The organism is Promicromonospora panici, assembly GCF_900608595.1.
Taxonomy (GTDB): domain Bacteria; phylum Actinomycetota; class Actinomycetes; order Actinomycetales; family Cellulomonadaceae; genus Promicromonospora; species Promicromonospora panici.
Genome location: NZ_UWYY01000001.1, coordinates 57,672 through 113,996, shown reverse-complemented (window position 1 = coordinate 113,996; position 56,325 = coordinate 57,672). Strand labels below are relative to the sequence as shown.

Genomic DNA, 56,325 nt, shown 5'->3' with positions numbered 1-56,325 from the left:
GTCGCGGCGCCGCATCCGCGCCTGGCGCGTCCAGGCACCGATGGCGACGGCGAGCGCCAGCAGCGCGACGACGATCGCGGCAATCCCGAGCCAGACCTGCCACCCCATGGCGTCAGAGTACGTCGCGGGCGGGACGGCACCAGTCCATCAGCTACGGACGTTCGAGCCCGCGTGCCGCACCGCGTCCACCGCGCCGCGCATCTTGCGCGCGTTCACGGCCAGCAGGACGTCGCGGTACTGGGCAGCACGGTGGATCTGCCCCTTGAGGTCGTTCGCGGAGGCACGGTGCTTGAGGTCACAGGGCACCTCGACGGCGACGTACCCCTTGCGCAGCAGGTCGATGGTCATGCCGGTCTCGACACCCCAGCCGCGGGCGAGCGGCGTGGCCGCCTCGAACGCCTCGCGGGTGAGGCAGCGCATGCCGGACAGCGGCTGCGACGGGCTCCAGCCGGTCATCGCCTCGATCGCCCGGCGTGCCGCGCCGACGACGATGCCGCGACCGCCCGCACCGGCCTGCTTGGGCAGCAGGGCGATCGCGAGGTCGGCCACGCCCTCGCGGACGGGGCGCACGAGAGGTGCGGTGTTGACGGCGGTGTCGCCGAGGTCGCCGTCGATGAACATGAGCAGGCGCGGGGGACGTCCGTCCGCGTCGCGCATCGCCACGACTGCCGCACCCGTCTCCATCGCGGCGGCCTTGCCGCGATTGTGCGAGTGGCGCACGACGACGGCTCCGGCGGCACGCGCGACGTGCTGCGTGTCGTCCTCGGAACCGTCGTCGACCACGAGTACGAGGTCGACGTGTGGGATGGCGCGCGCGGAGCGCACGGTAGCGGCAATGCGTTCGGCCTCGTCCTTGGCGGGGATGACAGCCGCCACTCGCTGGACGTTCTTGCCTGCCTGAGCATTGCCGGGACGCGTGGTCTTCGCGACCGGGAGAGCGTTCACACCTGTCCTGCCTGAAGCGTCGATTTGCCTTGGTGGGTGACCGGATAGTCCTTTGCTTGGTGAGTGCAAAGGTTTACCCCTGGAATCCTACTCCCTTGGTCCGCTAGTTGCCGAAACCTGGGTCGCTCGTGGCGATCCGCGGTGACTGCCGGCGCGTTCCGGGCCGCTCGCACAGCCCGGCCGGGGTTCTCCGGACTAACGCAGGGTGACCTGCCGGGAGACGATACCTGCTCTTGCGCGTCGCTCGTTCGCATCAAGCGGCTCGTTGATGGAAAGTGCTTTCGCGAGCTTGTCGCCGAGCTCGGTCGCGGGACCCTCGAGATCGGCCGCCTCGGTGCCCTTCGGCAGCTCCCAGACGGGGACGACCAGCCCTGACGCACGAAACGCTCCCACGAACTTCCCACCCGCTAGCCCTGACTCGCGCTTTGCGTGCAGACGAGAGAGTGCGTCGATCAGGTCGTCCTCCGGCTCGGGACGCGCCCAGCGGAGGAACTCGCGGGTCATGCTGCACCAGTACGCCGACTCGACGGAGGTCACCTTCACCGTGGGGATCGTGCCGTCGGCGGCGTCCTCCAGGTTCTGCTTGAGCTCCGGCGTGACCTCGGCGCTCGGGTCGAGCCAGTAGTCGAAGCTCTCGTGCACGGTGACCTCGAACGGGACGCTCAGGTCGAGCACGTCCTGCAGGCGCGGGCCCTCACCCGGCAGCTCGCCCGGCTCGACGGCAGTACCCGGCTCGACCTCCAGCGCCTCCAGCAGCGCGGCGGCGAGGTCGCGGCTCACGTCCCCCGACCCGGCGATGCCCTGCACGGCGAGCAGGACCGTGCCGTCAGCGCGGTGCAGAGCCGTCCAGGCGCCCGGCAAGAGCGTCACGACGGTGACGTCGCGGGAGCCGTACTCGGCGGTGGTGCGGGCCGTCGCGGTCGCTGACGGGACGATCTCGCGCATCGCCACCCAGTCGGTCTCCCCGGGGAGACCTTCGAAGGGGCGGAGCACGAAGTCGGAGGAGGGGTTCTTGGCCATGCGGCGAGTGTATCCGCGAGCATCGGCACAGATCTGTCCGGCCGGTGATGTTTCGGAGCAGCGTGTCGGCAGCTCGGCGGCGAGATGTGCGGGCTGATCTGGAGGGTGGGCGGGCGATCATGGAACAGTGGAACCCTGGCTCGCCGCACACCTACCCGTGGTCGACCTGGCACTCGACGCGGTCCGGGCGGTCCAGCGCGCCACAGCGCGCGCCGTCGGCCGGACCGGGGCGGCCGACCCCGCCCCGCCGGACCCGGCACGGGTCGCCACCGCCTTCGCGTCCGACCGGGTCCTCGCGCTCGACGGACGGCCCGTCGAGGGCTTCGCCGCGCTCTCCGGATTCTTCCCCGCGGCCGACGGCTGGGTCCGCACCCATGCGAACTACCCGCACCACAGGACCCGCCTGACGGCGCTCGTCGGCCTGCCCGACGACGTCGACCGAACCGCCTTCGCCAGCCGCCTCGCCGAGCTTCCCGCGCAGGAGCTCGAGGACCGCGCGGCCGCTGTCGGCGCGATCGTGGCCCGGGTCCGCACCGAGCGGGAGTGGCGGGCGTCCGGGCCCGGGCAAGCTGCGGCGTCGGGCCCGCTGGTGCGGACGCGGGCGCGGACCGGTTCCAGCGACGGTGGACCGTCCCGGGGAGGCCCTTCGATGGGATCGGAGCGCCGCCAGGCGACGGGCTCCGGGCCGCGCGTAGGACGGTCGCCGGACGGCGCGCCGCTGGCCGGCGTCCGGGTGCTGGACCTGACCCGGGTCATCGCGGGCCCCGTCGCCACGCGTACCCTCGCGCTCCTCGGTGCGGACGTGCTGCGGGTGGACCCGCCGGACCCCGCCGAGATCGAGTGGCAGCACCTGGACACAGGGCAGGGCAAGCGCAGCGCCGTCCTGGACCTCAGGGACGCGTCCGGACTCCGCACGGCCCAGGACCTGCTGGACACCGCGGACGTGCTCGTCACGGGCTACCGGCCCGGCGCGATCGAGTCGCTCGGGCTCCGGCCGCCGTCCGGCGTCGTGACCGGGCGGGTCTCCGCATGGGGCGAGACGGGCCCGTGGGCCGGACGGCGGGGGTTCGACTCGATAGTGCAGGCCGCGAGCGGCATAGCCCTGCTGGAGGGCCGGGACGGGACACCTGGGGCGCTGCCCGCCCAGGCCCTGGATCACGCGTCGGGGTACTTGCTCGCGGCGGGGATCGTCGACGCCCTCCGGCTCCGCGGTGACGGGCGCGGGCGCGACGTGTCGGTCTCGCTCGCACGGACGGCGACCTGGCTGCTGGACCTCCCGGGCCGCGACCCGCTGCGCCCGCCCGCGGCGGCACCATCGGCCCACGAGACCGTGACGCACGGGAGGGTCACGACGGCCCGGCCGGCGCTCCCGGAGTACGACGACTACCCGAACCCGGCCCGCCCCTGGGCCCAGGACCTCCCAGCCTGGCACCCCCAACCACCACGCCGAGGTAGAACCGTGGCGAGGTAGAACTGTGGCGAGGTAGAACCTCAGCCCTCGCTGAGGTTCTACCTCGCCACGGTTCTACCTCGCCAGGGTTCTACCTCGGCGGGACGAGAACTGGATGGGTCAGGCGCGGACGCGGCTGCGGCGGGCTAGCAGGAGCGAGCCGGCACCACCGATCACCAGCGCGCCTGCGGCCGCCGTGAGGGCCGCCGCCTCGGCGCCGGTCGTGGCGAGCCGGACCGGGGCGTCGAGGGTGGCCTCGGTGAGCGCGGTGGCCTCCTGCTCGATGGCCTCGGCGCTGGCACCCGGCACGTAGGAGGTGAGCTCCGCCCCGTCGGTGTCGGCCGGCGTCGGGCTGCCCTTCCACTGCTGGCCGGGCGCCTGGACGGCCACCGGCTCCGACGCCACGACGGGCTCCGCCTTCTCCACGGGTGCGGGCGCTTCCGCCGCCACGGGCTCGGTCTTCGGCTCCGGCTCGGGGGCTGCGACCGGCTCCGTGACGGTCTTGACGGGCTCGACCTTCGGCTGGGGAGCGGGCGCAGCGGGGGCGTCGGCCTCTTCCAGGTACTCCCGGACGGCCTCGCGCACCTTCTCGCGGTCCTCGTCGTCCCAGCCGCCGCCGTGCGCCTGCGTCTGGGCCTGGGTCTCGCCGCGGTCGCAGTCACCCTGCTGGGACCCGTACTGCGGCATGTCATAGTCCGGCTCGGTATAGGCGGCCGGCTCGTACGAGCGCGGGGCCTCGTAGCCCCGGTGCCCGCCGCCGTAACCGCCCTGACCTCCGTGCTGACCGCCGTCGTGCCCGCGGCCGTACCCGTCGTAGCCGGCCGAGTGCCCGTCGTAGCCGGCCGAGTGCCCGTCGTAGCCGTCGTGCCCGCCGTGCCCACCACCCTCGTATGCCATCGCCGGGCTGGCGACGGCCGTCGCAGCGGTGGCGAGAGCGATCGTCGCCACGACACGGGTGGCCGTGGACCTGGCGGCGGACGAAGGCTTGATGGCGGCGTGCTTCATGAGAGCTGCTCCAGCTGGTCGGCTACAACGGCCCGGAACCCGGGGACGCGACGACGTTACCGGATCGGGAATAGATGGAAAAAGGTGTAGATCGGAAAAACCCGATTCGATGGTAACGATCTGATAACAACAGCCCGATCAATGGAACCTTGACAAAACGCAGGAAAACGTAAACAGGGTGGAGTGCCAATGGCACTCCACCCTGCTACGTCAAGACCGAAGAGGCTGGGGTCCTCTCGGGTTTCGGATCAGGAAAGGCCGCCGAGAAGCCCACCGGTGACGCCGCTCACGGCACCGCCGGTCAGGCCGTCCACGGTGCCCGTGACGCCACTGACGGTGTCCGTCACGGCGCCGCCGGCGACACCCTTGACGGTGTTGCCCACGGTGTCCACGACGGGCTTGGCAACGCCGTCCACGACGACGTCCTTCACGACGGGCTTGGCAACGCCCTCGACGACGACGTCCTCGACCAGCGGCTTCGCGACGCTGTCCACGACGGTGTCCTTGACGACCGGCTTCACCACGTTGTCGACCACGCCGTCCTTGACGACGCCACCGACGACACCGTCGAGGACGACGTCCCCGACGACGGGCTTGGCCACACCGTTCACAACGCTCGGAACCACGTCACCGGTCACGGTGCCCACGGCACCCGGCACGACGGAGCCCGTCACGTTGCCCACGGTGGAGGTCACGCCCGGAACGACGTTGTCCTGCACGGAGCCCACCGCACCCGGGACGATGTCGTTGGCGACCGGCTTGACGACGCCGTCCACGGCGACGTCACCCACGACGGTCTCGACCGCGCCGGCGGCCGGGGTCGTGACGTTGGCCACAACGCCCGGAACACCGGCGACCACACCGGGAACGTTCGACACGACGCCGTTAACGACGCCGAACACCCCACCGAGCGCGCCCGGCAGGTTGGCCGCGAGGCCTGCGACCGGCCCCGTCACGCCGCCCAGAACGTTCGGCACGTTGCGGATCACGTCGGCAACGGTGGTGGGCACGCCCTCGACCGCGCCGGTCGCGGCGTCGGTGGCACCTGCCACGACGTCACCGGAGGTCACGCCGCCGACCAGGCCGGTAGCGGTGCCCACGGCACCGCCGGCAACGCCGGTCGCGGTGCCCACGACGCCACCGGCAACGCCGGTCGCCGTGCCCACGACGCCACCGGCAACGCCGGTCGCGGTGCCCACGGCACCGGTCGCGGTGTCGACTACGCCGCCGCCGAGCACGTTCGCGAGCGCCGACTGGGCGGTGTCGGTCACGCCGGAGACGACGGAACCGTTGGCCACGCCACCGACGACGCCGGTGGCGGCGCCGAGCGCGCTACCGGCAGCACCGGTGGCGGTACCCACGGCGCTTCCGGCAACACCGCTCACGGTGCCCACGACGTTGCCGCCGAGCACGTTGTTCAGCGCCGAGTGGGCGGTACCGGTCACGCCGGCAACGGCGGAACCGTTGGCCACGCCACCCACGACGCCGGAGACGACCTGGGGCGCGACGCCCTGGACGGCACCGGAGACGAACTGCGCCGGCTTGTAGTTCGGCGCGAGAGCCGTGGTGGGCTCGATGGAGGCGGGGAGCTGCTTGGTCACCGCGTCGACCGCGGGGGTGGCGTCGGTGAGCTCGCTGAGGTCGATGGAGGTCGACGAGAGGGCGGGGAGGCCCGACTTGAGACCTTCGGCAGTGGTGCCGAGGTCACCAAGGGAGTCCAGCGGCGAGGCCTCGGCGGCCATGGCCGGTGCGGCCATGCTCGTGGCCGCGGTTGCGATGGCGACGGTCGCGATGGTCCGCGCGCCCGCCGATGCGGTCTTCTTCTTGGGTGCTGCGTGCTTCAAGAGTTGCTCCAGCATCTCGTTGCGCATATGCGCGTTCGGTCCTTGAGCCACCGAACTTAGGCCTTCACCCCCGGGTGAATAAAATCACCCTCGTTACGATTGTGTAACGATGGCCGAATTGGACCCTAGAAACCGGTCCGTCCGGCTTGTTCCGCCAGTTCCCGCCCGAAATCTTATCGGCGGGCGGTGGGGTCGGCGTCTCGCTGGGCGGACGCTTCCAGGGTCAGGGCCTCGGCGCCCTGGACCAGCGCGGTCTCCGCGGCACGCGCCTTCGCGGTGGCCCTGGCCCGCACGGCGACGATCTTGTCGTGCAACTCGGCGTGCACGCGCCTGCGCACGTCATGGGCGATGGCGTCGACGTCGGACTCGCCCGGGGCAGGTTCCCCGCGTGCCGCCAGCTTCTCGGTGAGCCGGGCGACGGCGTCGGCGATCTCCGCCCGGACCCGGACCTCCGCCTCGTCCAGGAGGGCGACCACGGCGGCGTCGGCCTCCCGGCCCAGGCGCGTCTCCTCGAAGCGCCGCGCGGCGGCGTCCACGATCCCCTGCGCCTGCGCGACGACGTCGTGCGCGACCGCGGGAGCGTGCGCCTTCAGCGTGGCGAGGTCGAAGAGCAGCACGCCCTCCACGTCGGCGACCCGCGGGTCGACGTCGCGGTGCAGGGCGAGGTCGAGGATCACGAGCGGCCGGGGCTCCGGCTCGTCGCCCGCCCTGTCGGCGGCGCGCTCACGCGCCCGGACCAGCGCGGCGGTGTCCAGGACGTGGCCCAGGCTCGCCTCGGGACCGTTCTCGCTGACCAGGCCGGGGAGCGACGTCGGGCCGCCGAAGTTCCCGGCCACCATGTCGCCGAGCCGCTCGTCGTCCAGGTCGGTCTCGACGGGCTGGGTCGCTGCGGCCGCTCGGCCGCGTGCGCCGCTGCAGCTGACCACCAGGTCGGCGTCCGCCAGCGCCTCGACGAGCGAGTCCACCGGCTGCACGCCGTGCGACTCGGCGAACGCCTCGGCGCGGCCGGACTGCGAGTAGACGCGGATGTCGGCGCAGCCGCGCGCCCGCAGGGCCGCGACGGACGCGCCGGCGTACGAGCCGGTGCCGATGAGGACGGCGCGGGCGCCGTCCCACGGCGGCAGCTCGCGCTCCGCGAGGTCGAGCGCGAGCGCGACGACGGAGCGGCCGGCCGCGCCGAGCTCCGTGTCGGTGCCCACGCGCTTGGAGGTGCGCGACGCCGTCTGGAAGAGCAGCTCGAGCGTCTTGGACGTGGTCTCCTGCTCGCGGGCCTCGGCCAGCGCGCGCTTCACCTGGCCGGCGATCTCGCGCTCGCCCACGACCATCGCGTCCAGGCCCGACGCCACGGCGAACAGGTGCTCGGTGACCTCCGGCCCGGTGCGGACGGCGAAGCTGCGGGCGGCGACGTCGCCCGTCACGCCCGAGGCGTGCGCCACCAGCTCGGCGACGTGCCGCGTCGCATGCCGCACGCTGTCGCCGCTCAGCGGCGCGTCCACGTCGAGGTAGAGCTCGAACCGGTTGCACGTCGAGATCACGACGGCGCCCGCGACGGGGCCGCACGTACCCACGACGACGCGACCCACTGACGACGAACCCGTGGACAGGCGTTCCAGCGCGTCGAGGTCGAGCTCGCGGTGGCTGGCGGTGAGGGAGAGGAGAACCACAGTGCCCCAACTTTATGCACCCGGGCGCGGCAGGGCAGAATCGGGAAGCGTGAAGTCCACCACGATCGCCCCCGCCCACCCGCTCGTCGACGGGCGGACTTCTGCCGCGCCCCTGGTGCAGGCCCTGCGGGGTGAACGGGTCGGCCGCTTGCCTGTCTGGTTCATGCGCCAGGCCGGCCGCTCCCTGCCCGAGTACCGCGAGGTGCGCCAGGGCACCGGCATGCTCGAGGCCTGCCTGACGCCGGAGCTCGCGTCCGAGATCACGCTGCAGCCGGTCCGCCGGCACGGCGTGGACGCCGCCGTCTTCTTCTCCGACATCGTCGTGCCGCTCAAGCTCGCCGGCGTGGGCGTGGACATCGCGGCGGGGGTCGGCCCCGTCATGGACCAGCCGTACCGCACCGCCGCCGATGTCGCCCGGCTCACGTCTCGCACGCTGGACCCCGCTGCCCTGGACCCGATCCGCGAGGCGGTCGCCCTGACCGTCGCCGAGCTGGGCCCGACGCCGCTCCTCGGGTTCGGCGGCGCACCGTTCACGCTCGCCGCGTACCTCGTGGAGGGCCGCCCGTCGCGCGACCACCTGGCCGCGCGCACGCTGATGCACGCCGACCCCGCGACGTGGGACGCGCTCGTGACGTGGACCGCGGACCTCACCGGGACGTTCCTGCGGGCGCAGGTCGAGGCGGGGGCGAGCGCCGTGCAGCTCTTCGACTCCTGGGCCGGTTCGCTCTCGCTCGCGGACTACACCTCGCGCGTCGCGCCGTCGTCGACCCGGGCCCTGGCCCACGTGGCGGACACCGGCGTACCGGCCATCCACTTCGGCACCGGCACCGGGCACCTGCTGCCCGCCATGCGGTCGGTCCTGGTCTCCGCGGGGATCACGGACCACGCCGTCGGCGTCGACTACCGGACGCCGCTCGACGAGGCCGCCGACCTGCTGCCCGGCGTCCCCCTGCAGGGCAACATCGACCCCGCGCTGCTGGCCGCGCCCTGGGACGTGCTGGAGGCGCACGTGCGGGACGTGGTCGCCCGCGGCCGCAAGGCGCCCGGGCACGTGGTCAACCTGGGTCACGGTGTGCCGCCGGAGACGGACCCGACGGTGCTGACCCGCGTGGTCGAGCTGGTGCACTCGTTGTGACCTTGACGACCGACGCCGTCGTCGTCGGGGCCGGGATCGGTGGGCTCGTCGCCGCTCATGCGCTCGCAGAGCACGGGCTGCGCGTCGTCGTGCTGGAGGCGGCGCACCGGGCCGGCGGGCCCATCCGGGGCGGATCCTTCGGGTCCCTGCCAGGCGTGCCGCTGGACCTCGGCGCCGAGTCGTTCGCGGTGCGGGGAGGCGTCGTCGAGGAGCTGGCGGAGAAGCTCGGGCTGACGATCGAGGCGCCCGCCGGGCTCTCCGCCTGGGGTTACGCGGCCGGGCGGGCGTTCCCGCTGCCCGCCGCCGGGGTCCTCGGGATCCCCTCGCGGCCCTGGGCCGGCGACGTGCGGCGCGCGATCGGCTGGCCGGGCGTGCTGCGGGGGTCACTGGACCGGGTGCTGCCGTCCCGGTTCGTCGACACCACGGACCTCGGGACGTTCGCGCGGTCACGGCTCGGTTCCCGGGTGGCGGACCGGCTCGTCACGCCCGTCGCGGCCGGGGTGCACTCGGCGCCGCTCGACCGGCTCGACGTCGCCGCAGTCGCCCCCGGGCTGCTCGACGCGTACGCGCGGACCGGGTCCCTCTCGCGAGCGGTGGCGTCGCTGCGGGCGGCGGCTCCCCCGGGCTCGGCCGTGCGTGGGATCGACGGCGGTATCCACACGCTGGTGAACGCCCTGGTGGAGCGGCTGGACGTGCGCCTGGGGGCGCGGGTCGTCGGCGTCGAGCGGGCTGGAGCGATCGAGCAGGTACGGCGCGAGGCCGCAGCAGGCGCGGAAACGGGTGCCGCGGCTGCTGACACAGTCGGACGAGGCGACGCCGACTGGCTGGTGCACATCATGAACGGTCAGGTGCTGCGCGCGCCGCGGCTCGTGCTCGCGACCCGCGCCGAGTTCGGCCCCTTGCCCGCGGCTGGCGCTGAGATCGCCCTGCCACCCGCCCCTGAGCGCGGCGCGGACATCCGTCTCGTCACGCTCCTCCTGGAGGCCCCCGAGCTCGACGCCGCCCCACGCGGCTCCGGGATGCTCGTGGCTCCGGGCACGACGCCGGGCGCCGTCCGCGCGAAGGCGCTGACCCACGCGACTGTGAAGTGGCCCTGGCTGGCCCGGCGGGTCCGCGACGCCGTCGGGCCGGGATGGCACGTGGTGCGGCTCAGCTACGGCCGCATCGGCGAGCCGACGCCGGAGCCCACCGCCGATGAGGCGGCTCGTGACGCCTCGGCGCTGCTCGGCGTCGACCTGACCGGCCGGGTCCGGGACGTCCTGCACCAGCGCTGGGACGGTTCGCTCCCCCCGCCGACGCCGGCCTACCGGGCCGCGATCAAGCAGTTCGAGGACGCCGTCCGGGCCGAACCGGGCCTCGACGTCACGGGCGGCTGGATCGCGGGTACCGGCCTCGCGGCGATCGTCGGGCACGCGCGGGGCATAGCCGAGCGGCTCGGGGAGCGGAGCTGAATCCGTCGCCGGAGGTCAGCCCCGGAGCCGCTGCGCATAGGTGTCCAGCACCCGCAGGATTCCCGCGTGCTGCCATACGCGGTTGCGCCGCAGGCCGGTGCGCTCCTCGAGCACGCCTGCTTCGGTGAGCTGACCCAGTGCGCGCTGAGCCGTCATGTCGTTCATACCGAGACTGTCGGCGAGGAAGCGCGCGTTGATGACCGGCTGCGCGACCAGGCAAGGGAGAACCTTCCACGCTGAAGCCTGAGGCCTGAGGCCTGCCATGCTCTGGCGCGAGGCATCCACCTGGTCCGCGAGGTCGTCGACCAGCCCCGAACCCGATGACGCCGCGAACCGGCTGGCAGCCGTGAACCGCTCCACGATCGGTCGCGCATCGCCGTCCCGGGAATGCGCCCAGGGCGTCGAAATACTCCTCCGTCTGGATGAGCGGTCCGGCAGAGACCGGCGCGGTGGTGTGCGTGACGACACCCTTGGCCTTCAGGATCGCGTGCACGACGGCGCGACCCGTTCGGCCGTTCCCGTCCCCGAACGGGTGGATGGTCTCGAACTGGGCGTGCGCCACCGCCGCCTGAACGAGCACGGGCAGGTCGTCCCGATGCATGAACCGAACCAGGTCAGCCATCGCTTCGGGAACCTGCTCGGCCTGTGGCGCGATGTGCTGGGCCCCACGCCGAGAGACGCTCGTCGAGCCGACTCAGACCAGACCCTTGCGGTAGTTCCCGGCGTGCTCCTCCCAGCCTCGCTGGCGCGAGAGAAGCTCGGCCTGCATCGCCAGGATCGCGTCCTCGTCAAGCTTGTCCGCCAGGGCGAGTGCCGCCTCCATCGCCCGGACGTTCGCCATCACCACCATGGCGTTGTCACTGTTCGACTGGTCCAGCTCGGCCAGGGCGAGCTGGACCGCACCGACGGTCAGGTTCTCGATCTGCGAGGAGGACGTCGACTCCGTCCGCAACAGGATTGAGCTCATCGGGCACAGCGTCGGGTTCTCGGCGCCCAGCATCTGGGAGCGTGTTCTGACAGTGCGCCAGCAAGGCTGTGAGATAGGCCGCCGGGTTTCCTCCGGGCGGGGGTTCGGGTGGAGACTGGGTTGGTGACCCCGACCCCCCTGTCCGTCAGCACCCCCGGAAACGCCCAGGGCCCCGTAACGCCGATCCGTCTCGGCACGCGCGCGAGCGCGCTCGCCACGACCCAGAGCGGTCTGGTGGCCAGGCGCCTGGAGGAGCTGACCGGCCGGCCGGTGGAGCTGGTGCACATCAGGACCGAGGGTGACGTGAAGACCGGGAGCCTCGCCAGCCTGGGCGGTACCGGCGTCTTCGTGACCGCTTTGCGCGAGGCCCTGCTGGACGGCCGCTGCGACGTCGCCGTCCACTCCCTGAAGGATCTCCCGACCACCCCTGCGCCCGGCCTCACCTTCGTGACGCCCGAGCGCGAGGACCCGCGCGACGCCCTGTGTGCCCGCGACGGACTCACCCTCGCGACGCTCCCGCACGAGGGCCGCGTGGGCACCGGGTCGCCCCGGCGGGCCGCCCAGATCCGCGCCGCGCGGCCGGACCTGGACGTCGTCGACATCCGCGGCAACGTCGGCACGCGCCTCAACCGCGCGCTCGGCCCCGACCCCGACCTCGACGCCGTGGTCCTCGCGTACGCCGGCCTGGCCCGGCTCGGCCGCACCGAGGTGATCAGCGAGGTGCTCGACGTCGACGTCGTGGCGCCCGCGCCCGGCCAGGGTGCGCTCGCCGTCGAGGTCCGCACGGCCGACCTCGTGCCCGACCCCTCGACGGGCGCCGCGCCCGGAGCTTCCGAACCTTCGGCGGGCTCTGGGCACAGTCTCGCCGAGGCGATCCACCTGCTCGACCACCGCCCGACCCGCCTCGCCGTCCTCGCCGAGCGCTCGGTGCTGGCCCGGCTGGAGGCCGGCTGCGCCGCACCGGTCGGGGCGCACGCCACAGTGTCCGGCTCCGTGCTCCGGCTGCGGGCCGTGGTCGCGGCCGTGGACGGCTCGGAGCAGATGTCGCGCACCGGGGAGACGCCGCTCTCCCCGGACGTCGCGCCCGAGATCCTCGACGACGCCGCCCGCGCGCTGGGCAGGTCCGTCGCCGAGCATCTGCTGGCCGACGGCGCCGAGCGGCTCGCGCCGCTGAGCGCGACGGTCCCGGAGAAGGCGTGACCGAGCAGGTCCCGCCCACGGCCGGACTCCACGGTCCGGCCGTTCCGCCGGCCGTCCTGGTCGCGCGTGCCCCCGAGCGGGCCTCCGGGCTGCTCGCGCTGCTGCGCGAGCGAGGACTCGACCCCGTCGCGGCACCCGTGATCGAGCGCGCCCCGGTGGAGGACCCTGCCGAGCTCGACGCGGCCCGCGCGCGCCTGGCCGACGGCGCGTACGCCTGGGTGGTGATCACGAGCGTCAACGCGGTGTACGCCCTGCTCGGCGCCCGGATCAGCGCCTCGCCCTCCGCAACCCCGCCCCACGACGTCGGACGGACGACCTGGTGGGCCGCCGTCGGACCCGCGACGCAGCGGGCGCTCGCGCGGTACGACGTCGCCGCGGACCTCGTCCCGGAGACCGCGAGCGCCGCCGGCCTCGCCGCCGGCTTCCCCCGCGCGGCCCAGGGCACCGAGCCTCGCGTGCTTCTCCCGCTCGGGGACCTCGCGTCCGACACGCTGCGCACAGAGCTCGAGGCCAAGGGCTGGACGGTCGACGTCGTGACGGCCTACCGGACGGTCGCCCGCGAGCTCCCGGAGGAGCTCCGCCGTCGGTACGACGTCGTGGTGGTCGCCTCGGGCTCGGCCGCCCGGCAGGTGGCGGCCCAGCTGGGCCCGCAGCGGGTGGTGGCGATCGGCGAGCCGTCGGCTGGCACGGCACGAGCCGTCGGGCACACGGTGCTGGCCGTCGCCGAGCACCCGACGGACGAGGCCCTGGCCACCGCCGTCACCCAGGCCCTTGCTGTGGGCGCGATCGTTGCGCCTAAACCGGGCACGTAGTCGCAACGATCACGCCCACAACCAAGAACGACGAGAGGAACTACCTTGAGCACCACCGGGATCGTGTACCGACCGCGTCGTCTGCGCGCCACACCGGGCATGCGCCGTCTGGTCGCGGAGACGCGGCTGCACCCCGCCGACCTGGTGCTGCCGCTCTTCGTCAAGGAGGGCCTGACGGAGCCCGCGCCGCTGGCGAGCATGCCCGGGCAGGTGCAGCACACCGAGGAGTCGCTGGTCGAGGCGGTGCGCGCGGCCCGCGACGCGGGTCTGGGCGGCGTCATGCTGTTCGGCATCCCCACGGTCAAGGACGCGAACGGCTCGCAAGCCGACGCTGCGGACGGGATCCTGCAGCGGGCGCTGCGGGCGTCGCGCAAGGTGCTGGACGAGGTTCCGGAGGGCACGGCCACCCCGGTGCTCATGGCCGACACCTGCCTGGACGAGTTCACCGACCACGGCCACTGCGGCGTCCTGACCGCCGACGGCCGGGTGGACAACGACGCGACCCTCACCCGCTACGCCTCCATGGCGGTGGCGCAGGCGAAGGCGGGCGCGGACGTCATCTCGCCGTCGGGCATGATGGACGGCCAGGTCGCGATGATCCGGGACGCCCTGGACGACGCGGACTTCCTCGACACGAGCATCCTGGCCTACAGCGCCAAGTACGCGAGCGCGTACTACGGCCCGTTCCGCGAGGCCGTGGACTCGGAGCTGAAGGGCGACCGCAAGACCTACCAGATGGACTTCGCGAACGCCCGCGAGGGCCTGCGCGAGGCCGACCTGGACCTCGCCGAGGGTGCCGACATCGTGCTGGTGAAGCCGGCCGGGTCGTACCTGGACGTGCTGCGCGCCGTCGCCGACCGGAGCGACGTGCCGGTGGCCGCGTACCAGGTGTCGGGCGAGTACGCGATGATCGAGGCGGCCGGGGCGAACGGCTGGATCGACCGCGACCGGGCGGTCCTGGAGTCGGTGACGAGCATCAAGCGGGCGGGCGCGGACGTGATCCTCACGTACTGGGCCCTGGAGCTCGCCGAGTGGATCAAGTGAGGGTGGATCAAGTGACCGAACCAGTGGTCGAGCCTGCCGAGACCCGAGAGCCCGCTGAGCCCCAGGCCCTGCGCCGTGCCCCCGAGGCGAACCACGCTGCGTTCCTGCGCGCGCAGGGCGCGATCCCGGGCGGCGTGAACTCGCCGGTCCGCGCGTACCGCAGCGTCGGCGGCGACCCGCGGTTCCTGGCGTCCGCCCGCGGCCCGTACGTCACGGACGTGGCCGGGCGCGAGTACGTGGACCTGGTGTGCTCGTGGGGCCCCGCCCTGCTGGGCCACGCGCACCCCGAGGTCGTCGCGGCGGTCCAGGAGGCCGCCGCACGCGGCCTCTCGTTCGGTGCTCCGACGGTCGCGGAGGTCGAGCTCGCGGAGGAGGTCCGCCGCCGGGTGCCCGTCGCCGAGCGCGTGCGCCTCGTCTCCACGGGCACCGAGGCGACGATGACGGCGATCCGCCTCGCGCGCGGGTTCACCGGCCGGCCGCTCGTCATCAAGTTCGCCGGGTGCTACCACGGGCACATGGACGCGCTGCTGGCCGAGGCCGGGTCGGGCGTCGCGACGCTCGCGCTCCCGGGTTCGGCGGGTGTCACCGAGGCGACCGCCGCCGAGACGCTGGTGCTGCCGTACAACGACCTTGCGGCCGTCGAGGCCGCGTTCGCGCAGCGTGGCTCGGAGATCGCCGCCGTCATCACCGAGGCGTCACCCGCGAACATGGGTGTGGTCCCGCCCGCCGAGGGCTTCAACGAGGGGCTGCGGCGCATCACGACGGCGCACGGCGCCCTGTTCATCATGGACGAGGTGCTCACCGGCTTCCGCGTGGGCCCGTCCGGCTGGTGGGGGCTGGAGAACGACGCCATCCGCGCCGCCGGCGGCGAGGGCTACACCCCTGATCTGTTCACGTTCGGCAAGGTCATCGGCGGCGGCATGCCGGTCGCTGCGCTCGGCGGCCCGGCGTCGGTCATGGACCACCTGGCGCCCCTCGGGCCCGTCTACCAGGCCGGCACGCTGTCGGGTAACCCCGTGGCGGTCGCCTCGGGCCTGACGACCCTGCGGCTGGCCGACGACGCCGTGTACGCGCGGGTGGACGAGGTCTCGCGCGTGCTGTCCGACGCCGTCGGCGACGCCCTGACCGCCGCGGGCGTCGAGCACCGCGTGCAGCGGGCGGGCTCTCTGTTCTCCGTGTTCTTCGGACCGCTGGCCGCGGCGTCGGGGGTGCGTGACTACGCGCAGGCCCAGGCCGCCGAGACCTACCGGTACACGCCGTTCTTCCACGCCATGCTGGAGGCCGGGGTCAACCTGCCGCCGTCGGTCTTCGAGGCCTGGTTCGTCTCCGCGTCGCACGACGACGACGCGGTGAACCGGATCCTCGACGCGCTGCCGGACGCCGCGAAGGCGGCGGCCGCAGCAACCGCCTGACCAGGGCACCGCGGAGCGACCTCAGAACCTCAAAGGTGACCTTTAGAACCTCAAGGCCGATCTTGAGGATCTTTGGCTGGGCGTTGAGTTCTGGGCCGCACGCTGGGAGCAGACGTTCACCCACTCACGAGAGGTATCGCCGTGGCTGAGAAACGACAGCTCCCGGTCCACCGAGTCGGTGCCGACGGCCGGCGCCGTACCGGGTCGGACGGTGACGAGCGAGACTTCGGCCCGATGGCGCGCGTCCTCCCGACGAAGATCCTCGACGAACGCGTGCTCCACGAGCTCACCGAGGATCTCGGCAAGCCGGCCGCCGACCGGCTCGTCGAGCAGTACGGCGACGGGCTCAAGCAGCGACTCGAGGTCCTCACCGCCGCCACCTTCGATCGCAGGCTGTGCCTCGTCTACGACACAGCGATGGATCTGGCCGTCACGGGCGCCACGGTGGGGGCGACCGCACTGGCCGAGGCGGCTCGCACCGTGGCACAGAACGCCGTCCGGTATCACACCCGTCCAGAGGTCGAAGCCCTGGAGCGGCTCATGCGCCTGGCGCACGACACCGAGGCCGCTCTGGTCAGGCATCTTCGAACCTAAACCCCAGCCCCCGAACAGGATGGATGAAGCTCGGCCTCGCCGGGCTTGCGCCGGACCGGGCCCGCTGCCGCGCGAGCGGCGGCCGCGGCGCAGGCCTGACCTGGGTAGTTGTCCCCATCGACAGTGGTTGCCACGCCTGCCATATTTGGGGGCGGCAAGGACCAACCCGAGGGGGCACGATGGGCGACAAGCTGCACATCGACCTGGCCCAGGTCGATACGACCGCGGAGAAGCTCGGCTTCATCGCGACCAGCCTGCGCGAGGCGGAGACCAATGCCGACGCGCTCGCCGGGATGATCCCGCACGACGGGCTGTCCGGGTGCGTCTCGAAGTTCGGCAACGACTGGGACCGGGCCCGCAACGAGCTGATCGAGAAGGTCGAGGACCTGAACAAGGTCGGCAAGCAGATCTTCGAGGCCTTCACGGACACGGACCGCAAGCTGGCAGAGGGTGTGAGGGGTTCCTGATGAGCGACATCTCCGCGGCGCTCGCGAACGCCGAACAGATCGCGCCCATCCCCGGCGACGCCGAGGGAATCCGCAGCCACGCCTTCAAGTACTCGGACATGGCGATCCTCGTGACCCGCGCCGTCCAGGACCTGAAGATCATCAACGCCGATCGAGACCAGTACCAAGCCGAAGCGACGGACACCATGTTCGACAAGTCCGAGGACGTGGTGCCGCAGCTCGAGAAGATCCAGAACCGCTACGAGGTCGCCGGCTCCGAGCTCACCGCCTTCGCGCAGGTCCTCGCCGACGCGCAGGCCGACGCCCGGACGGCCGTCAGCACCCGGGACAGCAACGCCGACGACGCGCGCCGCTACCAGGGCCAGATCACCGACGCCGAGGACGCCCCGGCGCCGAAGCCCGACGACGACGGCCCCACGCCCCAGGAACAGATCAACGGCCTCGAGTCGGCGGCGGAGCCGCACGTCCAGGCGCTCCGGGACGCCTACACCCTGTGGGACGAGGCACGGCAGTCGGTCGAGGAGCGCGCCGGCATCGCCGAGGACCGGCTCAACGAGGTTATGGACGCCGACGGGCTCACCGACTCCGCCTGGGACAAGTTCGCCAACTGGGTGAGCGAGAACGCGGGCTGGATCCAGGCGCTCAAGGACATCCTGTCGATCATCGCGACCGTCCTGGCGGTGCTCTCGCTCTTCTTCCCCGGCCTCCTGCTCCTCGCGGCGATCTTCGCGGGCCTCACCCTCCTGCTGAGCGTGACGTTGGCGTCGACAGGGAACGGGTCCTGGCTCGACGTCGCCCTCGACACGGTGGCCCTGCTGACGCTGGGCGTCGGTGCCGCCGCGGGCGGCCTGGTCAAGGGCGTCACCTCGGCGCTCCGGTTCACCCGGTCGGGCCGTGCCGCATGGACGGCGGCGGCCAAGCCCGGCATCTTCGCACGGCTCACTCGTCCGGTCCGGGCCGCTTTCCGGTACGGCGACGAGGCGGCCAAGGTCGCCGACGACTTCGCCAAGGCCCTGCCCAAGGGCATGACCCTCACGGGCCGCCCCGCCTACCTCGGTACCGGAAACATCAGCCGGGTCTGGCAGGCGGGCGGCACCGACGGCGCGGTCTTCCGGGCGATCGTCAACGGCACCTCCCACGGCGCGGGCGGCCTGGTCGACGACGGGCTGCGGGGACTGGGCTCGTTCTTCTCCAGCACTTCCGTCGCGATGAACTGGGCGGGCCTCGGCGCGTTCGGCATCGGCTGGCACGACGACCTCATCAACGGCAAGGACTACGCGACCGGTCCGGACTCGCTGGTCGACTTCAACGTCAGCATCCCCGGGATGGGCGACACCCCCGGGGCCGTCGGTGACGTCGCCGGTGCCTACGGTGACTGGTGGAAGAGCGTGGACGGCGCGACGGTCGACGGGGTGGGCAACTGAGAGTGAGGATCTCCGACCGGCAGCTGCTTCTCGACCGTCTGTTCTTCGTGCTGGCCATGTGCATCTGCGCAGAGCTTCTCCTCGGCGGAGCCGTGAACATCGCGGTGCAGGGTCTCGCCGGCCCGATCGCCGGCGATCACGCCGTGTTCATGGTCTGGCGGGCGCTGGCCTGGATACCGGCCCTGCTCTATGTCGCGATGGTCATCGTCTCGCTCCCTCTGCCCCGCTCCAAGGGCCGGGCCGCCAGGGCCGAGTCATCGAGGCCCATGCGGCTGCCGGTCGTGGGGCGCGGCGCGCTGCTCTTCTTCGGGTTCATGACGCTGTGGGGGACGTGGTTGCACGCGGCCTCGTTCCTCTCGGAGGACGCGCCGGTTCCTGAGTCGGCAGCACTCGTCGTCTACGTCGTTCTCGGCGGGGTCGCCCTCCTGCTGCTCCGGATCGTGCTCGGCTGGCTGCGGCTCGTGCCCCGCTCCTGGCGGACCGCACCGGAGCCGGCACCTGGCGTCGCGCTCCCGGAGCAGCGCTTCGCGCCGTCCGAGGACGACAAGTGACGGGCCTGCGCGCGCAGTCCTACACGCTGGTCCTGCCGCCCGGCTTCGTGCTGATACCCGTCCAGGGGGACACCCGGGCGAACGTGGAGACCGTGGTCCGCGGGTTCTACGGCAAGATCGCCGACGACCGGATGCGCGGCCGCGTGCGCATGCTCGAACGGTCCCTCGTCGACGTGGCGACGCAGGCCAAGGACAAGGGTGTCGTCGACCTCGTCCTGCCCCTCGGCGTCCCGTGGCAGGCCCCGGTCTCGCTCTCGTGCACCTTCGCGCCCGCGTTCCTCAGCGGTGCCGCCGTCGGCCCGGCTGCGACCGAGGTGACTACCCGGGCCGGTCAGGCGATGCGCGAGGTCGTCGCCCACAAGGACGGCGCCCCGCTCGCCGAGCTCGACAGCCTCGCCCTGCCCGGCGGTTCGGAAGCGGGCGCGACCGGCCGTCCGATCCGGACCGTGCACCACGTCTGGGAGCCGCCCGTCCCCGACGTCGGACGCCTGGTCGGCACGTTCACCATCGCCGGCTCGAACGACCCCGAGCTCGCGCCGCTCATCGACGCCCTGACCGAGCTCGGCGACACGATCATGGCCTCCCTGGCCTGGCGAGGCCCGCGGTCTGACGACGCGGCGGCCGACGACGCGGCCGAAGCGGCCGACGCGACCGGGCCGCCGTCGGAGCCGGCCGCGCCGGCGTCGGGCCCGACCGAGCGGTCGGGCCCGACCGAGCGAGAGGGGATCGCATGACGATCCGGACCGACTTCGACACCGATCGCTGGGTCTACATCCCGGAGCAGTTCCCGTGGAACGGCTACGAGACCCCCGAGGAATGGGTGAACACCGTTGCCCGCCTCGCCTCCGAGGCGTTCGAGTACACGGCGGGCGAGCACACCAACCTGGTCCGGGCCCTGAACCTGCTGCTGCGGTATCCCCGGATCGCCGAACCGGTGCACCGGTTCGTGATGATGGGCGCGGCGGACAAGACGTTCGTGATGGTGCAGGTCACCGACACGCCCACCGACCCGTCGTTCGACGACGAGGCGCTGCTCGGCCTGCCCGAGCCGCGGGCGACCCGCGAGCCGGAGGTCGTGGAGTTCGAGGGCGGCATCGGCGGTGGTCACCGCTCGGTCCGCTACGTCGCCGACCCCGCTCTGGGCGGAGACATCGTGGTTTCCGTCAACTGGGCGTGGCGCGCCGACGGACGTGACGTGGTGGTCACGTTCGGCTCCACGAACCTGGTGGAGCTCGACTCGCTGCTGCCCGTGCTCGACGAGTTCGCTGCCTCGATCAGCATCGAGGCCGACGACGCCGCTTGACGCGACCCGTCCCCCGACGGCCCTTGCCGCCGACGCGGGTCAGGTGAGGGAAGCCCGGAGCCGGTTCAGCAGCTGAGGGACGTCCGGGTCGCGGCGGGGATCTCCCCGGGCGTGTTCGAGGTGTTCGGTGAGCATCTGTTCGAGCTGGGCCGCGGCCGCTGAGCCGTCCGGATGTCCGAAGGTTCCGAGGCTTCCGGCGAGCTTGTGTGCGTCGGCCAGGGCGGTCTGGGGGTCGAGCTCGCCGGCGTACCAGGTCTCGAGGGCCTGCACCCTGCGCGCGGTGTTGACCCGGAATCTCTCCAAGAGGCCGGGGGTGTATTCGTCGGTCATGCCGCCAGAGCCGCGCCGACGGCGGCAAAGGTGATCGCCGTTCTCCGGAACGGCACCCACTCGGCATCAGACACGCTCACCGAAGTCACGAAATGCGAACCCCTCGCCGAATGTCGCCTCAGCGCGACCTGCGCGAGATCGCCTGACAACTCATCGTGCCACCGAGGGCACGCCTTCGCCTGGGCAGATGTCGGCAGGCCGTGGCGGAGTGCCCGCTCCCGGGCATCCCGCCGAACCCTCGGAACCTCAAGAACCTCAAGGCCGATCTTGAGGAGCCCTCGAGGATCTTCGGCTGGGCGTTGAGTTCTGGGCACCACGCTGGGAGACAGCCGTTCAGACACTCACGAGAGGCACGACCATGGCTGAGACACGACGCTCTTCCCGGGCCACCAAGGCGCTCGTCGCCGCTGCGGTCGCCGGACTGCTGCTCGCGGCCGGCGGCGGCACGTTCGCGCGCTGGTACGACGCTGCCCCCGTCCCCCAGCAGACCTTCACATCGGGCACCCTGACCATCGATGCCGCGACCGGCACCTGGACCGACTCCGGGGGTACGGCGGTCGCCAATCCCACCGCTCACCTCATCATCCCGGGCACGACGCTCACCTACACGACCACGGTCGACGTCAAGGTCGAGGGCGCCGGGCTCACGGGTCTGCTGACGACCGATTTCTCGGGCATCGCGGGCACGACTGAGCTTGCCAGCGTGCTGCAGGTCGGGCTCACGCTCGACGGCGTGGCGATCCCCGTCGAGGGCTCCGGGACGAGCACGAAGGTGACCGCGTCGAAGACCTACACCCTCGTCCTGACCGTCAAGTTCCCCGGGCAGCGCGCCGACGGATCGAGCTGGGGCACGTACGCACAGGGCAGCACGGCCGACTTGACGGCATTCAAGCTCTCGCTCACCCAGGCCGCCGCGAGCTGAGCACGCCATGTCCGCCCGTCGAGAGGTCCAGTTGCTGGGAGCGGTCGCCGTCGCGCTGCTGCTGCTCACCGGCACCGGGACGACCTACGCAGGATGGACCGACACGACAGAGGTCGGCCGGGGCCACACCGTCACCAGCGGTGACCTGCGGATCGAGCCCGTGCGGGGGGAGGCGTCCGTGCGTCGGGGCGGGGCGACCCTCCCGACGTCGACGCCCCTCCTGCCCGGCGACGTCGTGGAGATCACGACGTCCGTCCGGCTCGCCGTCAGCGGCGTAGCCGGCAGGCTCGCGCTCGACGCGACGCGCACCGCGGACGCCTTCGCCGACGCGGGCGTCGCCCTCGGGACGCCGAACCTCACGGTCGCGGGCCTTGCCCCTGGGCCCGCGGCCGTGGACGGCACGACGTGGCAGGGTCAGGTGACGGGAGCCGACGACGGCGCCCTGGTCACCGGGACCGTGCAGCTCCCCGTCCGCACGGATCTGGCCCCCGCGGCCCAGGGGCGCAGCGTCGACCTCACCGCCACGCCCGTCACCTGGGACCTCGCGCAGGAGAGCACGGTCGCCGGCTGGCACGACGGGGAGCGGGCCACGCTCGAGCCCGTCACGGTCGACCGGGTCGGGCTGACCGTTGCCCGTACCGGCGCCGGGGCCTGGAAAGTGACCAACACCTCCGGATCCGCATCGGTCACCTGGGGACCGACCGCGGTATCGGCCGCACCCCTCGGCGCGACGACCTCCACCGAGGCGACCAACGTGCTGTCCGGCCTGACGATCGGCTACGGCACCGACTGCTCGACCCAGCGCTGGCAGGCGCAGCCCGGCGGCGCGACCCGCCCCGTCACGGGAACCGGTGACACGCTCGCGGCCGGCGCGAGCTCCGGGCTGTGCGCCCAGGTCGCCCCGACCGACGCCAGCTCGCTGGTCCGCGACTACGGCGCCCGGAGCGTGGAGCTCACGACGACGGTCACCACGACCGCGGCCGCAGCCCCCACCTGGACCGCCACGGGCACGGCACAGGCGACCTACCAGGTGGCGTTCCCGCAGCCGACAGGGCTGACCTGCCAGAGCGGCTTGTACGCCGTCCTCCTCGAGACGCCGGCAAAGCTCACCTGGTCCTGGGCCGACAGCACCACCAAGCAGCCCGCCGTGGCCCTGTGGGAGCTCGTGCGCCAGGCCTCTGACGGCTCATGGCGGACGGTCGACAAGTCGATCACCAGCTCGCTGAGCGTGGACGTCCACCGCTCCGACCTCCCCTCGGACGGCACCACGAGGAAGTTCAAGGTGCGCGCCTACCCCTTCTCCACCTCTGGCACCGTCGACCGGTCGGTCTACGTCGAGTCGGACACCGTCGCATCGCTACGCCGCGACGTGCTCGACGCCCCGGTGTGCGACGGATCGCCTCAGCCCAACAACGGCCCTGCCGCCGCCCCCATCTCCGGAGGTCTGTCATGACCAGCACCGCAGCTCCCTCGCCGACGCGCGTCGCGGCACGGGAGCACACCCGCCACCAGCCGTCGCGTCGCTCGCTCGCAGGCGCCGGACGCCTGCTCGTCTCGGTGGCGGCTCTCGTTGTCGTCGCAGCCGTCGTCGCGCTCGTCGTGGCACCACGCGTGATGGGCTGGATGCCGCTGACCATCCTCTCCGGTTCCATGGAGCCCACGATCCCGGTGGGCAGCCAGGTCGTCGTCGACCCGATCGAGGACGAGGGCGACGTGGCACGTATCCAGGTGGGCGACGTCGTGACGTTCATGCCCCAGCCCGACGACCCGACGCTCGTGACCCACCGCGTGGTGACCCGCACTGTCACGGCAGACGGCACGGTGACCGTGACGACGCAGGGCGACGCCAACGACGCGCCCGACGGCGTCGACCTCACCGAGCGCGAGCTGCGCGCCGTGGTGCGCTATCACGTGCCCTACGCGGGGTACGTCGCGCAGCTCATCGACCGCGACCAGAAGACGGTCGGCGTGGCGACGCTCGCCGGCGGGCTCGGCGTGTACGCCGTCGCCCAGCTTCTCCTTGCCGCGCGCGACCGTCGTCGTGCGGCGTCCCGGTCCGACGGGGCCGCTCCGGCAGCCGGCGCCATGACGGGCCGGACGGCGACGATCGAGAGGCCGGTCCGATGACTGACATCCTCGACGTACGCGTGCTCGACGACCTCGCCCAGGATCTGGGCGACCTGGCCGCCTACCGACTTGCCGTGCAGTACGGCGACGGGCTGGAGCAGCGGCTCGAGCTGCTCGCCGCGGCTGCCTCCGACGGCAACGTCTGGGCCGTGTACGACACGGCCGTAGACCTGGCCACCGTGAGCGCCATGGTGGGAGCAGACGCGTTGGCCCGGGCGGTCTGGGCTGTGGCTCGCGATATCACGCGGTACCGCAGGCTGCCCCGAACCGAGACGCTGGACGGGCTCCTGCGTCTGGTGCGTGACACCGAGGCCGCTCTGGTCCGGCACCGAGCCCGTCTCAGGCGCCCTCGAACCGATACCCCAGCCCACGGACCGTATGGATGAAGCGCGGGCTGCTGGGATTGTCGCCGAGCTTGCGCCGGACGTTGGCCACGTGCACCTCGACGGTACGGCGGTCCGCCTCCGTGACCCGGCCGCCGTAGCCGTACTGGTCGGGCCAGAGCAGGCCCGCCAGGTCACCCTTGGCCACCGTCCGGCCGTGCGCGCCGTGCAAGGCCGCGAGGAGGTCGAACTCGGTGCGGGTGAGGTGGACGAGCTCGCCGCCCAGGCGGACCGTGCGACGCGCGGTGTCGACCTCGAGGCCCCCGTCGACCGGATCGGGCGCGGGATCGTCGGGCTCTTCCGGAGCCGACACGGTGGAGCGGCCGGCACGGCGCAGGAGGGCATCGACGCGCGCCCGCAGCTCGCGCGGCCTGAACGGCTTGGTCACGTACTCGTCGGCGCCGGCCTCGAGCCCCATGAGCGTGTCCGGCTCGTCGACCCGGGCGGTGAGCATGACGACGACCGTGTCGGAGAAGGTCCGCACCCGCCGCACGACCTCGAACCCGTCGATGTCGGGCAGGGATACGTCGACGGTCGTCACGACGGGCTGGTGCGCCCTGACCAGTGCCACACCCTGCGCGCCGGTGATCGCGTGATGCACGGTGAACCCGGCCTGCTGCAGCGTGACCTCGATGACCTCGCGGATCAGGTCGTCGTCCTCGACGACCACCGCGACGCCTCGCCCCCAGGTTTCATCCATCTGTCGAAAGTAACAACGGGGCCGCCGATCGGCTCGCCCTGGACCGACCCCGTCGCCTGCGGGCCCGAGGTGGGCGTGCTTCGCCACGCGCCTCACGCCTGTCTCAAGCCCACAGCCAACGGGTCACGGTCGAACCCGGTCAGGCCGCCCGGATGTAGTCGTTCGGGTTGAGCACGAACTTCGTCGCCGCGCCCTCGTCGAACTCCTGGTACCCCGTCGGCGCCTCGGTCAGCGGGATCGCCTTCGCGTTGACGGCCTGCGCGATCTGCACCTTGTCGTGCAGGATCGCGTTCATCAGGCCGCGGTGGTACTTCATCACCGGGCACTGACCGGTCGTGAACGCGTGCGACTTCGCCCAGCCCAGCCCCAGCCGCAGGGACAGCGACCCGATCTTCCCGGCCTCCGTCGCGGCGCCCGGGTCGCCCGTGACGTACAGGCCGGGGATGCCGAGCGAACCGCCCGCCCGCGTGATCTCCATGAGGCTGTTGAGCACGGCCGCCGGCTGTTCGGTCGCGGACTCGGAGCCGTGACCACGCGCCTCGAATCCCACGGCGTCCACGCCGCAGTCGACCTCGCGCTCGCCCAGGATGTGCTCGAGCTGCTCCGGGATCGGTGCGGCGGACACATCGACCGCCTCGCAGCCGAACGACCGGGCCTGCTCCAGCCGCTCCTTGTTGAGGTCGCCCACGATCACGACGGCGGCACCGAGCAGCTGCGCCGACGCCGCCGCGGCCAGCCCCACGGGTCCCGCGCCCGCGACGTACACCGTGGACCCGACCCCGACGCCCGCGGACACGCACCCGTGGAAGCCCGTCGGGAAGATGTCGCTGAGCATCGTCAGGTCGAGGATCTTCTCGAGCGCCTGGTCGCGGTCCGGGAACTTCAGCGCGTTGAAGTCCGCGTACGGCACCAGCACGTACTCGGCCTGGCCACCGACCCAGCCACCCATGTCGACGTAGCCGTACGCCGAGCCCGGACGGTCCGGATTGACGTTGAGACAGATGCCGGTCTTGCGCTCCTTGCAGTTGCGGCACCGTCCACAGGCGATGTTGAACGGCACCGAGACGATGTCGCCGACGTCGAGGAACTCGACGTCCGGGCCCTTCTCGACGATCTCCCCGGTGATCTCGTGCCCCAGGATCAGCCCCGAGGGCGCCGTTGTGCGGCCACGGACCATGTGCTGGTCGGAGCCGCAGATGTTGGTCGACACGGTCCGCAGGATCACACCGTGCGGCACCTTCCGGCCCACGTTGGCCGGGTTGACCCCTGGTCCGTCCCGGAGCTCGAGCGTCGGGTAGTCGATGTCGACCACCTCGACCACGCCGGGTTCGCGGTAAGCGACCGCTTTGTTTCCAGGCATATCGGATTGCCTCTTCCTTCGATCATCATGCCGGTCCGACGCCGGCCGCCCCTCCCGGCGTCGCCCCCACCGTCTCCCCGCCGCGCAGGTGGACACGGCGACGCGGTGCAGGATCGTGCACCGAACCAGGGGCTCGCCGCCGTGGACGATCACGTACTCGTCAGAGCCACCATCTCGCCGTCGAGCTGGGCCTGGTTCTTCGTCCACGCTACGCCGGACACCGGCTCAGGTCGCGGCGGGGACCGCCTCCGGCCAGGTGACCCACTTCGCCGGAACGGTCTCGTCGAGGCGGCGCACCTCGCGCTCAGCGAGAACCTCGGTGGCGAGCAGCCCCCGGGCGACCATCCGGCCGACCGCACCGGCGCCCGCGGCGTTGAAGTGGGTGTTGTCCTCCAGGCCCGCTTCGGTGTGCAGAAAGTTGAGCCGACTGCGGTCAGGCCCGAGCTCCTGCCACCGTGCGATGGTCTGCGCGGTGATGTCGATCAGAGCGACGCCCTCGGCGGCGGCCAGCGCACGCATCGCGTCCGGGTACTGGCCATGGGTCGCGACGGCCTTGCCGTCGGCGTCGAACCGCCGCCGCTCCGCGGGAGTGAGCAGCACCGGTACGGCGCCCCGCTCCCGCGCGCCGTCGAGATGGCGGAGCAGGGAGGACCGGTAGCTGGTCCACGGTTCGGTGCCGATCGCCGGGTCGGACTTCTGGTCGTTGTGCCCGAACTGGATGAGCAGCACGTCGTCGGGTCGGATGACATCCAGGATCGCGGCGAGGCGTCGCTCCGTGATGAAGCTCTTGGAGCTGCGCCCGTTCATCGCGTGGTTGATCACCTCGATCCGGGGGCCGATGTACCAGGGCAGGACCATGCCCCACCCGGTCTCGGGACGGACGTCGGCGTACTTCTGCGAGGCCGTCGAGTCGCCGGCGATGTAGATCCGGCGTGGGTGCTGCTCCCTTGCCGTCCGCGCGACGGCGCGGACCACCGGGTTCTCCCGAACGGGAGCGGCGGCAGGTCCCGCGCTCGCCGTGGTGAGAGCGAGCGGCCCGGCGGCGGCAAGCGCTGCGAGCAGGAAACGGCGAGTCATCGAGGCGGGCATGCCGACAGAGGTACCTCTCGTGCAGAGCCTGAGGTGGTCAGGACGAAAGGTATCCGATCTGCCTGGTGGTCGACGCCATTCCGGCGCCCGCGGCACGCACACTTGACTCACTACCCCGGTGGGGTATCTCATGGACGTATGACTGAGACGACGGAGACCACCGAGGCGGCAGTGGTCGCCGTCGGGCAGAAGGACGATCACGACGCTGCCGGAGCGCACGACGGACCGCACGGCTACGCGTCGGACAAGACCGGGTACCTGAAGCGGATGCGGCGCATCGAGGGCCAGGTGCGCGGCATCGCGCGGATGATCGACGAGGACGAGTACTGCATCGACGTGCTCACGCAGGTCAGCGCCGTAACCAAGGCGCTACAGGCGGTGAGCGTGGCGCTCGTCGAGGACCACCTGGGGCACTGCGTGGTCGACGCCGCCAAGGCGTCCGACGAGGAGGGTGCCGCTAAGGTCCGTGAGGCGTCCGAGGCGATCGCCCGCCTCGTCCGTATGTGACCATCATCCGTGGGTACGCCGACATCCGTGGGTACGCCGACCGGCCCGCGAACCGAGGAGACGATATGACTACCGTGACCAAGCTGGCCGTGACCGGTATGACCTGCGCACACTGCGTGTCCGCCGTGACCAACGAGCTGCGCGGCGTCCCGGACGTCCAGGACGTGAGCGTCGAGCTGCGCGTCGGCGACGCCTCGCAGGTGCGCGTGATCTCCAAGCTACCGCTCGCCGAGGCGCCCCTGCGGGACGCCGTGGACGAGGCCGGCTACGACGTGACCGACGTCGAGGTGCTCGAGAACGCCGTCGCCGCCGAGTCCGCCGCGCAGGCCCCGGGCCGCCAGGCGACCCGCATGCTGCCGATCGTCTCGTCCTGACGACTCCCAGGACCGTGGCCACCGCTGAGGTGCAGCTCCCCTTCGGTGAGGTCGACCTTGCCGTGTCCGGGATGACCTGCGCCTCCTGCGTCGCCCGGGTCGAGCGCAAGCTCAACCGGCTCGACGGCGTCGCGGCCACCGTCAACCTGCCGCTCGAGTCGGCGCACGTGGTGCTCTCGACCGAGGTGACCGACCAGGAGCTGGTCGACGCCGTCGAGTCCGCCGGGTACGAGGCGCGGGTGACGCGCCGGCGGACGGCGTCGGGCGGCGCACCCGACGACACCCCCGATGCGCGCCCGGGCACCGAGTACCGCGGCGACGACCTGCTCCGGCGCCTGCGGGTCTCGGCGGTCCTGACCGTCCCGGTGGTGCTGCTGTCGATGGTCCCGGCGCTGTTCTTCCCGGGCAGTGAATGGGTGGTCGCCGCCCTGGCGCTGCCCGTCGTCGCGTGGGGCGCCTGGCCCTTCCACACGGCAGCCGCGCGGGCGGCCCGGCACGGCAGCTCCACGATGGACACGCTGGTGTCGATCGGCGTGCTCGCCGCGACGCTGTGGTCGCTGTGGGTCCTGGTCACCGACGCGCTGCGGCCCGCGGACGCGGGAATGGGCCCCGGCCTGTACTTCGAGGTCGGTGCCGTGGTCACCACGTTCCTGCTCGCCGGGAGGTACGCCGAGCACCGGTCGCGGCGCCGCGCGGGAGACGCGCTCCGCGCCCTCCTCAACCTGGGCGCCAAGGATGCGGAGCGCATCACGCTCGGTCCCGACGGCACACCCCTACGGCTGCCCGACGGCGGCTGGCGCACCGCCGCCGTGCCCGTCGCCGCCCTGCGGGCCGGGGACGTGTTCGCCGTCCGCCCCGGCGGGACGGTGGCCACCGACGGGACAGTGGTGGAGGGCACGTCCGCCCTCGACACGTCCCTCGTCACCGGTGAGCCGGTCCCCGTTGACGTGGGCCCCGGGGACGACGTCGTGGGCGGCACGGTGAGCACCTCGGGGCACCTGCTGGTGCGCGCCACCCGCGTGGGCGAGGACACGATGCTGGCCCGGATCGCGCGGCTCGTGGCGCAGGCGCAGACGGGCAAGGCGCCCGTGGCGCGGCTCGCGGACCGGATCTCCGCCGTCTTCGTACCAATAGTGCTGGTGCTGGCCGTGCTCACGCTGGTGGGCTGGCTGGCCGCGACCGGCGACGCCGAGGCCGCGTTCACCGCCGCCGTCGCAGTGCTGATCATCGCGTGCCCCTGCGCGCTCGGGCTGGCCACGCCGACGGCGATCCTGGTCGGGACCGGCCGCGGCGCCCAGCTGGGCGTGCTGATCCGAGGGCCGGAGATCCTGGAGAGCACACGCCGCGTCGACACGGTGGTGCTCGACAAGACCGGCACGGTGACCGAGGGCCGCATGCGGGTCGTCGACGTGTGGGGCGCGGGGACGCGGCAACCGGCGCAGGCGTCCGCGGGGGTGGAGCCGCCCTCGCAGGAGCCGTCCGTCGAGACCCCTGACGACGCCAACCACCTCACCGACGCGCCCGACGTGCTGCGGTACGCGGCCGCCGTCGAGGGGCTGAGCGAACATCCGATCGCGCGGGCGATCGCCGCGGCGGGCCGAGCCGCCGCCGAGCCCGACCCCGAGACGCCGCTCGAGGTCACGGGCTTCGTCGCGCATGCGGGCGGCGGTGTCGAGGGTCTGGTCCGGCGGTCGCACGCCGGGCTGGCCCCGGGCGGTGGGCTGAACACCCGCCGCGTCCTGGTCGGCCGTCCCGACTGGCTCGCCGAGCAGGGCGTGACGGTCCCGGAGGAGGTGCGCTCCGCCGTCGGGCAGCAGGAGGACGCTGGGGCCACCGCCGTCGCCGTGGCCTGGAACGGCACCGCCGGCGGGGTGATCGCGCTGCGCGACCCGGCCAAGCCGACGTCGGCCGCTGCCGTGGCCGAGCTGCGCGAGCTGGGCCTACGCCCGTACCTGCTGACCGGCGACTCCGAGGGTGCCGCCCGCGTCGCCGCCCGGGCCGTCGGCATCCCCGACGAGCAGGTGATCGCCCGGGTGCTGCCCGCGGACAAGGTCTCCGTGGTGGCGCGGCTCCAGGCCGAGGGCCGCACGGTGGCGATGGTGGGTGACGGCGTGAACGACGCCGCCGCGCTCGCCACCGCCGACCTCGGCCTCGCGATGGGCACCGGCACCGACGTCGCGATCGAGGCGAGCGACATCACGCTGGTCCGGGGTGACCTGCGGGCCGCGGCGAGCGCCGTCCGCCTGTCCCGGAAGACGCTGCGGGTCATCAAGCAGAACCTGTTCTGGGCGTTCGCGTACAACGTCGCGGCGATCCCGCTGGCGGCGGCCGGCCTGCTGAACCCGATGATCGCGGGTGCCGCGATGGCGGCGAGCAGCGTCCTGGTGGTGGCCAACTCCCTCCGCCTCCGCCACACAGCCTGACCCGTTTGTTGTGGGCGTGATCGTTGCGCCTAAAACGGGCGTGTAGTCGCAACGATCACGCCCACAACCCAAAGGGGTCAGCGGAAGCGGCGGCCCTCGTCGTTGCGGTAGGAGACGACGGCCAGCACCGCGAACAGCAGGGTCCAGCCGGCGAGGACCGGCAGGGCCAGGATGTAGGCCTCGGCTCCCGTCGTGGCCTGGACCAGCAGGTCGCGGCCGGCGCGGGTGGGGGTGGCCTGCGAGATCGCGTCCAGCCAGCCCGGGAACATCTGGGGCGGCAGGAACAGCCCGCCCGCGAAGGCCAGCGGGAACAGGATGATCTGCACGACGGGCAGTGCCGCCTTGGCCGACAGCGCGTACCCGATGGCCATGCCGAGCAGCACGAACGGCACGGACACCGCGAGGATGGTCCCGATTCCGGCCAGCAGCTGCCCCAGCGTGACGGTGGCCGCCGTGAACAGCCAGCCGATGATGATCAGCGGTAGCAGGCCGAACAGCGAGAAGATCCCGCCGTTGAGCACGCGCGCCACCATCTGCGGGCCGGGTCCGGCGGGCAGCGAGCGCAGGAACGGGTAGAACGGGAGCTGCCGGTCCTCGGCCACGCCCAGCCCGTAGGTGAACAGGCTGGCCGAGCAGACGGCGAACAGCCCGAGGCCCGCGACGGCGGTCGTCGCGAACAGGGGGTTGCCCGCCACCGCCGTCTGCGGCACCACGAAGAAGAACATGGAGAGCGACGGGAACAGGACGTTCCCGAGCACGGCTATGGGGATCCGCACGGTCTCCAGGAACTGGTACTTCAGGTCCAACCAGGACAGCGCCAGGAAGGGCTGGGTGTGCCCGCTGCCCGCCTCTTCGCTGCTGGTCTGCTCGCTGTTTGACGTCGTCGTGCTCACCATCGCGCTCATCGCGCCGCTCCTTCCAGGTTCTCGTGGTTGACCAGCTGTCCGAACGCCTCTTCGAGGGACGCGCCACGGATCTCCAGGTCGCGGAACTCCGCACCGGAGGCGACCAGGTCCCGCACGAAGGCGTCCGAGTCGGGCACGAGGTGCTCCTGCCGCGTTCCGGCGGCGTCGGTGAGCTGCACCCGGCGCACGCCCACCCGGCTGAGCACGGTCGCGAGGGAGTCGTCGGCGAGCACCTTGCCGTGGTCGATCACGACCACCCGCTCGGCGAGCGCCTGCACCTCCTCCAGGTAGTGCGACGTGAGCAGCACCGTCCCGCCGCCTGCGTGGTACTCCCGGATGGCGTCCCAGAGCGCCGTGCGCCCGGACACGTCGAGCCCCGTGGTGGGCTCGTCGAGCAGCACGACGCGCGGCCTGCCCACCAGGGACATCGCGACGGCCAGGCGTCGCTTCTGCCCTCCGGAGAGCGAACCGGTCTGGCGCTTGCCCAGGTCGGCGAGCCCGAACTGCTCCAACAGCTCGCCGGTGGGCACGGGGTCGGGGTAGTGCCCGCCCACGAAGTCGACGACCTCGCGGACCCGCAGCGTCGCCGGCAGGCCGGTCTCCTGCGGGGTCAGGCCCAGCACGGTGCGTGCCCTGGCGTCGCGCGGGTCGCGGCCGGCCAGACGCACCGCTCCGGCGTCGGGCCGGCGCTGGCCGCTGACCAGCGACAGCAGGGTGGACTTGCCGGCCCCGTTGGGGCCGAGCAGGCCCACCAGCTCGCCCCGCCCGACCTCCAGCGAGACATCGTCGAGGGCGACGACGTCGCCGAAGCGCCGCGTCACACCCCTGACCTCTACGGCACTGACCTCTACCGCACTCATCCCTGTGCTCCCTTCAATAGATCCATCAGTGCCGCCTGGTAGTCCGCGAACGCGGTGCGGCCGGTATCGGTGAGGGCCAGGTAGGTCGCCGGCATCCGGCCCTCGTGCGTCTTGGTGACTCGCACGTACCCGGCGTCCTCCAGCTTGCGCAGGTGGGTGGACAGGTTCCCGGCGGTCATGTCGAGCAGCTTCCGTAGCTTGGGGAACGCCACCTCGTCCCCACGCCCCAGGGCCGCGAGCGAGGCCACGACCCGTAGGCGCGCGGGGGCATGGATGACGGGGTCGAGCTCCTCAGGCACCCCTGCCCTCCGTCCTCTCGGCGGTCCCGGGTGATCGACGCCGAGCGCGGATCACCTGCTCCACCGCGACCATGACCAGGAACCCGCCACCGCCCGCTACAGCCATCACGAAGTAGGTGTTGGGCATCCCCGCGAACGCGGCGAGCGCTGCTGTGACCAGCATCCAGCCGCCGATCGCGTACATCCGGACCTCCTCGAAGAGCATGCCGCCCGCGAGGTACAGGAGGCCGACGATCACGCACGCGAAACCGTTCGCGGCGATCGCCTGGACCTCGGACGACGCGCCCGCGTCGCCCATGGCACCCAGCATCACGCCGTAGGCCGTGAACGCGAGGAACCAGGTCCAGCCGTACATCGCGCCGACCCGGGCGCTCGCACCACGCGTGCCGGACGTTCGGGTGACGCTGTGCGCGACGGTGAGCCCCGTCGCGCCGACGATGCACCCGGCGAGCACCCAGCCGGCCCAGGCCGCGGGTGTGCCCGTGTCGCGGGCCGTGGACCACAAGGCCAGGTAGCCGATCAGCCACGCGAGTCCCCAGGCGCCGAACAGGACGCGACCGTCCGGCTCGGTGGCGTCCCGGGCGGCCTCCTGCTGCTGCCGGATCATCCGCAGGGTCTCTGCGGGGTCGAGATCCGCGGAGTCGCCGGGTTCCGCAGGTCTGCCCGACGTCGGGTCGTTCGCCATGATGGGCTCCTCGTCGCTCAAACTGGTTTGTACTGCAAACCAGTCTCCACCACCGACGGGGCGCGCGCAAGCAATTTCGAGGAGGACTGGGCGCATATGACACCGGCTCGGCCCGCGGAACCGATACGCCTGGGGAGAGGTAACTGACAGGTAGCAATGCTCGCTCAGCGTTACCTCCCTCCAGGCGTATCCCTTTCCCGAGCCGTACCGGATTGACCTGGAGACGCACGCCGCCAGCGCGGTAGGTTCCCCGGCGTGACCGACGACGAGAAGACGAAGCCGACCGACGCCGCGACGAACGACTCGGGGGCGCCCGAGAAGCCCGACCCCACCGACGACCTCGTCACCACGCACCACACGCTGCACACGCCGGACGGAGACCTCTCCTACGCCGCGACCACCGGCCGGATCGTGCTGCGCCAGGAGGTCCACAAGGAGGACAAGTACGACGGCCGGAAGCCCAAGGCCGAGGTCTCGATCACGTACTACACGCTCGACGACACGGACGTGACCCGCCGCCCGGTGACGTTCGCGTTCAACGGCGGCCCGGGCTCGTCGTCGGTCTGGCTGCACCTGGGCCTGCTCGGCCCGCGGCGGGTCGACTCGGGCGACGTCGGCAGCCTGACCGCGCCGCCGTACGGGCTGGTCGACAACCTGGAGACGCTGCTGCGCGTCTCCGACCTGGTGTTCATCGACCCGGTCTCCACCGGCTTCTCCCGCGCCACCGAGGGCGAGCAGGCCAAGCCGTTCCACGGGTTCACGGGTGACCTCGAGTCCGTCGGCGAGATCATCCGCCTGTGGACGAGCCGCCACGACCGGTGGATGAGCCCGAAGTTCCTCATCGGCGAGTCGTACGGCGGCACCCGGGGTGCCGCGCTGGCCGAGTACCTGCAGCAGCGCTTCGGTTTGTTCCTGAACGGCGTCATGCTGGTGGCCCCGGCCCTGAACCTGGAGACCCTGTTCGACGGCGAGCACTCCAACCTGCCGCACCCGCTGTTCCTGCCGCTCTACGCCGCGACGGCGCAGTACCACGGCCTGCTCGGCGACCGGACGCTGGACGAGGTGGTCGCCGAGGCCCGCGACTGGGCGGAGACCTACAGCTCGGTCCTCGCCCGCGGAGCCCGCGTGCCCGACGACGAGCGCGCCGCCGCCGTCACGAAGATCGCCTCCCTGACCGGGCTCAGCGAGGACTACGTCGACCGCGCGAACCTCCGCCTGGAGCACACCCGCGTCTACGCCGAGCTGCTGCGCTCCCGCCGCCTGGTCACGGGCCGCCTCGACACCCGGTTCACCGGGCCGGCGGACCACTACCTCCACGAGCAGATGCCGTACGACCCGTTCATGTCCGCCACGTCCGGGCCCTACACGGCGGCGCTGCACCACTACCTGCGCGGCGAGCTCGAGTACGAGCACGACGCGATCTACGAGGTGCTGTCCCGCCAGGTGCGTCCGTGGTCGTACCAGGAGTTCGAGGGCAAGGCCGTCGACGTCGCGGACAAGCTCGCGACGGCGATGATCATCAACCCCCACCTCCAGGTGCACATCGCCATGGGCCGGTACGACGGCGGCGTGCCGGTCGAGGCCGTCGAGTACAGCCTCGACCAGATGGCGATCCCGGCGTCGTATCGCGACCGCATCGAGACCCGCGTCTACCAGGCGGGCCACATGATGTACATCCACCCCGAGTCCCGAGTCGCACAGGCCGCGGACCTGGCGGCTTTCGTCCGCCGCGCATCCAACCGCGTCTGACCTTGGTTGCGGGCGTGATCGTTGCGACTATGTGTCTGTTTTAGCCGCAACGATCGCGCCCGCAACCAAGGGAACCTGACCGGCCCGCACCCAGCGGCGGCTGCTATAAACGGGCCCGTGCCCTCCAACCGTCGTGTCGCCGCCGAAGTGTGGATAGTGCTCGGGCTCAGCCTGGGCCAGTCCGCGGTCTACGCGCTCGTCAACATCGCCGCCCGGCTCACCGCCGGCACACCGCTCGCGGAGCAGACCGCGACGCTCAATCCGAGCCAGTCCGAGCGACCGTACCTCGACCTCGTCTACCAGCTGCTGAGCATCGGGTTCGCCCTGGTCCCGGTGGCCCTGGCCGTGTACCTGCTGAGCGAGCACGGCCGCAGCGCCGTCCGCAGCCTCGGCCTGGACCGGTCCCAGCCCGGGCGGGACCTGGGGTGGGGTGTCGCCCTCGCCGCCGCGATCGGCATCCCCGGCCTGGCGTTCTACGCCCTCGGGCGGGTGCTCGGCATCACCGTGGAGGTGCAGGCCAGCGCCCTGGACACGCACTGGTGGACCGTTCCGGTCCTGCTCCTCAGCGCGTTCCAGAACGGTCTGCTGGAAGAGGTGATCGCCGTCGGCTACCTCTACGAGCGCACGCGCGAGCTCGGCTGGAACCGGGTGAAGTTCATCGTCGCCAGCTCGCTCCTGCGCGGCTCGTACCACCTGTACCAGGGCATCGGGCCGTTCCTGGGGAACGTGGTGATGGGCGTCGTCTTCTCGTGGTTCTACACGTCGCCCAGGTTCCAGCCCGACGGCCGACGCCGCGTGATCCCGCTGGTTGTCGCGCACACGCTGCTCGACATCGTGGCGTTCGTCGGCTATGCCCTTGTGCCCGCCGAGTGGCGCGAGGCCCTCGGGATCCGCTGAAGCAGTCCGGGAGAACCCGAGAGACGGCCCCGACCCGAGCCGGGTATACCAGGGCACCGTCCGCGCCCTCCGGTCATGTCTCGGCCAACCGTTCTAGACTCCCCGGTATGTCCAACCCGCGCACCGGCCGCGCAGACGCCGGTGTCGAGGTGTCCGACGCACCGCGGACAACATCCGACGAGTCCGGCCTCGTCCGCGTCGTCGACACCCCAGAGGAGCGTGTGCGGCACCCGCGCGCGCTGGTCTGGATGATCGGGTGCGCCCTCGGCGTCGCCGGCGTCATGGTCCTCTCGGTCGTCGCGCACGGCACCACCGAGGGTGTCACCGAGGACGTCCGCAGCTTCAACGACCTGCTCGCCACCATCCTTTTCGTCCCCGTCGCCGTGCTGCAGGGCCTGGTGAGCCTGTTCGCGCCGGTCGCCGTGATGATCGAGCTCGGGGTCCGGCGCCTGGGCCGGCAGATCGTCGAGTCCATCGTCGCGGGGATCGTCGGCCTGCTGCTCGGCGTCCTCACCACGCTCCTGGTGAACCACCTGGGATCGGACGAGCTCGTCCGCGGCATGTCGGTGTGGGAGCGCGGCACCGGATACGTCCTGGCCATCCCCGAGTACGCCGTCGCCGTGACCGCGATGCTGACCGTCGCCGGGCCCGCGACCCGGCGCCGGACCGTCCGTATCTCGTGGAACCTGATGTTCGCCGCCCTGCTGATCGTGCTGATCACGGGCCAGGTGTCGCTGCCGGGCGTTCTCGTCGCGCTGCTGCTGGGCCGGCTCGCCGGCTCCTCGGTGCAGTACGTGTCGGGCACGCGCAGCGAGCGCGCGTACGGGCCCGATCTCGTCGCGGCCGTGCGGCGCGCCGGGTTCACGCCGACGTCGCTGGCCCGGGTGCACGCCGTGGCAGAGCCCGCCGGCGACTCCGCCGCGTCCGCCCAGACCGTCCAGACCGTCCAGACCGTCCAGCACCGCACCCCGAGTGCGGCCCCCGACGACCCCGCGGCGCTCGCCCTGAGCCGTACGGGCGACAACCGCGTGTACGCGCTGTACTGCGACGACGACGTGCGCCGCGACGTCGTGGTGCTCGACGGCGACCGTCAGGTCGTCGGCCTCATCACCCGCCTGTGGCAGGCGCTGCGCCTGCGGGGCATCGAGGGGCGGGCCGCCATCTCGCTCAAGGCCGTCGCCGAGCGCACCGCGCTGCTGTCCTACGCCGCGACCGCCGCCGGCGTCCGCACGCCCCGGCTCCTGGGGATCGGCGAGTCCGGCGACTCGATAGCGCTCGTCCTCGAGCACGCCTCCCCCGCCGTCTCGCTCCGCGACCTGCCCGACGACGACGTGTACGACGACGTCCTCGCCGAGGCCTGGGAGCAGCTCGTCCGCGCACACACCGCGGGCCTCACGCACCGCGCGCTCACCCAGGACGTCCTGCTCACGCACCGGGACCCCGACGGCAGCCCGCACGTGTGGATCACCGGCTGGGAGCAGGGCGACATCGCGTCGTCGCCGCTGTCCCGGCGCCTCGACCTCGTGCAGATGCTGACGCTCATCGGGCTGCGCGTCGGCCCGCACCGCGCCGTCGCCTCCGCGGTCCGCGCCCTGCCCGACGCCGACATCGCCGCCATCGGTCCCCTGATCCAGTCGATAGCCCTGCCGCGGACCACCCGCGAGGAGGTGCGGCGCACCAAGGGCCTCCTCGGCGAGCTGCGGGGCGCCCTGGTGGAACGGCTGCCCGAGGCCAGCGTGCAGCCGCAGCGCATCTCCCGGTTCAGCGCGCGCACCGTGCTCACCTCGACGCTGATGATCATCGCGATCGCCGTGATCGTCACCACCATCAACTTCAACGAGATCGCCCAGGCCGTGCGCGAGGCCAACCCGTGGTGGATAGCGGTGGCGTTCGCGCTCGCCATCACCACCTGGTTCGGCGCCGGCCTCACGCTCGTCGCGTTCTCCCCGGCACGCGTTCCGCTCGGGCGGGCCACGCTCACCGCCGCGGCGGGCTCGTTCGTGGCGCTGGCCGCCCCGGCCGGGATCGGCCCGGCGGCCCTCAACCTGCGGCTGCTGACCCAGCGCGGGGTCTCGATGTCGATGGCCGTGGCCACGGTCGCGCTGGTGCAGGTGTCGCAGTTCGTCGTCACGGTCCTGCTGCTGGTGGCGCTGTCGATCTTCACGGGGTCCGGGGCGCTCGTCGAGCTGCCGTCGCCGGCCGTGCTGATCACACTGGCAGGCGTCGCGCTCGCCGTCGTCGCGACGCTGCTGGTGCCGCCCGTGCGGCGCTGGGGCATGGGGTACATCGGGCCGCGGCTGGCCCAGGTCTGGCCGCGGCTGGCCCAGATGCTGAGCCACCCGGGCCGGCTGGCGCTCGGCGTGGCCGGGAACCTCATCATGACGCTCGGCTACATCGTGGCCCTGTGGTGCTGCCTCGCGGCGTTCGGGGAGTCGCTCTCGCTGGTCGACATCGCGCTCGTCAACCTCGTGGGCAACGCGCTCGGCGCCCTCATCCCGACGCCCGGCGGCCTGGGCGGCGTCGAGGGTGCCCTGACGGCCGGACTGTCCGCAGGGGGCGTCCCGGCCACCATCGCGTTCTCCGCGACGATCCTGTACCGCCTGTGCACCTACTGGGGGCGTGTCCCGATCGGCTGGGTCGCGATGCGGTACCTGGAGCGCAAGGGCGACCTGTGACGCACTGGCGCGCTGACGCACGTTCAGCCGACGGACGCGGGCCGGCGGCGGACATGCGAAGGCCCGGCCCCTCGTGAGGGACCGGGCCTTCGCGTCGCTGTAAAAATCAGCGGCGAAGCGTCACTTCGCGACGGCCTTCTTCAGCAGCGAGCCGGCGCTGATCTTGACACCGAAGTTCGCCGGAATCGAGATCTCCTCGCCGGTGCGCGGGTTGCGGCCCGTGCGGGCGGCACGCTCGACGCGCTCGGCCGAGAGGAAGCCCGTCACCTTGACGGCCTCGCCCTTGGCGAGCGACTCGATCAGCACCTCCTGGAAGGCGTTGAGCGCGGCCTCGGCCTCGGTCTTGTTGATCTCAGCCTTGTTGGCGATGGCCGAGACGAGCTCGGACTTGTTGAGCGACATGCGGTTCCCTTCTTCGGTCACGTCGCGCGGCGGTACCCGCCCGACGACGAGGCCCCATACTGCCAGCAGATCGGCGGGAATTCGCGGTAAACCGGCACTCTTCGGCGAGTCGTGGGTAACTTTCTGCTCTCAGAGGACGCGAACCTGTGTACGAGCCTGTGGACGACGACGGTGTGGGGCCTCCGGAGGCAGTGTCACCCCGCACTATCCGATGACTTCCGCAACCCATAGCGGTCTACCGTTCCGGTAGTACTACGCCAATGAGAGGAAATCGTGGAGAAACCGCCGTCCGAGGTCCCCGACACCGTTGAGGGCGCCATGAGCACCGCCGAGACGGACGCGGGACCCGCCGGAACCACCCCCGATGAAGCCCCGCACGCGCGCCGCAACCTGGTCGTGCTCGTGTTCAGCAACCTGCTGGCCGGCGTTGGCGTCGCGTCCGGTGCGGCCGTCGGCGCGCTGCTCGCGGAGAGCCTGGGCGGCACGTCCATGGCCGGGCTCGCGCAGGCCGTCGGCGTGCTCGCCGCCGCGGTCGCCTCGATCCCGCTGGCGACGCTCGCCCAGGTCCGCGGACGGCGCTGGGCGCTGTCGCTCGGCTACGCCCTCTCGACGGTCGGCGCGCTGCTCATCGTCACGGCGGCCGTGCTGGGCCAGCTCGTCGTGCTCCTGGTCGGCCTCACGCTCTACGGCGTCGCGAACGCGACCAACCTGCAGTCCCGGTACGCCGCCGCCGACAACGCCGGTTCGGGCACACGCGCCCGGACCATGTCGGTGGTCCTGTGGTCCACGACCGTGGGCTCGGTGGTGGGGCCCAATCTCGCGGCTCCCGGCGCCGTCGTGGGCAGCGGATTCGGCGTGCCCGACCTCGGCGGACCCTACCTGTTCTCCGTCGTCGCCTACCTGCTGGCGGGCCTGCTGCTCGTGGCCCTGTACCGGGACCCGGTGGGCAGCGCGGCGGTGGCGAGCGCCACCACCGCCGTCGGACCGCGACGGACCGGGGCGCTCACCGCGCTGCGCTGGGCCTGGGCGCACCCGCGAGCGCGCTTCGCCGTGGTGACCACGGCCGTGGCGCACGGCGTGATGATCATGGTGATGGTGATGACGCCGGTACACATGCAGCACGGCGGGATGTCGCTGCAGCTCGTCGGCATAGTGATCAGCCTGCACGTGCTGGGCATGTTCGCGCTCAGCCCCGTGTTCGGCTGGCTGGCGGACCGCTTCGGCCCGTTGCGGGTCGCCGTCGGCGGGATGGTGCTGCAGGGCGCCGCGGTGGCCCTGGGCTTCACCGCGGCAGCCCTGGTGCCCGACGCCGGGGCACACGCCGGGCACGGTGCCGCCGAGCCGGCCGTCAACACGGAAGTACTGACGGCCGTCGCGCTCGTGCTGCTCGGACTGGGCTGGTCGGCGTGCGTGATCGCGTCGTCGGCGGTGCTGGCATCCGTGGCGGAGCCGCACGTCAAGCTGCCGCTGCAGGGCGCCACGGACGCGCTGATGAACTACTTCGGCGCGGGTTCGGCTGCCCTCGCGGGCCCGCTGCTCGCGTGGGGCGGGTTCCAGGCGGTCAACACGGCGGGCGCCGTCCTGCTCGTGCCCGCGGTGGTGACGGTGATCCTGGCGATCCGCGCACCGAAACCCTGACCTGCCGCGTCAGGCGTGCGGCTTGCCGTCCGGGTTGTCGTTCGGCTTCTCGGAGCCGGGGTCCTCGGAGTCCGGGTCCACGGAGTCGGGCTCGTTCGCCCGGCGCAGCTTGTCGTTCTCGAGAATCTTGCGGCGCATGATCGCCACGACGCCGAGCACGACCAGCACCGCCGCGAGGATCCCGCCGGCCACGACCAGCCCGCTGGCGCCCGCGCCGTCTCCGGCGCCCGCGAGCTCCGTCGCCGTGGTCGGCTCGTCGGCGCCGTCGGGGGCCTGCGTCGGCACGTCGGTCGGCTCGGCCTCCTGCGTGGACATCTCGGGCTCGTCGGTGGCAGCATCCGTGGGCTCGGCCGAACCCTCGACCACGTAGGTGAACTCTCCGTCGATCGGGTGCCCGTCGGAGGAGACGACATGCCATGCGACGGCGTACTCGCCGGGCGGCAGGCCCTCGTCGAGCTGCGCGGTGACCACTTCGTCGTCGACCTGGATGTCGCGGCCCTGCGTGGCGCCGTCCGGGCCGACCACGGCGATCTCGATGCCCGTGTCGAGCGGGGACGCGCTGAAAGTGAGCGAGATGCTCGCCGGGGGCGCGTCGAGCGTCGCGCCGTCCTCCGGGTCGGACGACAGCAGCTGGTCGTGAGCGCTGGCCGGGCCCGCCACCAGCAGCAGCGCGACGAAGGTCAGCACGGCCGCGAACACGGTGATCACCCGGAGGAAGCGACGGTTCCCGGGCCGAGCCAGGGCAACGGATACAGCAGGCATGACGGCACCCTACCCGCCCTGGTTGTGAGCGTGACCGTTGCGACGAGAAGTCCGCTTCGGGCGCAACGATCACGCTCACAGCAAAGGGGAATCAGGCCTCCGGGACGTTCTTCTCCAGCTCCGCCAGCCAGGCCGCCGCCGTCGCGTCCGAGGGCATGCGCCAGTCGCCGCGCGGCGACATCGTGCCGCCCGCCGACACCTTCGGGCCGTTCGGCAGGGCCGACCGCTTGAACTGGGAGGCGAAGAACCGGCGCACGAACACGTCGAGCCAGCGCCGGATCGTCGCCAGGTCGTAGGCGGTGCGCTGCGCTGCGGGGAAGCCGGGCGGCCAGTCGCCGTCGTCCACCGTGCGCCATGCGTGCCAGGCCAGGAACGCGATCTTCGACGGCCGGTAGCCGAGCCGCAGCACGTGGAACAGCGTGAAGTCCTGCAGGGCGTACGGGCCGACCATCGCCTCCGTGGACTGCGGCGTCTCGCCCTCCTCGTGGGGGATCAGCTCGGGCGTGATCTCCTGCTCCACGATCTCGGTGAGGACGGCGTTGACCGGGCTGTCCGCGTCCGGCGCGAACTGCCCGCTGTCGATGGTCCACCGGATGAGGTGCTGGATCAGCGTCTTGGGCACGCCCGCGTTCACCCCGTAGTGCGACATCTGGTCGCCCACGCCGTAGGTGCACCAGCCGAGTGCAAGCTCCGAGAGGTCGCCCGTGCCGAGCACGATGCCGCCGCGGTGGTTCGCCAGCCGGAACAGGTAGTCGTAGCGCAGCCCGGCCTGGACGTTCTCGAAGGTGACGTCGTACTGCTTGGTCCCGTTGGAGTACGGGTGGTCCAGGTCGCGGAGCATCTGCTCGGCGGCCGGCCGGATGTCGAGCTCCTGGAACGTGACGCCCAGGGACTCCGCGAGCCGCACGGCGCGGTCCTTCGTCTCCTTGCCGGTCGCGAAGCCGGGCATGGTGAACGTGTGGACGTCGCTACGCGGCCGGCCCAGCCGGTCCATCGCCTTGGCGGCGACGATCAGCGCGTGCGTCGAGTCGAGGCCGCCGCTGATGCCGATCACCACCTTCGGCTGCCCGATGGCACGCAGGCGCTGCTCGAGTCCCGTGACCTGGATGTTGTAGGCCTCGTAGCAGTCCAGCGCGAGGCGCTCGGCGTCGTCGGGCACGAAGGGGAACCGGTCCACCTTGCGGCGCAGGCCGATGTCGCCCTGCGGCGGGTGCACGCTGAAGGTGATCTCGCGGAAGTCCTCGCCGGCCCCGGTCGAGCCCGTCGCGGCCATGCCCAGCCCGCGCCGGTTGTCGTCGAAGGTGCCCTGCCGGAGGCGCTCCTGCCGCAGGCGGTCCAGGTCGACGTCGACCACGGTGGCGCGCGCACCGTCCGGGAACCGCTCGGTCTCACCGAGCAGGTCGCCGGCCTCGTAGACCATCGTCTGGCCGTCCCAGGACAGGTCGGTGCTGGACTCGCCCTGACCCGCCGCCGTGTAGACGTAGGCGGCGCTGCAGCGGTAGCTCGCGCTGCGCACGATCAGTCGGCGGTCCTCGGCGCGCGCCACGGTGACCGGGCTCGCCGACAGGTTCAGCAGCACGGTCGCGCCCGCGAGCGCCGCCAGCGCGCTCGGGGGGACGGGCACCCACATGTCCTCGCAGACCTCGGCGTGGATCGCCAGCCCGGGGACGTCGTCGGCCCGGAAGATGAGGTCCGGCCCGATCGGCACCTCCTCGCCGAGGAGCGTGAGGGTGCCGCGGTGCTCGTCGCCGGGAGCGAACTGCCGCTTCTCGTAGAACTCGCGGTAGTTCGGCAGGTAGGACTTGGGCGCGATGCCGAGGATCCGCCCGCGGTGCACGACGACGGCGGCGTTCAGCAGGCGGCTGCCGACCAGGAGCGGCGCCCCGACGACGAGCATCGTGGTGAGGTCGCGACTGGCCTCCCGGATGCCGGCGAGGGCGTCGAGCACGGCCTCCAGGAGGATGTCCTGCATGAGCAGGTCGTCGATCGCGTAGCCGCTCAGACACAGTTCCGGGAAGACGGCGACGGCCACGCCGTCGTCGTGAAGCTGCCTCGCCTGATCGAGGACCGCTGCGGCGTTGGCCGCGGGGTCGGCGACGGCGACGGGGATGGTGCAGGCCGCGACCCGGGCGAACCCGTGGGCGTAGGCGGAGTAGAAGTCCACGGTGTCGAGTCTATGGATGCGTGGCCATTCGGTCCGGATCAGGCGGCAGCGTGCTAGCTGGTCTAGTTCAGGATGCGCTCACTCGGGGCGGACCGCCCGAGATCATGCCGGGTGGGGCTGGCGGCTGCACCCGCTGCCTGCGGACGGTTGGCCAGACCCACGCCCATCCCGCCAGGGCTGCGCCGAGGCCGATCACGGCGAGGGGGATGGCCAGGGCGCTCGGCCTGGCCGCCTGCTCGATGTCGGCCACAGCGATCGCAAGATCAGGGTTCGCCGGGTCGTACTTCGCGTCGAAGCCGTCGAAGTACGGCACGACGTTCTCGTACCAGCCGGGAGAGAGCTCCGAATCCACCCTTCGCTCCGGGGCCACAAGCTCCACGGGGACGATCTCGTTTGCCACGGTCACGTGCTCAATGACGATCTCAGCGAAGATCTTGTCCGAAACGGGCCCACCGCCGTCTGCATCGGAGGCAACAACTCGAACAGCCGCGTCAAAGCCATTGGTTACGGCTCCCGACTCGTCGAGATGCATGGCAACGACAGTGTTCCAGCCGCTGCCTGAGAACAGCAGGATGCCGAGTCCTACGGTGATCAGGCCCGCAGCAGCGACCACGTCCAGCGTCCTGCCGTCACGTCGCGGCGAATCCTGACCTGGCGAGGTCGGTGCCAAGCTGAGGACCCGGACGGACCCACCTGCGTTCCGCAAGGCTGGGCGTACCCAGGCAAGCGACCAAATGACGAGGGCGCCGACAACGATCCAGGGCGGGCGTGGATCGTCGAAGAATGCACCCTCCACCTCGTCCTGGGACCGCATCCTGCTGGTGTCCTGCGGACGCTGTGGGTCGTAGTAGATGCTGAACGTACCGCTGTACGGTTCCGGCGCTGGAACCCACTGCCTCTCCGGCAGTCCACGAGAATCGAACGCCACTTCTGGCAATTCGACGTTCCGCGGACCATCGGCGAAGTCCACCGTGGCACGCATCTCTCTGTTGCAGCTCCTGCCGCAGGAGTAATACACCTCGGCATCGTGGGCCTCGGCGACTCTCCCTACCTGGTAGAGATCGTGCGCCACGTCGTAGCGGCTCTGGGACCAACCGGCAAACATGGCAAGACATCCGGCAAGGACGATCCCGATGAACATGACCGTCCGGGCCCCGGCACCTGGGAGCACATACCCGCCAGGCGGCAGAGACGGCTGCTTCCCCATTCGACCCACGCAGACACTCTCGCAGCGGGCAGTTGGGGCAATCAATGCGCTACCGGGTGAACTCCGGGCCGGCGACCGCTCCGTCGCGCGAGAGCGCCGTGCGCCAGTTCATGCGGTCCCGTGCGTAGGCTGACCATCATGGAAAGAGTGCCGGCGCTCTACGAGTCGCTGGGTGGCATGCCCGCCCTCCGCCGCCTCAGCGACGCGTTCTACGAGCGCGTGCTCGCCGACGAGCTGCTCGCGCCGGTGTTCGCGAACTTCAGCCCGCGCCACGTCGAGCACGTCGCCGTCTGGCTGGCTGAGGTGTTCGGCGGCCCGGAGGAGTTCACGACGGCGCTCGGCGGTCACCAATCCCTGTTTCACAGCCACCTCGGGCTGGGGATCCGCGACGAGCACCGGCAGCGGTGGCTCGAGCTGATGTCAGCGGCGGTCGACGACACCTTCCCGGACTCGCCGGACCTGCACGGCCCGCTCATGTCCTACTTCGAGTGGGGCACCGCCATCGCGCAGGAGGTGTCCCAGGACGCCGTCGGCACGGATCTGGGAGACCCGGGACCGACGCCGCGCTGGGGCCGGGACGGCTTGCAGGCCTGAGGTGCGTTCACCTCACGCGATGCCTGCGATGTTGCCGTCGTCGAAGACGATCGCCTGCTGGAGCTCGCCGCCCAGGGCTCTCGCGTAGCGGGCAAGTACCTCCTGGCCGGAGATCTTGCCCTTCTCGATCTGCGAAACCCGCCCCTTGGTGACGCCCATCCGGTCGGCGACCTCCTGCTGCGTCATCCGCCGCTTCTTGCGCAGTTCAGCGAGCCGGTATCCGGTCACCTCGGCCAGGAGCTCTTGCTTGCCACGCTCGAAGGCTTCTTCACCGCCGGCCTTCTCGACGAGGTCGCCTCGGATGTCCGCCCACCGCACGTAACCAGTCACGATGCACCTTCCCCTTCTTCTTCAGCGCGCCTGCTCAGGTACTTCTGATATCGCTCTTCGGCCAGCGGGATTGCTTCGACGTACCACTCTCTCCACCGTCCCGACTTGTCGCCGGCGACCAGGAAGATCGCCGACCGCCACGGATCAAAGACGAAGAGCAGCCGTGCATCACCTGGTCGAAGCTCCTTGAGGTTCGCGATCGAGGAATGGTGGATGGTGTCGACCAACGGCCGGCCCAATCGCGGCCCGCGTTCCGCCAAGACATCGATCGCCTGAGCGACTCGATCGCGTGCCGCCTTGTCGAGCCCGTAGATCCACTCACGCACCTCGTCTACGACGTAGATGCTCCAGTCCTCGTCCGCCATACTGCGAGTTTAGTTATTGATATACATGCTCGCACGGCGAGCGGACGCCTGTCACGCTCTGTCGCTAACGTCACCCCATGGCCCAAGCCACCGACTGCCTCTTCTGCCGCATCGTCCGTGGTGAGCTGCCCTCGACCAGATCGACGAGGACGAGCGCACGCTCACCTTCATGGACATCAACCCGGCGTCCGACGGGCACGCGCTCGTGATCCCGAAGGCCCACGCCCGCGACCTGCACGACGTCATGCCCGAGGACCTGACTGCCTGCACCTTGACCGCGCAGCGGATCGCCGACCGGGCCGTGCAACACCTCGGAGCCGACGGTGTGAACCTCCTGAACTCCGCCGGCGAGGCCGCCTGGCAGACCGTGTTCCACTTCCACATCCACGTGGTGCCGAGGTTCCACAACAAGCCGGACCGCGACTCCCTGCGGCAGCTCCCCTGGACGCCGACGCCGGGCGACCCCGCGCGGATCGCGGCGGCGGCGGAACTCCTGCGCTCGACCCGTTGAGCGAGGCCTGCAGGTTCGAGGCCATTCGCAGATGAGTTTCGCCGGCCACCGGCGCCTGTCCTGCTAGAACGCGGTGCCGACTGGTCAAGCTCGCGGAAGACGGCAAGGCGACCAACCCGGCGTCGCCGGGCTGAGGCGAACGGGCCCGCCGCGGCACAACATCACCCGCGACAGATGCCGATGACGAGCGGGGAGAGACCTAGGATCCGGACGTCGGGCGCACCAGGGCGCCTCCCCCGGATTGGACCCACGCGGTGCCATCACGCCTAGCTGTCTCGACAGCCGCCACCTTGACGCTCCTGATGGCTGCGGTCCCGGCTCCGGCATTCGCCGCCGAGGATGACGCCGACCCCGTTCTCTCGGTCGAGGGGTATCCGCCCCCGGCTTCAGGGAGCCGGGGCATCGTGCCGCTGGGGGATGCCTGGGACGACGAGCTCCATCTGACCTTGTCCGGGGACACCACTCGGGTCCGTTCCTTCTGGGTCGAGGCGCAGGATGTCGATAGCCCGATCTTCCGGTCAACCGTCGATACCGAGGCCCCCTTCGAGACGCGCCTGGTCCCGGCCGACACCGTGCCGGGCAAGGACGTTTCGGTCACCGGATACGCCACGCTCGACAACGGCTCGCTGCTCCAGATCGACTCGGGCACGCACCTCGTTGGAGGTGACCTCGAGCTGGAGGTCTGGCCAGGCACACAACTCTCGCCGGACCACCACCTGCTGAACCTCAGCGCAGCCACGGTGCGCGCCGAGTACCGGTCGGACGTGCACCGCTTCGTGGGCCTGCGATCGGGGGAGCTACGGCTCGACGGTGCCGTCGTCGACACCTGGCAACGTGCGTTCGGTTCCTCGTCACCCGTGATCGGCCGGACCACATCGGCCGGTACGGGCGATCAGCTAACGCTCGGGACACACCGCTGGGACGTCACGGTGACCGACTGGGCCGGTCGCACCGCCACCGCGTCAACGACGTTCCAGGTGGACGAGCCCTTGACGATGAGCGGTCCGACGATCACCGATGCCGCGGGCCGCCGGGTCACGGCGAGCTCCTGGGTCCTCGACGGGGCGCGGCTGCGCTACCGCACGTCGGTGACGCGGTCGCCCGCCTATGACGGGACGCTGTCCTGGGAGGTCTGGGCCGAGAACGGCAACGGCGGATACCCGGTCGCGGGTCTGAACAACGACGCCGACCTGAACGCGTACCCCTGCCTTGACCGTGCGACCTGCAGCTTCCCCCGGACGATCGACAAGACCTGGTTCGCCTCCTGGTGCGGTCGTACCAGGACCCAGGTCACGACGACCCTGACCCACCGCTCGCAGCGGTTCCCGTCCGAGCCCACGGTTTGGACGGACCGCATCCGGGTTTACCCTCGTTCGGCCTTCGCGCTGACGAACGGCACGCGGGCAACCGTCACGGCGGGCACGGCGGTAACGCTCGCGGCTCGTCTCCAGACGCCCGGGGTGAACGTCTCGCGCCGGTTCCCCGGCGAGGCCGTCGTGCTCGAGAAGCGGCGTGCCGGCTCGGCCGCATGGACCGCGGTCACCACCCGTACGACGTCCAGCACCGGAGCGGTCAGCGCCAAGGTGACACCGTCATCGAACTCGCTCTACCGCTGGCGGCACGCTGACCATGTGGGCGTGGCCGGTCCAGCGACGTCGGCGGCGACCACGACGAACGTGCGCCCGAAGGTGACGCTGTCCGTCCGGACCGCTCAACCGAGCGCACGGTCGCTCACCACGATCGGCGTCACGTCATCCAAGCCGCAGCGGGACACATCGATCTACCTGCAGCGGTTGGTCGGTGGCACCTGGCGCACGATCGACGTCAAGGAACAGGGCTCGACGGGAACTGTCACATTCCGGGTCCGGCTGCCGGCCGGGACAGTGAAGCTGCGTGCGAAGACCACGCCGACCACGGCGTACGCCACCGGAACGAGTACGGTGCGCACGCTCGCGGTCACCCCGTAACCGACGTGGGGTGAGCGCTGCCGCCATCGGGAAGCCTGTCCCGACACCTCGTTACCCTGGGTAATGATGTACCCATGACAACCCGCTCCAGCATCGCCATCACCAGCGCCCACGTGGTCCCTGTCGCCACCGAGCCCATCAAGAACGGGACGGTACTGATCGAGGACGGCGTGATCACCGCCATCGGTCAGGACGTGGCAGTCCCGGAGGGCGTCCGGACGATCGACGCCCAGGGCAAGTGGCTCCTGCCGGGATTCGTCGAGGCGTACGGCCACCTCGGTGTTCACGAGGAGGGCGAAGGTTGGGCCGGCCACGACGTCAACGAGATGACCGGCCCGGACGGGTCGGCGCTGCGCGCGCTCGACGCCATCCACGTCGACGAGGAGGGCTTCCGGGACGCCCTCGCCGGCGGCGTCACGACGGCGGTCATCAAGCCAGGTTCGGGCAACCCGATCGGTGGGCAGACCGTCGCGATCAAGACCTGGGGCGGCCGGACCGTGGACGAGCAGGTCGTCAGCGACTCGGTGTCGGTCAAGAGTGCGCTCGGCGAGAACCCGAAGCGGATCTACGGGGACAAGAAGCAGCTCCCGTCGACCCGCCTGGGTGTCGCCAGCGTGATCCGCAAGGCCTTCGTCGACGCGCAGAACTATGTCGCGAAGCGCGACGCCGCGGCGGCCGAGGGAAAGCCGTTCGAGCGCGACCTCGGCAAGGAGACCCTGGCCCGCGTGCTGGCCGGCGAGCTCGCGTGGGACCAGCACACCCACCGCGCCGACGACATCGCCACGGCGATCCGCCTGTCGGAGGAATTCGGCTACCGGCTCGTCATCAACCACGGCACCGACGGCCACAAGCTCGCCGACGTCCTCGCCGAGAAGGACATCCCGGTCATCTACGGCCCGATGTTCACCTCGCGCTCCAAGGTCGAGCTCCGCGACCGGTCGATCCTCAACCTGGTCAAGATGGCGGACGCCGGCGTCCGCGTCGCCATCACCACTGACCACCCCGTCATCCCGATCAACTTCCTGGTGCACCAGGCGACGTTCGCCCTTCGCGACGGCCTGCCCTGGACCACCGCGCTGGCCGCGATCACCACCAACCCGGCGTCGTTCCTCGGCCTGGACACCCGGGTAGGCGCCATCAAGGAGGGGCTCGACGGCGACGTGGTGCTCTGGTCGGGCGACCCGCTCGACACCTCGGCGCGCGCGGAACAGGTCTTCATCACCGGCACCGAGGTCTACACGTGGGACCCGGCGGCCGACGGCGGACGCGGTGCCGGCCGGGTGGTGGAGCGCTCGGCCCGCTTCTCCTGACCGTCCCGCCGAGGTAGAACCCTGGCGAGGTAGGACTCTGGCGAGGTAGGACCGCAGCGCACAAAGCTGCGCCAGGGTCCTACCTCGCCAGGGTTCTACCTCGCCACAGTCCTACCTCGCCAGAGCCCTGCCTCGGCGGGGTGGCACCCCGGGGCGACGCGCGGCGGCACTCCGGGGCGACGCGGCCGGACGCGCCGCGGCGTAGCGTGCGAGCATGCTGGGCACCATCCGTCCGAAGAGCGACGCCCCCGCGGACACACTCACCACCGGGCCCTTCGACCGCACGCGACCGCGCGCCTTCGTCGCGATCGCCGTGGCCGTCGCCGCCAACCTGGGCTCGATCGGCGCCGCACAGGGCCAGGCCTGGGCGACCAGGCCGGGCCTCCTCGGAACGCTCCTGCTGCTGGTGTCGCCCGCGGTGCTGCTGTTCCTGCTTCCCCGGCGTCCGGCGCTCGCCACCGCTCTGTCCGTCGCGGCGACCGTGACGTTCCTGCTGGCCGGCTACCCGTGGGGCCCGGTGTTCCTTGGCCCGGTCGCCGTGCTCGCCGCCGTCATGCTCAGCGGCGACGTGCGGCGGGCCAGACGGATCGCCTGGTCGGGCGCCGCCCTGTTCGCCGGTGGCGTGGCGAGCGTCGCGGTGCTGATCGCCCCGCGCGTCGAGCGGGTCCGGTCCGATCGGCCGTGGAACCCGCACGGCGACTGGGGGCCCGGCTCCTACGGCCCCGGCTGGATGCGTGGCGACGGCGCCTGGCTCCTGACGCCGGACGCGCTGATCGCGGGAGCCGCGTGGCTGACCGTCGTGCTGCTGATCGCGAGCGCCGCGCGGGACCGCATCTCCCGCCGGGTCGCGGCACGAGCCGCCGCCCGGGAGACGGCCGCGGAGCGGGAGCGTACCGCCGTCGCCTCGGAGCGTCTGCGGATCGCGCGTGAGCTGCACGACGTCCTGGCGCACTCGCTGTCCGCCATCAACGTCCAGGCGGGGGTGGGGCTGCACCTGCTCGAGAAGAATCCCGGCCAGGCCCGCGAGGCGTTGTCCAACATCCGCGACACCAGCAAGGACGCGCTCGCCGAGGTTCGTACGGTGCTGGGGATAGTCCGCGAGGGCGCGTCCCCGCCCGCCTCGGTCACGCTGCCCGACGACGCCGCGCCGCTCACGCCGACCTGGGACCTGACGGCGCTGCACCGGCTGGCCGACCAGGCCCGCGCGGACGGGCTCGACGTCGTCGTCGAGCTCGGACCCGACGTGGCCGAGCTGCCCGACCACATCGCCGGGGTCGTGCATCGCGTGGTCCAGGAGTCGCTGACCAACGTGCGCAGGCACGCGCCGTCGGCCCGCCGGGTCACCCTGCGCGTGACCAGGGGCGACGGCATCACCGTGGTCGTGGCCGACGACGGCGTCCTCTCCGGCGGACCGGTCGAGCCCGGCTACGGGCTGCTCGGGATGCGCGAGCGCGTCGAGGGCGCCGGGGGCACGCTCACAGCCGGCCCGCGTCCGGACGGGCCAGGCTGGGAGGTGCGGGCTACGCTCCCGATCTCGACCAGGTCGACCAGCACATCGCGGGTCGAGCCTGTCGAGACCACCACCGAGACCGGAGAGACCGCATGATCGACGTCCTGCTCGCCGACGACCAGGCCCTGGTGCGCGGCGGGTTCCGCGCGCTGATCGACTCCGAGGACGACATGCGCGTCGTCGCCCAGGCAGCGACCGGCGACGACGCCGTCGCGCTGACCCTCGACCACCTGCCACAGGTGGTGCTGATGGACATCCGCATGCCCGGCCTGGACGGGCTGGAGGCGACGCGCCGGATCATCGCGGAGCCCCGGGCCGCTGACGTGCACGTGGTGGTCGTGACGACGTTCGAGCTGGACGAGTACGTCACGGAGGCGATCCGTGCCGGGGCGTCGGGGTTCCTGGTCAAGGACACCGAGCCCGCGGAGCTGGTGCGCGCGGTGCGGGTGGCGGCGTCGGGCAACGCGCTGCTCTCGCCCACGGTGACGCGGCGGCTGCTGGCCAAGGTCGCCGAGGCGACCCGCACGGTCCGGCCGGTTCCGGCGCTGGCGGAGCTCACGCCGCGGGAGCGCGAGGTGCTCGTCGAGGTTGCGGGCGGTCTCGCGAACGACGAGATCGCCGCCAAGCTGTACCTCTCGGAATCGACGGTGAAGACCCACGTCTCCCGGGTGCTGATGAAGACCCGTTCGCGCGACCGCGCGCAGCTCGTGGTGCTCGCGTACGAGGCCGGGCTGGTGCGGCCGGGATGGGCCGGCTGACCGCCCGGGCGCCGGGACTGCCGGCGCGGCACCACGGGTGTAGGGGAGCAGGTACGCGGGGGTGACGACCCCGGCGTCGGGCAGGCGGAGCCTGGTGCTGTGGCCGGAACTACCGGCCGAACCGAATGCTGGAGGTCGACATGCTCACCGCGACGACGGAGGTCCTCGCCAACGGGCCGCACTACGGCTGGGGCGGACCCGGCCCGTTCTTCTTCATCTTCCCGCTGCTGTGGTTCCTGCTGTTCGCCACGGTGATCTTCCTGATCGCCCGGCGGGCGCGGCGCGGGCCGCGCGGCGGATGGGGCGGTCCGTGGGCCGCGCACGCGGCGGCTGGGTCCGACCCGGTGACGCTGCTCGGCACCCGCTTCGCCCGCGGGGAGATCGACGAGGCGGAGTACCGCTCCCGGCTCGCCGTGCTCCGCTCGGCGGACCCGTACCCGACGGCCCACCCGAGCGCCGGCCCGACGGACCAGCCGGCCGCAGGCCCGACGACGCCCGACGCGCCTCCCGCAGCCCCCACGCCCCAGGACCAGCCGCCGACTGACAACGACCGCTGACCCCTCACGAACGTGTCAGACGCTCAGGGCACTCCGGTGACCTGGGCGTCTGACCACATCCGAGGATGCGTCGCACCGCGCACGTGGAAGCGCTCCCGCTATTACCCCGCAGCAATTCGCCTTCCGTCACAGGCGTGGCGCTAGACTCGCGGGCGAGTGCGACCGAACCGCACTCAATGACCCGATGACGTGAGGGAAGTAGATCGTGAGCACCAGCAAGAACTGGGCAACGGCCGCACTGGTCTCCTGTGCACTCCTGCTGTCCGGATGCGCGGCCCTCGAAGACATGGCCAGCGACTTCACGCCCTCCGGCGAAGAGGTCTCGCAGGCCGCACCGTCACCAGTGATCGAGGCGCCGATCAGCACCGGTGAGTACAACCTCGTCGAGTCGTGCAACGCATTCTTCAGCGGCCCGCTCGTGACCGGCATCAGCAACCTCGCGCCCGCCGTCCAGGCACCGCTCAACGAGGAGCTGACCGGCAAGGCCAGCGACGTCAGCAGGAACATCGGCCTGATCATCGGCAAGGCCGACGAGGTCAGCATCGCGCACCTCGAGGCGGTCCGTGCGCCGTTCGACCAGGCACTCGACGGTTCGATCGCCCGCCCCACGGCGGTCAAGAACGCCATCGACGACTACCGGGCCACGTGCACCGAGGCAGGCTTCGAGGGCTGACGCTCCCCTCACGCCGAGGTAGAACCAGGGCGAGGTAGAACCGCAGCCGAGCTTCGGTTCTACCTCGCCAGAGTTCTACCTCGCCAGAGTTCTACCTCGGCGGGGTGGGTCAGTTGCCCGTGAGGAACTCGTGCATCACCGGGGCTGCGTCCGTCGACGCGAGCTCGCCCTCCTCGATGAACACGACTGCCGCCAGGTCGTTCGCCATCGCGACCGTCCAGACGTGGGCCTTGGTCCCGTCACCGAACTGGGCGGTACCGGTCTTCGCCCCGACGATCCCGGGCACGTCCCGCAGCACCTGGGCCGAGCCGTCCTGCACCACCCCGCCCATCAGGTCGCGCAGCGTCGCCGCCTCGTCGGCGGTCAGGTTTCCCGACGGCGCCTCGGCCGCCTCCTCGTCCGACGGCTTCACCATCCACGGCGAGACGGTGTGGCCCGCTGAGACGCTGGCCGCGACCGTGGCCATCGCCAGCGGCGTGGCCAGCACCTGACCCTGCCCGATCATCGACGCCGCGTGCTCCGTGCCCGACGCGTCCGCGGGCACGTCGCCCATCGTGCCTGCCGCGCCGAAGCCCTCGGCCTCGACGCCCAGGCCGAGCGACGCGGCGGCGTCGTGCAGCTGCTGCTGCGTGATCGCCTGGTGCTGGGCGATGAACGCGGTGTTGCACGAGTTCGCGAACACGGTCCGGAACGGCACGGCGTCGCCCAGCGCGGACGCCGGATACCCGGGCACGTTCCGGAACTCGCGGCCCTCGACGTTGATCGTGTCGGTGCAGGGCAGCGTGGAGTCCGGGGTGGTCCCGGCGCGCAGCATCGCGAGCGACGTGGCGATCTTGAACGTGGAGCCCGGCGGGTACTGGCCCAGCGTCGCCGTGTTGTACCCCTCGGACCCGGGACCTGACGCCGCCGCGAGCACCTGGCCGGTGGACGGCTTGATCGCGACGATCGCGCTGGCCAGGTCGGTGATGTCGGCCAGCGCAGCCTCGGCGCGGAGCTGCGTCGCCGGGTCCAGCGAGATCGTCAGCGGCTCGCCGTCCTTCTTCTCGATGGTGAATGCCTCGCGGCCCTCGCCGCCGCCCTCGACCGGCTCGATGGTCACCGCCAGGCCGGGGACGCCGCGCAGCTGCTCGTCGTAGGCGGCCTGCAGGCCCGAGACGCCGACCCTGTCGCCCGCCTTGATCGTGCCCTTGGACTCCTTGATGATCTCCTCGGTCGCGTCGCCGACCGAACCGAGCACGGCCCGCGCGAAGTCGCGGTTCGGTGCGAGCGGCAGCTCATCCGGGATCCCGACGACGCCGTCGATCGCCATGGCCGCGTCGAAGTCGTACTCCGGGTCGTTCTCGCGGATCGTGATGACCTCGATGAACGCCTTGTCACCTGCGGCCTGGACCTGCGCGGCGATGTCGTCGGTGGTCGCCTGGTCGAAGCCCAGCACGTTCCCGAGCTTGGCCGTGGCGGTGTCCCAGCCCGGGCGGGTCTTGTCGATGCCCACGCGGTGCACGGGGGTCATGCCCACGATCGTGTCGCCGCTCGTCGTGACGATCTCGCCGCGCGCCGGCTCGGTGCGCTCGACGGCGAGCCGCTCACCCGGCTCCAGGCCCGGCACCATCACGCCGGTGTTCCATTCGGCCTGCCAGGTCCCGGCCTCACCGTCGGTCGCACCGGGATAGGTGAGCTGCGCGACGGTCTCGTACTCCCAGGCGGTCTTCGTCGCGACGGGCCAGGTCCAGGCGAACGTCGCGGTCGCGGTAGCCGTGCCGTCGTCGCCCTCCTCGACGGGCGTGACGCTCTTGACCGTGACGGTCCCGCCGTCCTCGCCGACGGCGGCCAGGAGCTGCTCGAACACCTGGGTGTACTGCTCGTCCGGCGAAGCCGACGTACCCATGACGAGTGGGAAGTCCGCCGGCGTGCCCGCCTGGAGCGCTGCCGCGAGCTCCTCGGCGGCGGGCTCGGGGTCGGGAATCGGCGGCGGGCGGAGCAGGAACCACAGCCCGACGCCGGCTGCCGCCAGCAACACCACCACGGCGGCGACGATCAGGGCCACACGGCCCCGGCGCCGCGGGGTCGGGGCAACGGGCGGCGGCCCGCCCACGGGCGGAATCTGGGCGTACCCACCTGGTGGTGGCGGGACCGGCGCATGACCATCCGTTGACGGGTGAGGTGACGGGTATCCGCTCATGCCCAGGAGCCTAGGGGCCGGGTCATGATCGGCACGTGTTATCTCCTGGGTGAAATGGGGCGGGTCCAGGTGAAGAAAAGGGCGGAGCCGCCGAACCCCCTGGATCTGCGGCCCCGCCCGTCCGACGTCAGGCGTCGGGATACCGCCAGCGGTCCCGAGGGCGCGTGGCGAGCTTGAGGTACGAGATCGTGGGGACCGCCCGGCCGGCGGCACGAATCCGGTGCTCGCGCCGGTTGAGCAGCTCCATGCGCCGCAGGTCCCGCTCGATCGCGGCGACGTCGCCGCCGGTGATCACTGCTGTGCTGGTCGTCATGGTCGATCCCCGTTCCCTGGCCCCTCTGGTGGCCGCCCTCTACTGGGCAGGACGTACCGGGACCATGTTTCGTTGTGAGGGAGGCCCGGAACCGCGATTCGTGACCGCGGCGAAAATGTCCACCCGGTCGCGGGTCATCCGGTCGCGGCAGCTCGGTCCGTCAGGAAGGCCCGCAGCGCCGGGTCGGTGGTGAGCGACCGCGCCTTGTCGTAGGCGGCGCGGGCTGCGTCGACGTCGCCGACCTCGGCCAGGAGGTGCGCTCGGGTCGCCCACAAGGGCTGGAACCGGCTCGATGCGGGATCGGACGCTGCCACCTCGTCCAGCTCGGCGAGCCCTGCCTCCGGGCTCTCGGCCCGGGCGAGCACCGCCGCGAGTGCCACCCGCCCGCCGAGAGTCGGGGCGACGCGCAGCAGTGCCTGGTGCAGGGTGAGCAGCGCGGGCCAGTCGGTGCGCCCGGTCCGTGCCCGCGCGCAGTGCACGGACTGGACCGCCGCCTCGAGGCGGAACCGGCC

Annotated in this window: 57 protein-coding genes and 1 pseudogene (2 of these 58 running past the window's edge); 32 read left to right on the top strand and 26 right to left on the bottom strand. The window is 71.8% G+C overall.

Going from position 1 to position 56,325, the window contains the following annotated elements; genetic code table 11:
* From EW117_RS00520 to EW117_RS00510, 3 genes are all read right to left on the bottom strand, one after another.
* Positions 1-108, bottom strand: partial view of a diacylglycerol/lipid kinase family protein gene (locus EW117_RS00520; RefSeq protein WP_129782766.1) — the 5' portion only. The gene continues 1,011 nt to the left of window position 1, outside the view; 108 of the gene's 1,119 nt are visible here — the first part of the coding sequence; the start codon lies at positions 106-108; the stop codon falls past the left edge of the window.
* Between the two features lie 39 nt (positions 109-147).
* Positions 148-945, bottom strand: coding sequence for a glycosyltransferase family 2 protein (locus EW117_RS00515; protein WP_422889928.1), 798 nt, complete (start codon positions 943-945; stop codon positions 148-150).
* Positions 946-1,140: 195 nt separating this feature from the next.
* Positions 1,141-1,965: a DUF5926 family protein gene (locus tag EW117_RS00510; protein ID WP_129782765.1), complete on the bottom strand. Its 825-nt coding sequence runs from the start codon at positions 1,963-1,965 to the stop codon at positions 1,141-1,143.
* Between the two features lie 127 nt (positions 1,966-2,092).
* Between EW117_RS00510 and EW117_RS00505 the strand changes: the two genes are divergently transcribed.
* On the top strand, positions 2,093-3,436 hold the full coding sequence (locus EW117_RS00505) for a CoA transferase (protein ID WP_129782764.1): 1,344 nt from the start codon (positions 2,093-2,095) through the stop codon (positions 3,434-3,436).
* A gap of 99 nt (positions 3,437-3,535) precedes the next feature.
* Here EW117_RS00505 and EW117_RS00500 read toward each other — a convergent pair whose 3' ends face one another.
* The 3 genes from EW117_RS00500 to EW117_RS00490 form a co-directional block, all read right to left on the bottom strand.
* Positions 3,536-4,420 (bottom strand): hypothetical protein, encoded by an 885-nt coding sequence (locus tag EW117_RS00500; RefSeq protein WP_129782763.1) that lies wholly within the window; start codon positions 4,418-4,420, stop codon positions 3,536-3,538.
* Between the two features lie 248 nt (positions 4,421-4,668).
* Entirely contained in the window at positions 4,669-6,264 is a 1,596-nt protein-coding gene (locus EW117_RS00495) for a hypothetical protein (protein WP_129782762.1), read from the bottom strand.
* A gap of 173 nt (positions 6,265-6,437) precedes the next feature.
* Positions 6,438-7,928, bottom strand: a complete 1,491-nt coding sequence (locus tag EW117_RS00490) for a glutamyl-tRNA reductase (RefSeq protein WP_129782761.1) — start codon at positions 7,926-7,928, stop codon at positions 6,438-6,440.
* A 49-nt stretch (positions 7,929-7,977) separates the two neighbouring features.
* Between EW117_RS00490 and hemE the strand changes: the two genes are divergently transcribed.
* Positions 7,978-9,063: a uroporphyrinogen decarboxylase gene (hemE, locus tag EW117_RS00485; protein ID WP_165362399.1), complete on the top strand. Its 1,086-nt coding sequence runs from the start codon at positions 7,978-7,980 to the stop codon at positions 9,061-9,063.
* A complete protein-coding gene (locus EW117_RS00480) occupies positions 9,060-10,514 on the top strand; it encodes a protoporphyrinogen/coproporphyrinogen oxidase (RefSeq protein ID WP_129782760.1) in 1,455 nt (484 codons plus the stop codon). The genes hemE and EW117_RS00480 overlap by 4 nt, the downstream gene beginning before the upstream one ends.
* A 15-nt stretch (positions 10,515-10,529) precedes the next feature.
* On the opposite strand, the gene EW117_RS29930 is transcribed toward EW117_RS00480, so the two are convergent.
* The 3 genes and pseudogenes from EW117_RS29930 to EW117_RS29920 all read right to left on the bottom strand — a co-directional run bounded on the left by EW117_RS29930 (position 10,530) and on the right by EW117_RS29920 (position 11,481).
* Positions 10,530-10,874 carry a hypothetical protein gene (locus tag EW117_RS29930; RefSeq protein WP_242504028.1) on the bottom strand — a complete coding sequence of 115 codons (345 nt, stop codon included), beginning with the start codon at positions 10,872-10,874 and terminating at the stop codon, positions 10,530-10,532.
* Between the two features lie 178 nt (positions 10,875-11,052).
* Positions 11,053-11,136 (bottom strand): annotated as a pseudogene (locus EW117_RS29925) (hypothetical protein); the annotation flags it as partial.
* Between the two features lie 72 nt (positions 11,137-11,208).
* Positions 11,209-11,481, bottom strand: coding sequence for a Fic/DOC family N-terminal domain-containing protein (locus EW117_RS29920; protein WP_242503991.1), 273 nt, complete (start codon positions 11,479-11,481; stop codon positions 11,209-11,211).
* Between the two features lie 123 nt (positions 11,482-11,604).
* Between EW117_RS29920 and hemC the strand changes: the two genes are divergently transcribed.
* The 10 genes from hemC to EW117_RS00425 all read left to right on the top strand — a co-directional run bounded on the left by hemC (position 11,605) and on the right by EW117_RS00425 (position 20,288).
* Positions 11,605-12,681 carry a hydroxymethylbilane synthase gene (hemC, locus tag EW117_RS00470; RefSeq protein ID WP_129782759.1) on the top strand — a complete coding sequence of 359 codons (1,077 nt, stop codon included), beginning with the start codon at positions 11,605-11,607 and terminating at the stop codon, positions 12,679-12,681.
* A complete protein-coding gene (locus EW117_RS00465) occupies positions 12,678-13,493 on the top strand; it encodes a uroporphyrinogen-III synthase (protein WP_129782758.1) in 816 nt (271 codons plus the stop codon). Before hemC ends, EW117_RS00465 begins: the two co-directional genes overlap by 4 nt.
* Before the next feature lie 99 nt (positions 13,494-13,592).
* Positions 13,593-14,537, top strand: coding sequence for a porphobilinogen synthase (gene hemB, locus EW117_RS00460; RefSeq protein WP_242504023.1), 945 nt, complete (start codon positions 13,593-13,595; stop codon positions 14,535-14,537).
* A 68-nt stretch (positions 14,538-14,605) separates the two neighbouring features.
* Complete coding sequence (gene hemL / locus EW117_RS00455; RefSeq protein WP_129783055.1) at positions 14,606-15,949, top strand: glutamate-1-semialdehyde 2,1-aminomutase; 1,344 nt, start codon at positions 14,606-14,608, stop codon at positions 15,947-15,949.
* A 141-nt stretch (positions 15,950-16,090) separates the two neighbouring features.
* Positions 16,091-16,543, top strand: a complete 453-nt coding sequence (locus EW117_RS00450) for a hypothetical protein (protein WP_129782756.1) — start codon at positions 16,091-16,093, stop codon at positions 16,541-16,543.
* Positions 16,544-16,722: 179 nt separating this feature from the next.
* Positions 16,723-17,010: a hypothetical protein gene (locus EW117_RS00445; protein ID WP_129782755.1), complete on the top strand. Its 288-nt coding sequence runs from the start codon at positions 16,723-16,725 to the stop codon at positions 17,008-17,010.
* Complete coding sequence (locus EW117_RS00440) at positions 17,010-18,434, top strand: hypothetical protein (protein ID WP_129782754.1); 1,425 nt, start codon at positions 17,010-17,012, stop codon at positions 18,432-18,434. The genes EW117_RS00445 and EW117_RS00440 overlap by 1 nt, the downstream gene beginning before the upstream one ends.
* Positions 18,435-18,436: 2 nt before the next feature.
* Positions 18,437-18,985 carry a hypothetical protein gene (locus EW117_RS00435; RefSeq protein ID WP_129782753.1) on the top strand — a complete coding sequence of 183 codons (549 nt, stop codon included), beginning with the start codon at positions 18,437-18,439 and terminating at the stop codon, positions 18,983-18,985.
* Positions 18,982-19,719 carry a hypothetical protein gene (locus EW117_RS00430; RefSeq protein ID WP_129782752.1) on the top strand — a complete coding sequence of 246 codons (738 nt, stop codon included), beginning with the start codon at positions 18,982-18,984 and terminating at the stop codon, positions 19,717-19,719. Before EW117_RS00435 ends, EW117_RS00430 begins: the two co-directional genes overlap by 4 nt.
* Positions 19,716-20,288, top strand: coding sequence for a hypothetical protein (locus tag EW117_RS00425; RefSeq protein ID WP_129782751.1), 573 nt, complete (start codon positions 19,716-19,718; stop codon positions 20,286-20,288). The genes EW117_RS00430 and EW117_RS00425 overlap by 4 nt, the downstream gene beginning before the upstream one ends.
* Positions 20,289-20,327: 39 nt before the next feature.
* Here EW117_RS00425 and EW117_RS00420 read toward each other — a convergent pair whose 3' ends face one another.
* A complete protein-coding gene (locus tag EW117_RS00420; protein WP_129782750.1) occupies positions 20,328-20,618 on the bottom strand; it encodes an Hpt domain-containing protein in 291 nt (96 codons plus the stop codon).
* Positions 20,619-20,976: 358 nt separating this feature from the next.
* Between EW117_RS00420 and EW117_RS00415 the strand changes: the two genes are divergently transcribed.
* From EW117_RS00415 to EW117_RS00405, 4 genes are read left to right on the top strand one after another with little or no spacing between them, the layout of a single operon-like run.
* Positions 20,977-21,540: an alternate-type signal peptide domain-containing protein gene (locus tag EW117_RS00415; RefSeq protein ID WP_129782749.1), complete on the top strand. Its 564-nt coding sequence runs from the start codon at positions 20,977-20,979 to the stop codon at positions 21,538-21,540.
* Between the two features lie 7 nt (positions 21,541-21,547).
* The gene (locus EW117_RS29265; RefSeq protein WP_165362398.1) at positions 21,548-22,993 is read left to right on the top strand and encodes a hypothetical protein; all 1,446 of its coding nucleotides are present in this window, start codon (positions 21,548-21,550) and stop codon (positions 22,991-22,993) included.
* Entirely contained in the window at positions 22,990-23,667 is a 678-nt protein-coding gene (locus EW117_RS00410; protein WP_165362397.1) for a signal peptidase I, read from the top strand. The genes EW117_RS29265 and EW117_RS00410 overlap by 4 nt, the downstream gene beginning before the upstream one ends.
* Positions 23,664-24,053: a hypothetical protein gene (locus EW117_RS00405; RefSeq protein WP_129782747.1), complete on the top strand. Its 390-nt coding sequence runs from the start codon at positions 23,664-23,666 to the stop codon at positions 24,051-24,053. The genes EW117_RS00410 and EW117_RS00405 overlap by 4 nt, the downstream gene beginning before the upstream one ends.
* On the opposite strand, the gene EW117_RS00400 is transcribed toward EW117_RS00405, so the two are convergent.
* From EW117_RS00400 to EW117_RS00390, 3 genes are all read right to left on the bottom strand, one after another.
* A complete protein-coding gene (locus EW117_RS00400; protein ID WP_129782746.1) occupies positions 24,007-24,750 on the bottom strand; it encodes a response regulator transcription factor in 744 nt (247 codons plus the stop codon). The genes EW117_RS00405 and EW117_RS00400 overlap by 47 nt on opposite strands.
* Positions 24,751-24,889: 139 nt before the next feature.
* Positions 24,890-26,110 carry a formaldehyde dehydrogenase, glutathione-independent gene (fdhA, locus tag EW117_RS00395; protein ID WP_129782745.1) on the bottom strand — a complete coding sequence of 407 codons (1,221 nt, stop codon included), beginning with the start codon at positions 26,108-26,110 and terminating at the stop codon, positions 24,890-24,892.
* Positions 26,111-26,335: 225 nt separating this feature from the next.
* Entirely contained in the window at positions 26,336-27,187 is an 852-nt protein-coding gene (locus EW117_RS00390; RefSeq protein ID WP_242503990.1) for a rhamnogalacturonan acetylesterase, read from the bottom strand.
* A gap of 150 nt (positions 27,188-27,337) precedes the next feature.
* On the opposite strand from EW117_RS00390, the gene EW117_RS00385 reads away from it, so the two are divergent.
* The 3 genes from EW117_RS00385 to EW117_RS00375 all read left to right on the top strand — a co-directional run bounded on the left by EW117_RS00385 (position 27,338) and on the right by EW117_RS00375 (position 30,503).
* Complete coding sequence (locus EW117_RS00385) at positions 27,338-27,706, top strand: metal-sensitive transcriptional regulator (RefSeq protein ID WP_129782743.1); 369 nt, start codon at positions 27,338-27,340, stop codon at positions 27,704-27,706.
* A 65-nt stretch (positions 27,707-27,771) separates the two neighbouring features.
* A complete protein-coding gene (locus tag EW117_RS00380; RefSeq protein WP_129782742.1) occupies positions 27,772-28,080 on the top strand; it encodes a heavy-metal-associated domain-containing protein in 309 nt (102 codons plus the stop codon).
* Between the two features lie 14 nt (positions 28,081-28,094).
* Positions 28,095-30,503, top strand: coding sequence for a heavy metal translocating P-type ATPase (locus EW117_RS00375; RefSeq protein WP_277986430.1), 2,409 nt, complete (start codon positions 28,095-28,097; stop codon positions 30,501-30,503).
* Positions 30,504-30,580: 77 nt separating this feature from the next.
* On the opposite strand, the gene EW117_RS00370 is transcribed toward EW117_RS00375, so the two are convergent.
* From EW117_RS00370 to EW117_RS00355, 4 genes are read right to left on the bottom strand one after another with little or no spacing between them, the layout of a single operon-like run.
* A complete protein-coding gene (locus EW117_RS00370) occupies positions 30,581-31,408 on the bottom strand; it encodes an ABC transporter permease (protein WP_242503989.1) in 828 nt (275 codons plus the stop codon).
* Positions 31,405-32,268, bottom strand: a complete 864-nt coding sequence (locus tag EW117_RS00365; protein ID WP_129782741.1) for an ABC transporter ATP-binding protein — start codon at positions 32,266-32,268, stop codon at positions 31,405-31,407. Before EW117_RS00365 ends, EW117_RS00370 begins: the two co-directional genes overlap by 4 nt.
* A complete protein-coding gene (locus tag EW117_RS00360; RefSeq protein WP_129782740.1) occupies positions 32,265-32,567 on the bottom strand; it encodes a transcriptional regulator in 303 nt (100 codons plus the stop codon). The genes EW117_RS00365 and EW117_RS00360 overlap by 4 nt, the downstream gene beginning before the upstream one ends.
* Positions 32,560-33,252 carry a hypothetical protein gene (locus EW117_RS00355; protein WP_129782739.1) on the bottom strand — a complete coding sequence of 231 codons (693 nt, stop codon included), beginning with the start codon at positions 33,250-33,252 and terminating at the stop codon, positions 32,560-32,562. Before EW117_RS00355 ends, EW117_RS00360 begins: the two co-directional genes overlap by 8 nt.
* Before the next feature lie 255 nt (positions 33,253-33,507).
* Between EW117_RS00355 and EW117_RS00350 the strand changes: the two genes are divergently transcribed.
* From EW117_RS00350 to EW117_RS00340, 3 genes are all read left to right on the top strand, one after another.
* Positions 33,508-35,001, top strand: a complete 1,494-nt coding sequence (locus tag EW117_RS00350; protein WP_129782738.1) for a S10 family peptidase — start codon at positions 33,508-33,510, stop codon at positions 34,999-35,001.
* A gap of 117 nt (positions 35,002-35,118) precedes the next feature.
* A complete protein-coding gene (locus EW117_RS00345; protein WP_242503988.1) occupies positions 35,119-35,898 on the top strand; it encodes a CPBP family intramembrane glutamic endopeptidase in 780 nt (259 codons plus the stop codon).
* 107 nt (positions 35,899-36,005) lie between these two features.
* A complete protein-coding gene (locus tag EW117_RS00340) occupies positions 36,006-38,573 on the top strand; it encodes a lysylphosphatidylglycerol synthase transmembrane domain-containing protein (protein ID WP_129782737.1) in 2,568 nt (855 codons plus the stop codon).
* A gap of 120 nt (positions 38,574-38,693) precedes the next feature.
* Here EW117_RS00340 and EW117_RS00335 read toward each other — a convergent pair whose 3' ends face one another.
* Positions 38,694-38,975, bottom strand: a complete 282-nt coding sequence (locus tag EW117_RS00335; protein WP_129782736.1) for an HU family DNA-binding protein — start codon at positions 38,973-38,975, stop codon at positions 38,694-38,696.
* 318 nt (positions 38,976-39,293) lie between these two features.
* On the opposite strand from EW117_RS00335, the gene EW117_RS00330 reads away from it, so the two are divergent.
* A complete protein-coding gene (locus EW117_RS00330) occupies positions 39,294-40,613 on the top strand; it encodes an MFS transporter (RefSeq protein WP_129782735.1) in 1,320 nt (439 codons plus the stop codon).
* 9 nt (positions 40,614-40,622) lie between these two features.
* Here the strand turns inward: EW117_RS00330 and EW117_RS00325 are convergent, their stop codons facing one another.
* From EW117_RS00325 to EW117_RS00315, 3 genes are all read right to left on the bottom strand, one after another.
* Positions 40,623-41,375 carry a copper resistance CopC family protein gene (locus EW117_RS00325; protein WP_129782734.1) on the bottom strand — a complete coding sequence of 251 codons (753 nt, stop codon included), beginning with the start codon at positions 41,373-41,375 and terminating at the stop codon, positions 40,623-40,625.
* Positions 41,376-41,466: 91 nt separating this feature from the next.
* Positions 41,467-43,539, bottom strand: a complete 2,073-nt coding sequence (locus EW117_RS00320) for an NAD(+) synthase (RefSeq protein ID WP_129782733.1) — start codon at positions 43,537-43,539, stop codon at positions 41,467-41,469.
* A gap of 67 nt (positions 43,540-43,606) precedes the next feature.
* On the bottom strand, positions 43,607-44,680 hold the full coding sequence (locus EW117_RS00315; protein ID WP_129782732.1) for a hypothetical protein: 1,074 nt from the start codon (positions 44,678-44,680) through the stop codon (positions 43,607-43,609).
* Positions 44,681-44,884: 204 nt separating this feature from the next.
* On the opposite strand from EW117_RS00315, the gene EW117_RS00310 reads away from it, so the two are divergent.
* Positions 44,885-45,340 (top strand): group II truncated hemoglobin, encoded by a 456-nt coding sequence (locus EW117_RS00310; protein WP_129782731.1) that lies wholly within the window; start codon positions 44,885-44,887, stop codon positions 45,338-45,340.
* Between the two features lie 12 nt (positions 45,341-45,352).
* Here EW117_RS00310 and EW117_RS00305 read toward each other — a convergent pair whose 3' ends face one another.
* Together EW117_RS00305 and EW117_RS00300 are read right to left on the bottom strand one after the other, a co-directional pair.
* Complete coding sequence (locus tag EW117_RS00305) at positions 45,353-45,670, bottom strand: helix-turn-helix domain-containing protein (RefSeq protein ID WP_129782730.1); 318 nt, start codon at positions 45,668-45,670, stop codon at positions 45,353-45,355.
* Positions 45,667-46,035, bottom strand: coding sequence for a type II toxin-antitoxin system RelE/ParE family toxin (locus EW117_RS00300; RefSeq protein ID WP_129782729.1), 369 nt, complete (start codon positions 46,033-46,035; stop codon positions 45,667-45,669). Before EW117_RS00300 ends, EW117_RS00305 begins: the two co-directional genes overlap by 4 nt.
* 169 nt (positions 46,036-46,204) lie before the next feature.
* Here EW117_RS00300 and EW117_RS00295 point away from each other — a divergent pair, with 169 nt between their 5' ends.
* The 7 genes from EW117_RS00295 to EW117_RS00265 all read left to right on the top strand — a co-directional run bounded on the left by EW117_RS00295 (position 46,205) and on the right by EW117_RS00265 (position 53,321).
* Positions 46,205-46,546: an HIT family protein gene (locus EW117_RS00295; protein ID WP_207211704.1), complete on the top strand. Its 342-nt coding sequence runs from the start codon at positions 46,205-46,207 to the stop codon at positions 46,544-46,546.
* Positions 46,547-46,848: 302 nt separating this feature from the next.
* Entirely contained in the window at positions 46,849-48,513 is a 1,665-nt protein-coding gene (locus tag EW117_RS00290; RefSeq protein WP_129782728.1) for a hypothetical protein, read from the top strand.
* 74 nt (positions 48,514-48,587) lie between these two features.
* Positions 48,588-49,823, top strand: a complete 1,236-nt coding sequence (locus EW117_RS00285) for an amidohydrolase (RefSeq protein WP_129782727.1) — start codon at positions 48,588-48,590, stop codon at positions 49,821-49,823.
* Between the two features lie 214 nt (positions 49,824-50,037).
* On the top strand, positions 50,038-51,429 hold the full coding sequence (locus EW117_RS00280) for a sensor histidine kinase (RefSeq protein WP_129782726.1): 1,392 nt from the start codon (positions 50,038-50,040) through the stop codon (positions 51,427-51,429).
* Positions 51,426-52,091: a response regulator gene (locus EW117_RS00275; protein WP_129782725.1), complete on the top strand. Its 666-nt coding sequence runs from the start codon at positions 51,426-51,428 to the stop codon at positions 52,089-52,091. Before EW117_RS00280 ends, EW117_RS00275 begins: the two co-directional genes overlap by 4 nt.
* 140 nt (positions 52,092-52,231) lie before the next feature.
* Positions 52,232-52,648, top strand: a complete 417-nt coding sequence (locus EW117_RS00270) for an SHOCT domain-containing protein (RefSeq protein ID WP_207211703.1) — start codon at positions 52,232-52,234, stop codon at positions 52,646-52,648.
* A 205-nt stretch (positions 52,649-52,853) separates the two neighbouring features.
* A complete protein-coding gene (locus EW117_RS00265) occupies positions 52,854-53,321 on the top strand; it encodes a hypothetical protein (RefSeq protein WP_129782724.1) in 468 nt (155 codons plus the stop codon).
* Positions 53,322-53,430: 109 nt separating this feature from the next.
* Here the strand turns inward: EW117_RS00265 and EW117_RS00260 are convergent, their stop codons facing one another.
* From EW117_RS00260 to EW117_RS00250, 3 genes are all read right to left on the bottom strand, one after another.
* Complete coding sequence (locus EW117_RS00260; RefSeq protein ID WP_242503987.1) at positions 53,431-55,413, bottom strand: penicillin-binding transpeptidase domain-containing protein; 1,983 nt, start codon at positions 55,411-55,413, stop codon at positions 53,431-53,433.
* 214 nt (positions 55,414-55,627) lie between these two features.
* The gene (locus EW117_RS00255) at positions 55,628-55,813 is read right to left on the bottom strand and encodes a hypothetical protein (RefSeq protein ID WP_129782723.1); all 186 of its coding nucleotides are present in this window, start codon (positions 55,811-55,813) and stop codon (positions 55,628-55,630) included.
* A gap of 134 nt (positions 55,814-55,947) precedes the next feature.
* Positions 55,948-56,325 carry the end of an RNA polymerase sigma factor gene (locus EW117_RS00250; RefSeq protein ID WP_129782722.1) on the bottom strand. Its footprint extends 879 nt past the window's final position, so 378 of the gene's 1,257 nt are visible here — the last part of the coding sequence; its start codon lies beyond the right edge, outside the window; its stop codon occupies positions 55,948-55,950.

Coding starts and splice junctions, on each gene's coding strand:
- EW117_RS00290 (WP_129782728.1), top strand. CDS start 46,849: ATGGCTGCGGTCCCGGCTCCGGCATTCGCCGCCGAGGATGACGCCGAC.
- EW117_RS00385 (WP_129782743.1), top strand. CDS start 27,338: ATGACTGAGACGACGGAGACCACCGAGGCGGCAGTGGTCGCCGTCGGG.
- EW117_RS29265 (WP_165362398.1), top strand. CDS start 21,548: ATGTCCGCCCGTCGAGAGGTCCAGTTGCTGGGAGCGGTCGCCGTCGCG.
- EW117_RS00420 (WP_129782750.1), bottom strand. CDS start 20,618: ATGACCGACGAATACACCCCCGGCCTCTTGGAGAGATTCCGGGTCAAC.
- EW117_RS00425 (WP_129782751.1), top strand. CDS start 19,716: ATGACGATCCGGACCGACTTCGACACCGATCGCTGGGTCTACATCCCG.
- EW117_RS00255 (WP_129782723.1), bottom strand. CDS start 55,813: ATGACGACCAGCACAGCAGTGATCACCGGCGGCGACGTCGCCGCGATC.
- EW117_RS00315 (WP_129782732.1), bottom strand. CDS start 44,680: ATGTTCATCGGGATCGTCCTTGCCGGATGTCTTGCCATGTTTGCCGGT.
- EW117_RS00440 (WP_129782754.1), top strand. CDS start 17,010: ATGAGCGACATCTCCGCGGCGCTCGCGAACGCCGAACAGATCGCGCCC.
- EW117_RS00390 (WP_242503990.1), bottom strand. CDS start 27,187: ATGACTCGCCGTTTCCTGCTCGCAGCGCTTGCCGCCGCCGGGCCGCTC.
- EW117_RS00405 (WP_129782747.1), top strand. CDS start 23,664: ATGACTGACATCCTCGACGTACGCGTGCTCGACGACCTCGCCCAGGAT.
- EW117_RS00415 (WP_129782749.1), top strand. CDS start 20,977: ATGGCTGAGACACGACGCTCTTCCCGGGCCACCAAGGCGCTCGTCGCC.
- EW117_RS00355 (WP_129782739.1), bottom strand. CDS start 33,252: ATGGCGAACGACCCGACGTCGGGCAGACCTGCGGAACCCGGCGACTCC.
- EW117_RS00365 (WP_129782741.1), bottom strand. CDS start 32,268: ATGAGTGCGGTAGAGGTCAGTGCCGTAGAGGTCAGGGGTGTGACGCGG.
- EW117_RS00325 (WP_129782734.1), bottom strand. CDS start 41,375: ATGCCTGCTGTATCCGTTGCCCTGGCTCGGCCCGGGAACCGTCGCTTC.
- EW117_RS00445 (WP_129782755.1), top strand. CDS start 16,723: ATGGGCGACAAGCTGCACATCGACCTGGCCCAGGTCGATACGACCGCG.
- EW117_RS00400 (WP_129782746.1), bottom strand. CDS start 24,750: ATGGATGAAACCTGGGGGCGAGGCGTCGCGGTGGTCGTCGAGGACGAC.
- EW117_RS00300 (WP_129782729.1), bottom strand. CDS start 46,035: ATGGCGGACGAGGACTGGAGCATCTACGTCGTAGACGAGGTGCGTGAG.
- EW117_RS00510 (WP_129782765.1), bottom strand. CDS start 1,965: ATGGCCAAGAACCCCTCCTCCGACTTCGTGCTCCGCCCCTTCGAAGGT.
- EW117_RS00275 (WP_129782725.1), top strand. CDS start 51,426: ATGATCGACGTCCTGCTCGCCGACGACCAGGCCCTGGTGCGCGGCGGG.
- EW117_RS00335 (WP_129782736.1), bottom strand. CDS start 38,975: ATGTCGCTCAACAAGTCCGAGCTCGTCTCGGCCATCGCCAACAAGGCT.
- EW117_RS29920 (WP_242503991.1), bottom strand. CDS start 11,481: ATGAGCTCAATCCTGTTGCGGACGGAGTCGACGTCCTCCTCGCAGATC.
- fdhA (WP_129782745.1), bottom strand. CDS start 26,110: ATGCCTGGAAACAAAGCGGTCGCTTACCGCGAACCCGGCGTGGTCGAG.
- EW117_RS00285 (WP_129782727.1), top strand. CDS start 48,588: ATGACAACCCGCTCCAGCATCGCCATCACCAGCGCCCACGTGGTCCCT.
- EW117_RS00500 (WP_129782763.1), bottom strand. CDS start 4,420: ATGAAGCACGCCGCCATCAAGCCTTCGTCCGCCGCCAGGTCCACGGCC.
- EW117_RS00370 (WP_242503989.1), bottom strand. CDS start 31,408: ATGAGCGCGATGGTGAGCACGACGACGTCAAACAGCGAGCAGACCAGC.
- EW117_RS00380 (WP_129782742.1), top strand. CDS start 27,772: ATGACTACCGTGACCAAGCTGGCCGTGACCGGTATGACCTGCGCACAC.
- EW117_RS00340 (WP_129782737.1), top strand. CDS start 36,006: ATGTCCAACCCGCGCACCGGCCGCGCAGACGCCGGTGTCGAGGTGTCC.
- EW117_RS00270 (WP_207211703.1), top strand. CDS start 52,232: ATGCTCACCGCGACGACGGAGGTCCTCGCCAACGGGCCGCACTACGGC.
- EW117_RS00280 (WP_129782726.1), top strand. CDS start 50,038: ATGCTGGGCACCATCCGTCCGAAGAGCGACGCCCCCGCGGACACACTC.
- EW117_RS00310 (WP_129782731.1), top strand. CDS start 44,885: ATGGAAAGAGTGCCGGCGCTCTACGAGTCGCTGGGTGGCATGCCCGCC.
- EW117_RS00295 (WP_207211704.1), top strand. CDS start 46,205: ATGGACATCAACCCGGCGTCCGACGGGCACGCGCTCGTGATCCCGAAG.
- hemB (WP_242504023.1), top strand. CDS start 13,593: ATGCGCCGTCTGGTCGCGGAGACGCGGCTGCACCCCGCCGACCTGGTG.
- EW117_RS00330 (WP_129782735.1), top strand. CDS start 39,294: ATGAGCACCGCCGAGACGGACGCGGGACCCGCCGGAACCACCCCCGAT.
- EW117_RS00410 (WP_165362397.1), top strand. CDS start 22,990: ATGACCAGCACCGCAGCTCCCTCGCCGACGCGCGTCGCGGCACGGGAG.